This is a genomic window from Terriglobus roseus, assembly GCF_900102185.1.
Lineage (GTDB): Bacteria > Acidobacteriota > Terriglobia > Terriglobales > Acidobacteriaceae > Terriglobus > Terriglobus roseus_A.
In genome coordinates, this window is the sequence record NZ_LT629690.1 from 3,683,546 (window position 1) to 3,740,239 (window position 56,694).

The window sequence follows — 56,694 nt, forward strand, 5'->3', positions numbered from 1 at the left end:
AGCAGCCTGCGACGTCGACCGCGAAAGCCCCGTCTCCTCCGCCAGCGTGGAGTGACTGGCCGCAACGGGCTGGCCCGTCCTCTCTTGCTCTGCATAGAGCCACAAATACACAAGAAACGCGGCAGGCTTGTGATCGTGCCCAACAAGATCACGCATCAGGGTTCCGTGAATGTACGGGTCAAGCACAAGGTTCTTTTTCATAGCTTTACCGATAGATGGTATAGCTGCAATCGGTACATTGTCTCCATCTCTCTTCTGACCTTAGGCTCAATTCCAGGGAGAACGAAAATGATTCGTGGCATAAAGTTCGTCAGCATTCCAGTAAGAAACCAGGATGAAGCGTTGAAGTTTTACACCGAGGCGCTTGGATTCAAGGTGCAAACGGATCAGGAGTTCGTTCCAGGAGGACAGCGCTGGATTGAGCTGTCGATCCCAGGAGCCGAAACAGGTATCGCTCTCTTCACGCCTGAAGGCCACGAAGACCGCATCGGAACATTTCAATCCATGTCATTTCGATGCGACGACGTATTCCAAACCGCCGATGGACTGAAGCAGCGCGGTGTGAAGTTCTACCAGGAACCCAAGAAGGAATCCTGGGGCTCTTCAGCCATCTTCGAAGATCCCGAAGGCAACAAGTTTGTATTGAGCTCGCGATAAGAGCAGCAGCTCGAATTGCTCCTCAACATACTGAACGCTGGCATAAGCAAGACTTTGGTATTAGCCACAACATTCACTTAAAGGAATGACGTGTATTTCTAAAGTACTCTGCTCAATAGCGACGTCAGCAATACTTTGGTCCAATTTCGCTCGTGTTCTCTTACGCCCATACTGATCAATACACCGCAGTAGCCGTCTGAATAGGATCGTGAAACAGATAGGCGGAAATTTAAAGCAGCCGACACTTCCTGCGTGATCCGTGTCCAGAGACGGTGGCAATTTGCCAGATCGTAACCATCTCTCAGCGTGCAGCTTTGAATAACCAAGCAAAGGAGAACACGTCATGAAAGCACATCACTTCACATCGCTCATCATTGTTGCGGTAGCTATGTATACACCCGCTCAATCCACAAATCAGCCGAGCAGCAACTATCGTTACCAACTCCCACTGCAGCTGGCGCTTGACGCTTCTTTGGAGGCGATAAGAGTGTGCACGGCAAATGGTTATCAAGTTACCGCCACGGTCGTAGATATGGATGGCATCGCGCAGGTGGAGCTGCGAGGAGACAACGCTACGGTGCATACTCAGGAGTCGAGCTATGAAAAGGCATATGGCGTCGTAACGCTCGGCCCCATGTTTCACTTCGACACGAGTGGCAAATTCTTCGAGCTCACGAAGACGAACCCTTATGCGCCGAGACTCGCTACCGTGTCACACGTTATGGCTCTTCCTGGAGCCGTCGCGTTTATGAAAGACGGCAAGATTGTCGCAGCACTCGGTGTTGGAGGGGCTCCCGGAGGAGATAAGGATGAAGTCTGCGCACAAGCAGGCGTTAGAAAAGTGGCAGACCAACTTTCGCGTTGAGTTGCACAACTGGAATTACCTCAGCCCTGATCGATGAATCGCACCGCAAAGGTTACGTCCTAGAAGCAAAGACGGGGTTCCAGCGACTAAAGCCGCGTTTTCCTGGACGATCCGAGCCCCGCCCTCACACAGAAAAGCTCAAGAAACATTCGAAAGTACCTGTCAAGCCCCGAAGCCACCCAACCCCAACAAACTAAAAGAAATAGAGTTGGCATGGTATTTCCGCCAAACGGCTAAAATTGAGATAGATGGAAAAGGGCCACGCTGCAGCGCGGCCCTAAATCCTTTAGAAAGACGATTTTGCCCCTAACCCCAATGGATAGACTATTTTAGCCTCACCCGCACCGTAACCCCAATAGAAAGACGATTTTAGAAAAACAGGGGGGAGGGGGAGGGTATATCCACCATCAAGTGGAAGGCAGCTGTTCCACCGGCTTATCCGGCTGCGATTGGTAAATCTCTTCCACCCGTTCCACCGTGTCGATATCGTCCACCGACTTATCCCTGCGAATCTGCACAATGCGCGGGAACCGCAGCGCGAAACCCGATGCGTGACGATCGCTGCGCATGATGTTGTTGAAGGCAATCTCCAACACCATCAGAGGCTCAACGCTACGGAAGTGTCCGTAGTCTTCGAGCGTGTGCGCCTTACTCCAGTCTGTAAGCTCCACGATCTCTGCATCGGTCAGACCGCCGTACGCCTTGCCCACGTTCTGCAGAGAACCGTCGCTGGCGCGCACCGCAAACGTGTAGTCGGACAACACCTGCGAACGGCGTCCATGACCGTACTCCGCGCCGGTGATCACCACATCCAAGGTGTCCAGATGCCGCTTCAGCTTTATCCACGAGAGGCCGCGACGCCCCGGCTGATAGAGCGAACCGGATGACTTAATCATCACGCCCTCGTTGCCGCGATCACGCGCAGCAACATAGGCACGATCCAGATCGCCCGCCGAGTGCGCCTCCACCACCTGCGACACCCGCAACCGCTGCTCCCCCTGTGGCGGGGCCGGAACAGCTTCCGAAAAAAGCCCACCCGAAGGCAAAGGAGCTTCAGCCTCCAAAGGCGAAAGCGTTACGGTTTGAATCCGCGCCGTCAGCGCTTCCAATCTGCGACGACGTTCACTCAATGGCAGATCCAGCAACAACTCACCGTGTGCGAACAGGATGTCGAACGCCATGTACACAACCGGCGTTCCTCTGCGGACCTCATTCGTCACCTTCTTCCGTCCAATGCGCGGAGACAGCATCGCAAACGGCAGCGCGCGATCACTGCGCACATCCCACGCCAACAACTCGCCGTCCAGAATCACACCGCTGCCATCGCCGATCACTGCCTCATTCACTGCAGCGAAGGCTTCCACAATCTCCGGATAACTCGCCGTCACATCCTCACGGTTGCGCGAGTACAGCGCAACCCGCCCAGGACTGTCGTTGCTGCCAAAGTGCAACTGCACGCGCATGCCATCGAACTTATCCTCCACCTGCGCATCCAGGTGGATTGCCTGCAATGCCGCGTGTTCCTGTTCCGCATCGTCCAGTGCAGACTCATCCTCCGCACGCACATGCGGTTCAGGCTCGGCGTGGGATTCTGGCGGCACACTGATGCCCGCTTCCTCCGCGGCTTCCGGCTTGGAGGCGAAACGCTTCACTGCTTCTTCCGGCGTATCGACAGGAGAAGCCAGCATGAATCCCAGCGGATGGAAGAGCCGCATCCGCGCCTCTCGCAACGCACCTTCAAAGGCCATCACCGTAGCGCGCGCCAGGTCGGCCTCCAGCATCACGGCATTGCGTACTTCGGCCAACGGCTGCTCCGAGGCGACGGCAATCGCCTCCTCAATCAGCGCCTGCTTCACCCCAATACGCATGTCGCCACTGATGAGCTTCACCAGGTACTTCGCCTCCACGGGCGAACACCGCTCCAGCAAGCCGGTCAGCAACGCCTGCCGTTGTGCCGTCGTCTTGGCCACAGGGATGGCCGCAAACGCCTCCGCTACCTGAGCGAAGGTAAGGCTAGGCTCCGGTGTATGCCCCTGCTCCGCAAACAGGTCCCCCGCCGCAGCTCCAATATCCCCATGCCGCCGCCAAGCCGCCGTGAACTGCTCCTCTGTCGGTCGCACAATATCCCGCAACACGCGCGACAACATGGCGCCACCAATACTCAGCTTGCGAGTATCTGCCTCCGGAAACACCTCACCAGAAAGATACAGAGCCAACAGCCCTGCGTCCTCCACCGAGCCTTCCCTGCGCACCGCCACCAACCGCTCTGCAATAGCCGCACGCTTCCGCAGTTTGCTGCTGGTAGCAACAAGCTCATCACCCAGCGTAGCGAGATGGAGAAAGAGTGCCATACATGTGACAGATGCCTCAGGCTACGCCAGCGACTGCCTGCGAGTGCGCCTTACTTGCCCTGACCGTTGACAATGGGAAAGAAGTACACGCCATGCGTGCCCAGCACCGCAAGTTGCTGTGCCTTAGGTGCCAGGGCAAAGGATTGCTCCGCCAGCGGCACATCCTCCACGCGGCTCAGCAACAGGCGCTTGCCATCCTGCGCACGATAGACAGCAACCTGTTCCCCGCGCAGATCTAACGCCCGGATACGCGCCGCCCGGTCACGGGAGACGGCGTTCCACACCACACGCACCGCCAGTGCATCGCTGCCATCATCCCCCTCCGCTGCCAGTTCCAACTGCTGCGACGACGCATCGCCACGCACGACCGTATGGCCATCCAGTCGCAGTGCCCGGTACCACATCTGCCCTTTCTCACAGCCAGATACAAACACCGTCTCCGCAGTGGGCAACGACACCACAGGCTGGCAATCACTCACAGTGGTGGCAATGGTATGCCGGCTGTGGTCCCAACTGAACTCCTCGATCTGCCACCGATGCATGTTCAGCGACAGCGTGCGTAGTTCACCGTGCGGAGTAAGTACAGGGGGTGCCACCGTACTTGGCTGCGTGGTCTCTCCCATCGACCGCAAGTCAGCATCCAGAAACTGAACGCGAACAGTTTCTTCGGGCTCGTACCCAGTCATGTCTTCAAGGCGACGATGCAGTTCATCAGGATGCCGTTCCTGCACAGATCCCACAGCAAATACGGAACCAGCAGGTGCAACGGACACCCATAGCAGCGGCAGTGAAAAGTCGACAGAACGCAGCGTGGCCAGATTCGCATCCAGCAGCCGAAGCTGGTGTCCTAGATGCACGAGCACATGACCGGGCGATGCCGCCCATAGGTATTGCCCGTCGCCAATCACTTGCCAATCCAGAACACGCAAAATTTTGCGCGTGGTGGGATTGATGATGACAGCCCGAACGGTATGAACGTAGTCCGGGCGCAAGCCGCCACTACGACGCACGCGCATGTCATGCAGATCAAACGTCAGCAACAGATGCCCTATATCCAGATAGGTCAGCGTATATGCGTAGTGAAAGCTTTTCAGTTCACGACGATCGGAGCGGAAGTAGCCAAGCTTTGTCAGGTCAAGCGAAGCCCCGGTCGCCGATGCAACAGCAGCGCCGATATGCTCTGTGCTGCAATCCGCAGAGCAAACTTCCGTCTCGTCCTTCGGGCGCATGGGAAGCACTGCCGAGGGGAGCGTGGATGAAGCAATCGCTTCTGTTTCGGCGGGCTTAGTAACAGCAGCGCCGACGGGTGTAGCCGGAGATGTCGGCGTTGCTGCTGAAGCATCAAGCAGCTTCTGCACTTCTGGCGAAGGCATCAGAATGAGCTTCGTGCCGACCTCAATGCGGAAGGACTTCTCATCTTTTTGCAAGAGAGACGAGCTCTGTGGACCACCTTCTGGTTCCAGCGTGACCTTCTTCTCGCCAAAGACCATGCCTGCGCGAATGACCTTCGGCAGCTTGAGTTCTGGCTGGGCGCGTATGGTCATGTCGTTGCGTACGTCATAGGTATGAACCGCCATGTTCCCTGCAGAGGCCATTCCACCGCCACCCATCGACTGTGGAGGACGTGGTGAGAAGCTTCCGAAGAGTCCTCCCTGATCTGCAAAGGCACGTTCATAACTTGGTTCTGGAGCGAAGATCACCGCAAAGACACGCATCCGCAAGGGCGATTGCAATTTCCCATTGCAGTCTGCGGCGTCAAACTGAATGGCGATGCTGGAACGATGGGCAGCTTTGTCAGCATGCGCTTCCAGAATGTGTCCCGTAGCGGTGGAACCGGAGGCCAGAGAGCAGCCAGGGGCCTGCCAGTTGTAACTGACTTTCGCCGCAATCAACGCACCGGGCTTCAGATGGCCCACATCCAGTGGTGTCAGCAGTTCCGTTTGCAATGGCTGTTGCGCGTAGACGCGGTCGTCGGCACCCTGCGCATTGGCACGAATGGCCGCGCACAACAGGACGACAGTGAGAACGCAACACCTGAGAAACAAGCGATGCAATGGAAACGACTCCAACGGGGAAATACAGATGGAGGCATTCTAACCACAACGAATTGGGGGCAACATGAAAACAGGCCCCGCAATGCGGAGCCTGATGATTTCGGTGTATATCCGCGCAGTTAAAGTGATGGAGCGTGCAGATAAGGAGCAATGCTCATCACGGACGATGCGAGCATTGACGCCGTGCTGCGCGGCACTGAAGGCATTGCTGTACGCGTAGATCCTGTTGGGATATGCAGACGAGCCAACACCGTCTTGTCTGCATCAAAGGGCGACTGGCCATTCTTCGACATGATGGCGTGGCAGGTGTCGCACGTTGCGGGCGCACTCACCTGCTGATGGCACGCGATGCAGCCAGCCATGTGCAGGTTCTTCTCTTCTGCAATAGCAGTGCGCTCCGCAACGGGCCCGTGGCAACCTTCGCAGGTTGCACCTGCTGACGTATGCGTCTTGTGGCTGAACGTCACAAACGATGGCACACGATACACACGCACCCACTGGATGAGTTCGTTGTTCTTTGCCGCATCGGCCAGGTGCTTGATGTCTGGCTTATCCGTGGCAATGGCAGCATGGCACAGCATGCACTTCGACGGCTGCGGGATGGCGAGAGTTGCGCCGCCGCGGTTGGGTTCGTGGCAGTCGTTGCACTGCAGCTTCGCGGTGCCGACGTGCAACTGATGATTGAAGTTGATGGGCTGTCCCGGAGCAACACTGCCCGTGACAGCGGGCGCGGACGCCTTCGCCACGTCTGCTGGCGACGCAACGGGCGCAGCATCATTCGCCGGTGGCGCGCCCATGGAATCATCCTGCGCGTGCGCTCCCAGAGCGAATGCGAACATCAACGCGACTGCCAGCAACAACTTCTTCAACGAACCTTCTCCCCTGATGGAAACGTGCCGCTCCCGGATGGGAAGACGGCACGTCCCGTTACTGCAAGTGTACTTCTGTTTAGACGACTTTGACGCTTAGACGTTGCCCTTGCGCATCTCTTCGGCCAGATACTCCGAAGCGCGCATGGCCAGCGACAGGATCGTCATGGTCGGGTTCTGCCATCCGGCGCACACCATAACGCTGGCGTCCGAGATGAACATGTTCTTGTGGTCGTGCGTCTGGTTCCACTGGTTTACAACGCCCTTCTTCGGGTCGTCGCTCATACGGGCAGTGCCCTGCTCGTGGATGGAGTAGCCCGGAGGGTTGTACTTGTAGTTCCGCACCAGCACTTCAAAACCGGCAGCTTCAGCCATGGCAGCGGTGGTATCCACCATGTCCTTCGCCATGTTGTCTTCGTTCGTGCCGTACTTGGTGCTGATGGTCAGCGTGGGCATGCCCCATGTGTCCAGGACGGCCTTATTCAGGCTGACGTGGTTTTCATAGTGACCAAGCGTCTCACCCATGATGTTCGTGGTGAATCCGCTGCCGTTGTAGTCTTCCAGCTTCTTATCCAGAGCCGCGCCGTATTCCGGGAACCAGCGTGCGTCCATCGGGCCAGGGCTCGAGGAGACGTTCACGGCATAACCGCGCATGAAGCCAGGTGTCTTGGTTTCCAGGTTACGGAAACGCGGAATGAGAGCGCCGCCGCCGATCACGCCCGGCTTACCGCCACGCGCTTCAGGAACCGATGCCGAGATACCTGCGCCATAAATCTGATCCGACAGATGGTGTCCCAGCAAGCCGCTGGAATTCGCCAGTTCCGAGATCATCAGCAGACGTGTGGTTTCCAGCGTGCCGCAGGCCACGATGACAACGCGTGCCTTCAGCACCATCTCGCGGTGCGAGTGGCGGTCGATGAAGATAACGCCGTCCACCTTGCCCGTGCTCTTGTCCGTGGTGATCTTGCGAACAATCGCGTTGGTGATGGTGGTCAGCTTGCCGGTTGCAACTGCATCGGGAATCAACAGGTTCAGCGAAGCTGCCATGCCGTCGCGGCCGCGCGCAGAGCGAGCCTTGGTGACGGGAACGCCCATCTTCTTACCAGCGTCCACAAAACGCTGCATCGCAGGCGACCAGGGCGAATTGTCTTCGACAAAGTTGCCATCCGGATACTGCGGCAGGTTGTCGTGGTGACCGCTCACCTGGAAGATCTCTTCCACGCGGTCATAGTACGGTGCCAGATCCTTCAACGAGATCGGCCAGTTTTCGCCGAAACCGTCGTGATCCTTGCACTTGAACTCAAAGTCCGACAGACGGAAGCTCTGGCGGCCCCAGTACGGCGAACGTCCACCCAGGCTGCGTACGCGGACCCAGTTGTACTGCTGACCTGCGGGGTAGTTGTAGGGGATCACCTTTTCATCGACCCACTGGTTCGCGCTGAACTCGCTTGCCTGGAAGATGTGCGGGTGACGGCCCGGAGCGTCAAAGCCCTTATACGGAAGCTGGTTCGCCGCCTTCAGCGTGCGGTCCTTCTCCCAATCGATTGCCGGACCTGCATCCAGCATCGTTACTGCAATGCCCTTCTGCGTCAGGATCTTCGCGGCCATGCCGCCGGTGTGACCCGAACCGATAATGAGTACATCAACCTTCTTGTTTGCCATTTCGCTCTCTCGTCTCTCCGGGGAACCTGTTAGGAGTGTGCTTGCTTGGTCAGCGGCGCGGATGCCTTCGGTGCACCACTGCGCGTCACCCAGGTTTCAATGCCCGGATCCAGCGGGTGAACATACAGACCAACGCTCACGCGCTCGCCCGAAACTTCGGCAGCCTGTGCCCATGCAACGGAATTCATCGTTGCCTGGCGGATATCGCGATGCGCCAGCGCGATGAAGTTCTCGTGCTTCTCCATCGGCGGATGATCGTTGATCCAACCCTTCAGGTACGGACGGACAGCAGCGTCAGCCTGGGCCGCAGTGGCCTTTGCAAACGAGACGCCCGACTTCTTCATGCAGTCGGCGTTCAGGCGATCCAAACCGTCGTTGTACATGGCCTGGCGATCCGCCGGCGATGCGCCGATGAGGAAGTCCAGGAACTCAGGAGCGTTGGCCTGTACTGCGCCGGGGTAACCCTGCGAAGCGGGCACAAGCAGATCAGCAAAACGCGTCAGCGTGGCGTAGCGTGCTGGTGTGAAATAACGCACATCCGTAACGGCGACAATGTCCGGCTGCGAAACCGGGATATTTGGCGTCTTGAACGATGCCATCTGGCGCTGGCGCGCCTGCGCCGTACGTGCCGATGCGTTATTGGGAGCAACTGCCTGCTCGCCCTGGGTGATGGTACTGGTGTTGGGCACAGGCGTCGCCGCGTTGGGCGAAGCCTTCTGTTGGGCAAGGGCAGTAGTGGCCGCGGCCGTAACCGCTAACCCCTTAACAAATTCACGCCGTTTCATGGGCGCAATACTACGAGTTATTGATAATGCCAGTCAACGCGCCAGCAACAAAATTCAGAGAACACCGAACCCACCGGAAATATGGCGTCAAACGGCGGCCTCAGCCTCGATTTTCCGCTCCTCGCAGTCAGTCTCCGGGTGTAGCGCCGGACGCACTCGCGGCTTCTGAATGTCCACCACAATGGTCTCTGCGATACGGTCGTGGACGCACATGCGGTTGCCGTTCAGAAAGTACTGGAAGAAGCCAAAACCGCCCTCCAGCAGCGACGCACCATACCCCAGACCGCGCTCAATGGACTGCCACCAGCCGATGCTGTCATGCGTCAGCGACATGACCTTGATCTTCATCAGCCACTTGCCCGGCGTCTGGCCTTTGCCTAGCTTCAACGCGACACCGAAGTAAACAATGGACTTAATCAGCTCAGGGATCTTCTCGGTAATCTCGTTCACCAGTTCCACGCTGCTGTGTGCCTCGGGCAGGAAATGAAAGTGCCGGAAAGGCGCCTTCAATATCCCGATGATGAGGGCGTCGATCATAAACGCCCAGGCGCGGCGCTTGAAGCTGGCCAGCGGCAGGCCGTTCAGTTCGTCAAAGCGAGCCGTTTCGTGCGCGTGAAACCAGCGCTCTCCCCGCCAAAATTTCAGCATGGGTTGCATGTCTCCTGTATGTGCGTTTGCTCTATTCCACCACAGGAGAAGGCTTTAGCCCCGTTTTGACTGCCAGACGCCGCCGTTTTTATAAGCAAGATTCCCGATATGACCAGCATTCGCCGCAGCCACACCCGCCTCCACCGGCGCGTTGGGCTCCTTGCGCGACTCCAGGCACTGGAAGAAGTTCGTCATGTGGTCGATGGTGCCGTCGCGGAACGATTCTTCCTTCAGGATGGGGTTCTGCGCTCCCTTCAGACCTTCGCGCCACACCGTCATGCCGCCGCGCGTTAACTTGAGCGTGGCCTCGGTGCCGCGGAACTCGAGTCCGCCGTCGTCAATCGACGAGCTCATCATGCCCTCGTACACCACATCAAAGCCGGGATAACGGAACGCGGCCTGGATGGTGTCTGGGCAATCCCAGTTGGTAAACACGTGCTTGTCGCCAAGCATGGTGGCCATCGACGGCGCGTCGGTCTTCATGGCCCAATGCACCACGTCGATCCAGTGCGCAAACAGGTCCGTCATCGCGCCGCCGCCAAAGCTCCAGTACCAACGCCAGCGGAAGAACTTCTCCGCGTCATACGGCTGGTCCGGCGCGCCGCCGAGCCACTGCTTCCAATCAAGCTGCGCCAGGTCTACCGGCTTCGGCACCCAACTTACGGCGTAGTTTTGCCACCAGTAGGTGCGCACCTGCGGCACGCGACCCAGCGCTCCGCTCTGCACCAGTGCAACCGCATCGCGAAATTGCGACCAGCTACGCTGCTGCATGCCGCACTGCAGAATGCGCTTGCTGGAACGCACGGCCTTACGCAGTGTCTCGCCCTCTTCCATGGTGTGGTTGACGGGTTTCTCCAGATAGACGTCCTTACCCACGGCCAGGGCCGCCGTAGCCACGCGCACATGCCAGTGATCGGGCGTCGCAATGATCACCGCATCGATGTTCTTGTTGTCCGTAACTTCGCGATAGTCGTTGTGCAACGTGGCATTCACGGCGCTCGGACGCGTCTTCACCTGTTCGCGATTCGGCACATACACATCACTCACGGCAACAATCTCGAAATCAAAGCCGCTGGCTTCCGCAGCATTCAGCAAAGACTTCATGCGCCCGCCAGCGCCGATAACGCCAACTCGAAGTCGCTGGTTGGCTCCAAAAGCAGAACGCGACGCAAGGGCTGTCATGCCCGTGGCAAGCAGAAAGGTACGGCGGCTGGATTGCATGAAGCGTGTCTCCGAATGGCAGGTTATTCGCGGGGACAGGAGAACATGGGAGATTGAGTGCAGGCAAGCGTTGACCGGAGAAAAGAGAGCGGCGACCCAATATGGGCCGCCGCTCTGACTGTTGTTATCGTGCGCCGGGCAGTTGCAGCATCATGGCGCTGCTGCCCGCTGTTTCTACGCTGGGCAACTGACCGTTCCAGCGATCAATCAGTGCACGCTGGTTTTCCAACGTACGCAGTTGCAGCAATTGCGGCGTTAGGCTGCTCTGACGAATGCGATTCGCCTCGGCTTCACCCTGCGCACGAGTTACGCCGCTCTTGGCTTCACCCTCAGCCTCAGCCACCTGCTTGGCAGCTTCTGCCTGCGTCTTGGCCAGTTCGTTGCGAGCGCGTTCCGCATCCTGAATCGCCTGCGCCTTTGCCGTAATGGCTTGTGCAATCACCTGAGGAACACGCGGCGCGCCGATAAAGCCGAACTGCTGAATCTCCACGCCCACCGGGTCCATTTGCTCCTGGACACGGCGTTGTACCTGCGTCAGGAAGGCCGTCTTCTGCTCACCGTAAATCTGCTCCACGGTGTATGTGGAAGCAATTTCATTCAGCGAGTTACGCACCACGTCGCGAAGAATACCGCGCGTGAACTGATCCAGATCGGTAACGCGATACTTCACATAGAAGTCGGGCACACGCTTCGGCTCAATGGAGTAGCTGAGACTTACATCCGAATAAATCTCCATGCCTTCCTTCGAGTTGAAGCTCATCTGCTCATTCACTGCACGTCCTTCATTCGTGTCCTGCGTCCACTTCACGGTCTGCACAAACGTTGGGAACTCCACAATCTGCGACCGCAGCGGCGAGTAAAACACCCAGCCGGTACGAATCGGAATCTCGGAAGCGCCACGTTGCGAACCACTCAGCACCACCTCGACACCCACGTGGCCCGCGCCAATACGGTCGATGGACACGATGTAGTTGAAGAAGATGGAAACGCCGATCACGGCAACAAGCAGCAGGCCACCAATACGGAGTGCCAGTTTTATGCGGTCTTCTGAATTGCCGATGTTTTTCTTGTCGTTAAAAGCCTCACCAAAGAGAGTCATTGTGTACTCCTCCTCCAGAGGAGCCGAACCACGGTTATGAAACCGATCACCGAGATGGCAAGCAGGGCTTCGCCCCCATAGAGGGCTGTGTCACTTGGTTTGTTCATCAGGGAGAACGCGGTCACCATCAACTTGTAAAAAAGGACGGCGAACAAAAGCGTCAGAACGGGTTTTCGATACTGCATCGTACGTCGCCTGGCCGGGTGTTTCTCAAGGCCTAACAACGTAGTTAGAGTAACGCTGTAACACGGACTCAGTAAGTGGTCGAAAGTGCTATTTACTGCCCATAAAACAGGCGTATCATCAATACAGTAAGAGTTTCCTAAACAGAAACCACATGCGTCGCCAGGCGCAAAACCAGCGGGGAATGCCGCCTCTTTCCAACGGGTCTACAATAGACATTGTGACGCCTGTAGCCGCATCGGAACTGATCCAGATTGATCTCTCCCCGAAGAAGCCCACGCCCAAGCCGGAGTGGCTGAAAGCGCGTGCGCCCATGGGCGAGACCTTCCATGCGCTGAAGAAGCTCACACGCGAGCAGGGGCTGCACACTGTCTGCGAAAGCGCCCACTGCCCCAACATTGGCGAGTGCTGGAACCACAAGACCGCCACGTTCATGATGCTGGGCAATAGCTGCACGCGCCGCTGCGGTTTCTGCGCGGTGCCCAGCGGCAAGCCTGAGCCGATTGATCACGATGAGCCACGCCGCGTGGCCTACGCCGTTGCAACGCTTGGGCTGCAGCATGCCGTCATCACCAGCGTGAATCGCGACGATGACAATGTTGGCGCTGCGACAGCCTTCGTCAACGTGATCCACGAGATTCGCAAGCAGGCACCGGGATGCCAGGTGGAGATTCTGACGCCGGACTTCCAGGGCACGGAAGAGGCGATTCGCCTTGTTGTTGCTGCCGGTCCTGAGATCCTGAATCACAACATTGAGACTGTGCCGCGGCTATATCGCGTGGCCAAATCCGGTGGACGCTACGAGCGCAGCATCGGCTATCTGCGGCTTGCAAAAGAGCTGAATCCGAAGCAGGTCACCAAGACTGGCATCATCGTTGGCATGGGTGAAGAGACGCACGAGCTGCTCGACGTCTTCCGCGATCTGGCTGCTATCAAGGTCGACATCCTGACCATCGGCCAGTATCTGCGTCCGTCGAAAGACCACATTCCCATGAAGCGTTACTACACGCCGCAGGAATTCGAGTTCCTGAAGGAAGAAGCGCTACGCATGGGATTCAAGCATGTGGAGAGCGGACCGCTGGTGCGTTCCAGCTATCACGCTCACGAGCAGGCTCAGTCCACCGGACTGAAGTAAACCTCAGAGACAATCCACCGGCATCTTTTGCAGGCTCACGTCACGCTTGCCCTCGTGAACACGCACGCTGACCGCCACGTTCACATCGACGGCGCTGCAGTACCACGGGCCATTTTCGCGACGGATGCGGAACAGGTACTGCGTCTCGTTGCTTGCCAGCATCATCACAGCGCCTCGCTGTTCGGCACGTTGACGCAACGTGTCATCGGAAGCAGATTCAAACTCCGCACGAAAGTTCGTCAGAATCTCTTTGTCCTGCTGCAGAGCGCGGTGCGTACGATGCATCGCCATCGCCGCTGACACCAGCACAGCCAGCCCACACAGCATCACGAAACAGCCAATTACACGGCTAAACACTCTCCGGGCATCGCGAGGACGGGTTACTCTGCTCATACCTTCTGCACCTTCTTATGAGGAAGCCTATATGAAGCCCTTCGCCGTCGCTGTGATGACCGTCACCTTCTCCGCATCCCTGCTTGCACAGCGCCAGGTCGCTCCCCACGACTTCGACCAGCCCGGCGAGCACGACACCGTAATTGCGGGCAATCAGCAGAAGCAAAGCTTGACGTGTGCGAGCGGCGCTGCCGTGTATGTGGAAGGCCAGGAGAACGAAGTGCAGGTGCACGGCCGCTGCCGCTTCGTGCGCGTGCAGGGAAACAAGAACCATGTGTGGGTGGATCAGTTCACCACGGTGCCCGTGGAAGGCAACGACAACGTTGTCTTCGTCAGCGATCCGGAAACGCGCTACAGCAGCCGCGGAAACAACAACCGCTTCGAGAAGGCAAAGCACTGAAGCACCGCGCAGCTTATGCGCGGTACTTTACTTCGCCCTTCACGAGGGTGAACTTCACTTTGCCCAGCATCGGTGCGCCGTCGAACGGTGTGTTGCGCGACTTCGATCGCGTCATGCGTACGTCGTAAGTCCACTCCGCCGCTGCATCGAACACCATCACATCAGCAAATGCGCCGGTTTGTATGCGGCCTACATCGTGGCCCAGCCTGCGCAGATGCAGCTTCTCTGCGGGCGCAGAGGTCATCAGAGCAAGAACATCAATCAGCGGCATGCCGTGTTCACGATTCAGAATACGCAGCGATGCGCCCAGCGATGTTTCGAGACCAGTGATGCCATTGGGCGCGCGCTCAAACTCCACGTTCTTCTCGTGGTGCGCATGGGGCGCGTGATCCGTGGCGATGATGTCCACTGTTCCATCAAGCACTGCAGCGATACACGCATCCACCTCTGCACGCGAACGCAGCGGCGGGTTCATCTTGAAGTGCGTGTCATAACGACGCGACCCCTGCGCAGGATCGCCCGCAATCGCTTCATCCGTAAACGCAATGTGATGCGGCGCTACTTCACACGTCACATGCAAGCCGCGTGACTTCGCATCGCGAATGGCTGCAAGCGCCTTCGCCGTGGAAACATGCTGTACATGCAGATGCGGACGCAGCCGCGCCTCGCGTTCAATCTCTTCCAACAGGCGAATGTCACGCTCCACAATGGAGGACTCAGCCTCAATGGGCATGCCACGCAGTCCCAGACGAAACGCCACAGGGCCAAAATTCATGCTGGCGCCCACGGTCATGCGCGTGTCTTCCGCATGCTGCGAGATAGGCAAGCCAAGCCTTGCTGCTTCCAGCAACGCCTTCTTCATCACCTCATCGGCAAGCACTGGTTTGCCATCGTCGGTGAAGCCAACCGCACCCGCTTCCGCCAGAGCAGCATAGTCCGTAAGCTCGCCGCCCATGCTTCCAACTGTTGCGGCGGGCATGGCCAGCACGCGTGCGGAAGGATCGCGCTGCACGCTCTGCACAAACTCCAGCAGCGCAACGGAATCCGTTACAGGCGTGGTGTTTGGCATGGCTACAACCGTAGTCACACCGCCCGCCACGGCAGCCTGCGTTCCGGTTGCAATGGTTTCCTTATGCGTCTGCCCGGGCTCACGCAGATGTACATGCGCATCAATGATGCCCGGCGCCACGATGCATCCAGTGCAATCGAGAACCTCAGCGCGCATGTTCTTCGCAAGAGCATCCAGTTCACCGGACTGCGTTGTGAAGTCCACTTCACGGATGATGCCGTTCTCCACCAAAACATCAGCAAAGTCGTTACAACCACTCGCAGGATCAATTACGCGTCCACCGCGCAGAAGAATGGCGCTCATGCGTTTGTCTCCCCCAGCAGCGCGCGATGCAACAGTGCCATGCGCACGGCAAGACCATGCGCCACCTGCTCTTCAATCGCCGACTGCGGTCCATCTGCCGCAGCAGAATCAATCTCCAATCCACGCACCATGGGGCCGGGATGCATCACCAACGCCTTTGGCGCATGCGCGCGCAGACGCTGTTCGTTCAACTGATATCCAGCGATGTACTCAGCGGAATCAATGTCCAATCCTGCAAGACGTTCGCGCTGAATGCGCAGCATCATTGCCACATCCGCCTGCTGCAATGCCTTTTCAAAATCGCGCTCAATCTCAACGCCATGCGATAGATCCAGCGCTTCCTTCGGACACAACTCTGGCGGTCCGCAGAAGATCACACGCGCGCCCAGCTTGGGCAGCAGAATCGCATTCGAACGCGCTACACGCGAGTGACGGATATCGCCGGTAATCACAACCGTCTTTCCCGCCATCGTCGTCGGCGTAAGCTGCTGCGACAAGCCAAGCCGCACCAACATCGTGCGAAGATCCAGCAACGCCTGCGAAGGATGCTCGTGCATGCCATCACCCGCATTCAACACTGGCAAGCCTGTCGAACGTGCCAGCACCTCAGGCGCGCCGGAATAATTCGAACGCAGGATGATGCACTCCGCGCCCAACGCACGCAGCGTCACACCGGTATCGTGCAGGCTTTCGCCCTTTTCAATGGACGAGGACTTATCGCTCACCAGCGTCGTCATAGCGCCCAGCGACTTCGCAGCCAGCTCAAAGCTGGTGCGCGTTCGCGTGGACGACTCGTAAAACAACAGGGCTACCTTGCGTCCATCCAGATGTTTCACACGCTCGCGATGCGGTTCGGCAACCAGCCGGTTCGTCAGCGCCAGCAGGCGGGTAATGCCGTCGAGTGAAATGTCATGAATAGAGGTAAGTGAGCCAGGATGGGACGCTGTCGGGTTGGCAGCTGTAGTGCTCATGGGTTCCTTGCGATGTTAGCAGCCCAAAGCCCGCAGTGTCCTCTTCTGGCGCAGCTTTGCCAGCAGATACCAGACAACCTATACCGCGGCTGCGATTCTTTTCGAAATCCTCATCGGCCCACAACATCCCGCAGCTGCAACACAGTGTCTAAACGGTCTGTGTCGGCGGTGCACAATGTTCGCCCGCAGGACGAGAACGAAGGAGTACAGAAAAAATGAAGACCAACATGACCAGGTTTGCAGGTGTAGTTCTGACATGCGCTATGGCGTTGCCCGCAGCATCGGCTTTTGCTCAGCACTACGACGATCACCGCGATGATCATGGGCATCCTCCTCCGCCGCCCCACGGATATGTCCGCCACGATAACTGGCACAAGGGATATCGCATGCCTCCCAATGACTGGAATCGCGGCCGCCGCGTCGACTACCGCAGCTATCACTTGTCTGCGCCACCGCGTGGTTATGAGTGGCGCGAAGTGGATGGCAATTACGTGATGGCTGCCGTAGCAACCGGCATCATCGCTTCGGCGATTGTGGCTTCCACCGCTCGCTAATCCTCACAGCAAAGCAAGCAAAGGGTGAGTGGCATCCGTGCCACTCACCCTTTGTCTTGCTAAATACTTGAGCTGCAATGAGGATGCTGTCGGCTAGCAACACGATACCGCGTGTGGCTCTTTGCGAGTACGGCAGTTGTGTTCTCCTGAATGTATGCGTCTCCGCCAGTTTTTCAGCCTGCTGCCGCTCTTGTGCAGCGTCGCAGCGTCCTCACAACAGCCCGTCCTGCGGCCAAAGGTCGTCATCGTTAGTTACTTCGAAGTGGGTAACGACACCGGCGATCGTCCCGGTGAATTACAGCTTTGGGTGGAACGCGATCATCTCGATCGGGTGATTGAAGTCCCCGGTATGACACGCGCAGTCCGCGCAAACGCTGACGGAACAGAGATTGCCGTCGCGGTCGGCCCTGGCAACATTAGGCCCGGCGTGAATCTGATGGCCTTGGGCAGCGATCCCCGCTTCGATCTACGTCAGGCGCACTGGCTCTTGAATGGCATCGCAGGCATCTCGCCCGCTGACGGCACCATTGGCGATGCAGTGTGGACAGACTTCATCATCAACGGCGATTTGGCCAAAGAAATTGACCCGCGTGAATCACCCAAGAACTGGCCGGATGGCTTCCTTTCTCTCGACGGTGTCACGCAGTCCGATCCCAAAGGCGGCGCGAATTGGGAAGATGACGTCCGCACATGGAAGGGTGCGGACGCGCACACGAACCGGCGCGGCAATGTGATCCGCATGAACACGACGCTCATGCAGTGGGCCTACACGCTGACACGCGATGCAAAGCTTCCCGAAGACGACGCCATGCGCAAACTACGTCTTCAATACAAGGGATTTGCAGGCACAGCACGCGAACCCAAAGTGATTACCGGCGCGAACATGGCCACGGAGATTTTCTGGCATGGCGCAAAGATGGACGCGTGGGCACATCGCTGGGTGCAGTTTGAGACAGACGGCGTGGCGCACCTGGGCACAACCGCGATGAACGACACGGGTTCCATGCTGGCGTTATGGTCGCTGACGCAGCAGGGTAAAGCGGATTGGAACCGCGCTCTGCTTCTGCGCACAGCCAGCAACTTCGACATGCCCGCTCCGGGCGTAACGGCAGCCGATAATCTTGCGAGCGAAAAACACGGCGCGTACACCGGCTATCTACCGGCACTCGAAGCGGCCTACACAGTAGGTCATCGAGTCGTTACCGAATGGATGAAGATGTAAGTGTCTGCAGCCAGATACACGACGACTTAGTAACTGAGAGTGCTAAGTTGTTACCGCAGCGCCCGGATATCTACTAGGCTGCGCGCTGCTGCTGTGCGATTTCCTGCACTTTCACGTTAGCCTTTACCAGCGCAGCATAGGCTTCGCGCATAAGGGGGTTATTACCTGGAACGTGCACTAAGCCGTGCGGCGTCAGTACCGAATAACCGCCATCGCTTCCCTTACTCCCAATTACCATGATGACTTCTTCAAGTGCCTTAATGCCCGACATAAATTACCTCCTATTTCGCGGAGGATAGTAGCACATCATGAAATTCCGGAAATACTGGTAATTCGAGATAGTTTCGATCGTCCGCGCTCTATATCTTCTTGCAACTCCCGGACCGCGTAGGTACCCACACTACTCACTTTCGCAGTGTCAATAATCTATAAAGAGCCTGAACATTTTTCGGGATACGCTCAGCTGACCTCGTTCAACACCTGTTCGTAATAGCGCTCGTACATGGGAATGATCCGGCTGGTGCAGAACTTGTCCTGCGCTGTCTTACGTGCGGCTGCCGCCATTGCTTGCTGACGAGGCTCGTTCGACAATATCTCAATCGCTCCGGCAGCCATCGCCTTTACATCACCCACGGCAAACAGCAATCCGTTCACACCGTCTTCCACCAGTTCCGGCACGCCGCCCACACGCGTAGCGATGCACGGCACGCGACACGCCATACCCTCCAGCGCAGCCAGGCCAAAGCTTTCCATCTCTGACGGCATCAGCATCAGGTCACCAAGCAACAACAAGTCCTGCACACTGTCCTGCTTGCCTAAAAAGTGAATGCGATCCTGGATGCCGTAACGTAATGCCAACGATTCCGCGATGCTGCGATCGGGCCCGTCGCCAATCAACATCAGCCGCGACGGCACTTCGCGCACCACACGCGCAAACACTTCCACCACATCGCCCACACGCTTCACGCGACGAAAGTTTGAAAGATGAATCAGAATCTTCTCGTCCGGTTTCGCATAACGAGGACGCAGTGCACGACGCTTTTCATCGTCCGGCTTGTAAACATCGCAATTTACAAAATTGCGAATCACTTCGATCTCCTTCTGCACTCCGAAAGAACGCACAGTAGTCTCTTTCAGGTCCGCGGAGATCGAAGTCACACCGTCGCTTTCCTCAATACCGAATTTCGTAATGGGAAGATAACCAGGGTCCTGCCCCACAAGCGTGATGTCTGTACCGTGCAATGTGGTGATGAACGGCAAACGGATGCCGCGTACAGCCAGCATCTGCCGCGCCAGCAGCGCGCTTACGCTGTGCGGAATGGCGTAGTGAACATGCAGCAGATCCAGCCCGTAAAACTCCGCCACCTCTGCCATGCGACTCGCCAGCGCAAGATCATACGGCGGGTATTGAAACAACGGATAGCTCGTAACCGCCACCTCGTGGAAGAAGATGCCTTCCTCGCGTCCCGTCAGGCGAAAGGGCTGCTGATAGGTGATGAAGTGCACCTGGTGGCCACGCGCCGCCAGTTCAATACCAAGCTCCGTGGCAACGACGCCACTGCCGCCATACGTGGGATAGCAGGTGATACCAATCTTCATCGTTCACCGCCGTTGCCACATGCCGTTGCCACAAATACCGCTGTCATCTCTGTCATAAGAACAAACCCGCTTGTCGCGGAGCAAATGTCCTCATCTGATTCGCACAATCGCATTCCAGATGCAAAAGAGGGCACGACGTTATGTCATGCCCTCTTTCCATGATTCGTTCTCAACGCAATTGTTTAGCGGACGTTAGCAACATCCTGTTCCGTGGCTGAGAACACAGGCGTTTCCTTGTACTCGCTGAACAGCAATTCGTAGATAAAACCGCCGACCAAACCACCAATCAGCGGCGCCACCCAGAAAAGCCACACCTGTTGCAACGCCCATCCGCCAACAAACACGGCAGGTCCAAGGCTGCGAGCGGGGTTTACTGAAGTGTTGGTCACCGGAATGGAGATCAGGTGAATCAACGTCAGTCCAAGTCCAATGGCAATCGGCGCAAAGCCGTTGGGAACCCGCTTGTCTGTAGAACCCATGATGATGAGTAGGAAAAACGCCGTCAGCACAATCTCAATCACCATGCAGGCCATCATCGAATATCCGCCCGGAGAGTGGAGACCATAACCGTTGGAAGCAAATCCGCCTTCCAGGCTGAAACCAGCCTTGCCGCTGGCAATGACATACAGCACGCCTGCGGCAGCGACTGCACCAATTACCTGAGCCACCCAATACGGGATGACATCCTTTGCCGGAAAGCGCTTACCGGCGCATAGGCCCAGCGTTACGGCCGGATTGAAATGGCCACCAGAAATGTGGCCCAACGTATAAGCCATGGTGAGAACGGTGAGGCCGAAAGCCAGCGCCACACCTGCAAAGCCGATGCCCAGCGATGGAAACGCAGCCGCCAGCACTGCGCTGCCACATCCACCAAACACCAACCAGAACGTTCCGAAAAACTCTGCAATACAGCGTTTGCCAAGGGGCATGAAAAGTCTCCTCCTGAGAGAATCCCGGCCCGACAGAACGGCTAGAGCCGAGACGAAGACTTTCTACGCCTGCACGGTGAATTTTGCATCTGTATTTTTTGACAGAAACGAAAAACCGGCCAAATGGCCGGTCTCCATCGTTCGTATCGCTGCAAGTTAATCCAGGCGCTCCACCAGCAGCACCTGATCATTGCCGTCCACCTCGCGCAACTTCACTTCAATGATCTCTTTGGACGAAGTGGGCACAACGCGACCAATAAACTGCGCTTCAATCGGCAGCTCGCGATGACCGCGATCAATCAGCACCAGCAAACGCACTGATCGGGGACGTCCATGATCAAACAACGCATCCAGCGCAGCGCGAATGGTGCGTCCGGTATACAGAACGTCGTCCAGCAGGACAATGTCGCGGCCTTCAATGTCGAAGCCGATCTCGCCCTTTTCCACGATTGGCTTATTGCCTGCGGTGGACAAGTCATCGCGATAGAAGGAGATGTCCAACACGCCAGTCTGCACCGGCTGCTTCTCAATCCCCTCAATGATCTTGGCAATGCGCTCAGCCAGCGGAATGCCGCGGCGCTTGATGCCAACCAGCCCAAGGTTGCTGCTTCCCTCCTGCTTTTCCACGATCTGGTGCGCCAGGCGTACCAGCGTACGGTCGATCTCCGAGGCCGACATGAGGCGGCCTTTCTCACGGATGTTGGCTTTGGAGGCAGTGGTTTCGGGCGTGGTGGTTGCGTCGCTCATCGTGCCGTGATGATAGAAGGCGACGAAGCGCGGAGCAAGCGCCCCACGCAACCGGGGGTTATCGCTTGTTACTGTGTCAGGCGTTGGCGACGCGAACGCAGAAGCGCCCCGGCCAACCAGCCGCAAACTGTTCCGGTCATCACCAGAAGCAGGATGCTGAATACATGTCCCATCAGAAACGATCCCGCCAGAAACTCCGGCGAACGGATAAACCCGATCAGTTCCGGCGGTTGCGGACCGGCTTCCTGCATGCGGACCATCATGGAATCGAAACCCTGCTGCAGGGCGTTATCCATTGCGGTGGAATGGTAGTGGTAGCGCAACGTAAACCCGACCGCGCCCGTAAGAAACGCGATCCACGCGCCCACCATTAGGCCCAGCGTGGCGCCAAGTCGACCACCAATCACCGGTGAGATTTCGCGTCGCGGACGGCTGCGGTGGTACAGAGTGACGGCAGCCACCGTAAGCAGTGGCATGGCCAGCAGTGACAAGCCGCCTGCTGATCCAGTGGAGACCGCCCCCGGCAGAAGACTCGGTGCAATGGCGCCTACGGCAGCCACCACGGCCACCATGCGCAGGCCGGTTCCCCAATCCAAACGAGGATGATCGATCCGCTTCTCAGGTTCAACGTCGCCAGACGCCGGTGCCACTGGGATCACAGCCTCAGAAGCCACACGCAATTGCGGCAGACCACAGACAGCGCAAAACGCCGCCGTATCACCATCGACTATCGGTAATGCGGCTCCGCAGCGCGCACAGTGTTCCGTCATATACCAAGGCTATCGCGTTTCAGAGGCTGTGTCCGGCAATCACGAAGTTAGTTCGCCTGCTTCGAATCCTCGTTGTCGGAAGGCAGTTCCAGCGCGACCAAAGCAAACCTTGTACGGCCATCCTTCATTTCATATCCCACAATGTGCTGACGCGACTTCGATCCAGCCTTCAGTTCAACCTCGTTGCTGTCGAACTTGATCGCCTTCTTCTTATCGTCGCTCACGGAGATGTGATTGTCGTTATCGCAGGTAAGTCCCTGGGCTGTGTGCGAAGCCGAACCGTTCACCGGCTGTTTGCCCTGGCACTCAATCACGTCACCGTACTGCGCCAGCGCCTTCTGATAAAAGGCGCGTACCTTATCCGGGCTGTCGGTAGACGTGTATCCCTGTGCCAGCACACGCAGATGGAACGGGCCAAAATTCATATTCACATCTGCGGAGCTTTCGTCGTTGTCCTTCTTCTGCTCCGGCATAGCGCCTGGATAGATCGGAAGTCCCAACTTTGCGGCGACCGCAGCATTGTCCGTCTTTACGGACATACCGCCCAGCGGCGTCTGGATATCGACATTGCTTTCCTTGCCGTTCGCATCCTTTTTTGTCTGGATGAAGCAGCCAGCCAACGGGAGAAGAAGTGAAGTTGCGGCAATCAGGCGTAAACGTGCATGCATGACAGATCCTCCTCGCCACCGGAAAACACACATGTAGCGATGTGGAGAGGATACGGCGGTTTTCCGCTACCGGTTCCCTGTGAATTATGTCCACAGAAAAATTGCACCATTTTCTTGACAATCTTGATACCCTGCCCCAATATTTAGTGTGGCTGGTTAAGTCCATCCCATCCGTAGCGTTGGCATAGTAGGTTCGGGGTCTTTTCGTCAGGGAGACGACCCCAGGAGGCAAACCAACGCGGCGACCGGGAGTTTCGACTGCCCGCTGTTCCTGTCCATGAGCGAGGCCCCGCCAGTGCGGGGCCTTTTTTTTCGTTGCTTCTCCACCGCGAAAAAGGAACCACAGCCGTTCCCTGCCTTCAAAAAAGCCGCGCAAACTGCACTGCGAGAGCTACACTGTCCCCAAAACCCGGCACTCGGAGCAGGCATTTTTGGCATCTCCCCCAACAACGCGAACGGACACAAAACGGAAGCCGAAATCCGTCGCGCCCCTGCAGATTCCGGACAAACTCTACTTCCGCATTGGCGAAGTCTCCAAGCTGCTGGATCTGCCACCCTACGTTCTGCGCTTCTGGGAGACGGAGTTTCCTCAACTGAAGCCGGGCAAGGGTGGCACCGGGCAGCGACTCTATCGCCGCCGCGACGTGGAAACGCTCGCTGAAATCCGCCGGCTGCTCTACGACGAGGGCTACACCATCCCCGGCGCGCGGCAGGCCTTGAAGTCCGATGCCAAGCGTTCTGCGCCAGAGCCAGTTGCCGAAACCCCAGCCCCCAAGAAGGCGGCCGCTGAGGACACCACAGCCCTTCGGCTTCGCAAACTGCGTTCTGACCTGAATGAGATCGCCTCCCTGCTCGATCGGCCCGCTCCAGGCCAGCGCAGAACGCATGCGGCGCCTCATCGTGGACTCTCCGTTGCACCGCGTCGTCGTTCCGTATTGGAGATGCCACCACCGCTCTTTGCGCAGCCGAGCGATTCCGGCGGCGAATAGCGGCTGTCTCCGGCAAATACCGGTGCGAAAGCAACCTCGTGTGCGCTACCCTCAATAGCGACAGCCGGGCACAGAAGCGCCACGGACTTACACGAAAGAAGATCTCGCCCGATGGCCTTTAGCGCCGCCGCATCATCCGGCTCAAATCATTTCCGCCGCACACAGACCGATTACCGCGCGATGACCATCGCCACCACGCTGTTCTTCATGTGGGGATTCCTCACCTGCATGAACGACATCCTGATTCCGCACCTGAAGAGCATCTTCTCGCTCTCCATTGCTCAATCAGCGCTGATCCAGACGGCGTTCTTCGGGTCCTATTTCGTGTTCGCGCTTCCCGCGGGCAAGCTGGTGGAATATCGCGGCTACAAATACACCATGGTCACCGGCCTTGGCGTCGCGGCTGTGGGTGCGATCCTCTTCATCCCGGCAGCTCGGCTCGCGTCGTACCCGTTGTTCCTGGGCGCGCTGGTGATTCTCGCAGCGGGCATTACGGCCCTGCAGGTTTCGGCGAACCCGTTCGTCGCCAGCGTTGGCCCGGAAGAAACAGCTTCCAGCCGCTTGAACCTGTCGCAGGCGCTTAACTCCTTTGGCACCTTCATCGCACCCATCATCGGCCGCTACACCATCCTTGCGGGTGTAGGCGCGGCAACCGCCGTCGCGATTGCGAAGTTCACGCCCGACGAACTGGCCGCCTACCGCGCACAGCAGGCATCCACCATCACCACGCCGTATCTGGTGATCACCGGCATCCTGGTTCTGCTGGCAATCCTGCTGTACACCGTGCGACTCGACAACAAGGAACACCTCACCGTTGATCTGCGTCCCATCGCAGGCTTTGGCCCCGGCATCTGGAACCAGACATGGTTGTGGCTGGGCGCGTTGGGCATCTTCCTGTACGTGGGTGCCGAAGTCTCCATCGGCAGCTTCCTCATCAACTACTTCGGCGAGCCCAACATCGGTGGCCTCTCCGAAGCAGCCGCCGCCAAGTACGTCTCGTACTACTGGCTGGGCGCCATGATTGGCCGCTTTATCGGTTCAGCCATCCTGCAGAAGGTACGCACCGGCACGCTGCTGGGCATCTTCGCGATGGTGGCGTTTGTACTGGTGCTGGCCAGCGTCTTCTCCGGCGGCCACGTTGCCATGTACACCATTCTGTCGGTGGGCCTGTTCAACTCCATCATGTTCCCCAGCATCTTCACGCTGGGTCTGGCTGGACTGGGAGAACTCACCAGCAAGGGCAGCAGCCTGATGGTGCAGGCCATCGTCGGCGGCGCAATCATCCCCTACGTCTACGGCCACTTCGCCGATCACGTGGGCTACCAGAAGGCGTTTCTGATTCCCGCTGCCTGCTACGTGTACATCGCGATCTACGGCTTTGCCACCACGCGCCGCCAGATCCACACCGATCCGCTCGCAGACCTGCGGATCGACCCCGTATAAAGAACCGCAATCAACAAAAGAAGGGAGCAGCGGAATCGCTGCTCCCTTTCTCTTTGCACAAGCAGTTGAGAGTTACTACTGCGGAGGCGGAGGAAGCGCATCGCCATTGCCGCCATTTCTGCGGCCGCCCGAAGGTCCACCAGCACGTTGTTCCTGCACACGCAGATCGGTCGGCACAAACACACCGCCCTTGACCGAACCAAGGCCAACCACACTATCACCAACCTTCACATCCGCCAGTGTGATGGACTCTCCTTCAGCATTCGGCGCAGGACGATTGCCACCATTGCCGCCGCCATTTCTGCCACCCTGCCCCATACCGCCACCACCGGGGCCCATTCCCATGCCACCGCCCATGCCCATCATGCCGGTATTCAATCCAGCAGCCTGCAATGCGGCAGGGTCCATGCGGCCACCCTTGCGAAGGCTGGTCGTCTCGTCCAACGAAATCGTCTGCGACACCTTATCCGAGCGCATGATGGTCAGCTTCGTTTCGTCAATCGCGGTGATCCGCCCCACAATGTATGTCTTACCCAGGTTCGCCTTCGCCTTTGCGACATCTGCGGCGGGCACATCCATCACCATCATGGCGTGGAGTTCATGCTTGTCGGCGTCGGGCATACCCATGCTCATCACTTCGTCGCCCGGTTGAATGCCGGAGATCGCCAGCGTCTCCCGACCACGCATCACGCGGGTATTTTCCGTGGTGATGATCGTCCAGGTCGTTCCTGCTTCATCCTTTACGACAACATTGGATCCGCTGACCGATGTCACTGTGCCGCGCGTAGCGCCGCCGCGACGTCCACCCTGCCCACCGGGGCCACCCATTCCTCGGCGCATTCCCTGTCCCTGCGCATCCTGCTGCGGCTGTTGATCGCCACCGCTGGTGGCGTTCTGCCCAAAGGCAAGCGTGGACAACGTGAGGGCAGAACACAGTACCGCAGACTTCCAGAGCGTTTTCATGACGAACATCCTCTCGCATGTACAGACGCGAAGGCCATAGGAAAGACGCGGTCAGGCGCGAAAATGCCTCACACCCACGGCGGCATAGAATGTGTGCCTGGAGTACCCTCATGAAACTGTTCCGTTCGGCTGCCCTGGCAGCCCTACTCACGACCGCACTTCCCTTCGCCATCCCCGCCCAGCAACATGGCGTGAACGCCTCCGCCATCGACAAGGCCGTGAAACCCGGCGATGACTTTTACAAGTACGCCAACGGCACGTATCTCACGAAGCTGAGCATCCCCGCCGACCGCAGTTCCGTCAGCACATTCTCTGTTCTGGACGACCGCGCACAGAAACTCGTCGCCGCCATCGTTACGAATCCAGAACTACAGCACGCTCCGGCAGGCTCTGACGGCCGCAAGATCGCCGACCTCTATCGCTCCTACATGGACGAAGCAGCCATCGAAGCGCACGGCCGCACCGCACTCGACGCGCAGCTGAAACCCCTCCTTGCCATCAAGGATCGTCACGAACTCGCCGTTCAGCTTGGCCGTTCGCTGCGCAATGACGTGGACGCGTTGAACAACACGAACTATCACACGGCAAACCTCTTCGGTCTGTGGGTCGCGCCCAGCTTCAACGACCCTGACCACTACGCGCCATACCTTCTTCAAGGTGGCCTGGGGCTAAGCAGCCGCGACTACTATCTGAGCGATGCTCCGCGCATGAAGCAGGTACGCGACGCATACGGAAAGCATCTCGCTGCAGTCTTCCATCTGCTGGGCTATGAAAATGCCGACGAGCGCGCCACCGCTGTACTCGCGTTGGAAACTGCAATTGCGCAGAAGCAGGTATCGCTTGCCGACAGCGAAAACATTGAGCACGCGAACAATCCGTGGACACCGGAAGACTTTGAAAAGAAAGCACCGGGACTGGATTGGAAGACTTACTTCGCTGCTGCAGGCCTGGAACACCAGAAGACCTTCATCGTGTGGCAGCCCAGCGCATTCACAGCAGAAAGTGATCTTGTGAAATCGCAGCCCATCGCCGTGTGGAAGGACTTCCTCATTGCGCACATGGTCACGGCATACGGCTCTTATGTCTCAAAGGCATTCGCCGATGAGCGTTTCGAATTTGTGAAAGCGGTAACCGGAACAATGGCACAACGTCCGCGCCAGCAGCGCGCGGTGATGCTGGTAGATGACCGACTTGGCGACGCCGTTGGCAAGATCTACGCCGCGAAGTACTTCACGGCGGAAGACAAAGCGCGCGTGCAAACAATGGTCACCAACCTGATGACAGCGTTCCGCACACGGCTGGAAACGCTGACATGGATGGCGCCCGCCACACGTAAGGAGGCCATCGTCAAACTCGATGCACTACAGGTGAGCATTGGCTATACAGAAAAATGGCGCAGCTACGCCGCATTAGAGATCAAGCCTGACGACCTCTTCGGCAACGTGTGGCGCGCAAGCCGTTTCGAGTATGAGTACGCGCTCTCGCAAATCGGCAAGCCTACCGATCGCAAAGAATGGACGATGACACCGCAAACGGTGAACGCTGTAAATCTTCCCCTAGACAATGCGCTGAATTTCCCCGCAGCCATTCTGCAGCCACCATTCTTCGATCCTGCACGCACTGACGCTGCAAACTACGGTGCGATCGGCGCTGTAATTGGCCACGAAATTTCACACACCTTTGACAGTGAGGGCGCTGCCTTTGACAGCCAGGGACGTGTGCGCAACTGGTGGACCGAAGCCGACCTGAAACACTTCAACGATTCCACCGCAGCACTCGCAAAACAGTATGACTCCTATGCTCCCTTCCCCGATCTGCACGTCAATGGCAAGCAGACACTAGGCGAAAACATTGCAGACGTGGCCGGATTGCAAGCCGCATACGACGCCTATCGAGAATCATTGAAGGGCAAATCCGCACCAGTGGTCGATGGACTTACGGGGGATCAGCAGTTCTTCATTGCCTTTGCACAGAACTACGCAGGGCTGGAACGCGAGAACGTGTTGCGCGCACAAGTGCTTGGCGATCCGCATTCACCGGGGATGTATCGCGCAGCCACAGTGCGCAATCTGGACGCTTGGTACGACGCATTTGGTGTGAAAACCGGCGATGCGCTGTATCTGAAGCCAGAAGATCGTATCCACATCTGGTAACTTTTTTGACCGCACTGCAACAGAGGACGCTGCATGGCAGCGTCCTCTTTCTTCTGGTGCAGATAAACTAACTAGAACAATGAGATTAAAGCGCATCCTGCAATTGCTGGTGACGGCCTTCCTGGGTCAGGGATTAACCGTGCTGATGCAGCTGTTAGTTCCCCCCTTCTTCCTGAAGTTCTATGGACAGGGCGTGGAAGTCTACGGCGAATGGATCGCGCTGAGTGCCAGCGTGAACTATCTGGGCACACTCAACTATGGCGTGCAGACCTACGCCAACAACCAGATGACCATCCTGTTCACGCGCGGCGACATTCCCGGTGCGCGTGCGATTCAAGCAAGCGCCTTCCGACTGTTGCTGCTAGTGCTTGCGGTATTCATGGTGGGCGGGTTAGTCGTGTTCGTATTGCCAATCACCACGATGTTGAAGCTGAAGCATGTGGGACCATATGCCGCTTCCATGACGCTGTATCTGCTCATTTTGCAGATTGGCCTGAACATGTTCTTCAGCTTGCTGACGAATAGCTACATGGCAGTAGGTCGTCTGCATCGCGGCAATTACATCTCCAGCGCACAGCGTTTTCTTTGGATCATCAGCATGGCGGTGGGCGTAGCCATGCGTAGCTCATTCCCGATGCTCGCAGCACTGCAACTTGCCACGCTGGTGATCTTCACCGTGTACGCCTTGTTTGATCTCCGACACACAGAGCGCGTGCTCGTCCCCTCGTTGCGCGATGGCTCCTGGGCAGAAGTGGGTCGCATGCTGAAACCCAGCGGCCACTTTGGATTGATCGCCTTGGCAGGATTTCTCACCTGGCAGGGTCCAGTCCTTGTGATTCAGCGTGTCCTCGGTCCTGCCATGGTCACCCTGTTTTCACTGGTGCGCGTGGTGTTTCAGATGTCGCGACAGATTCTCTCCATGGCATCGAACGTCATCGGTCAGGACATTACGATGCTCGTCGGCAAGTCCGATTGGAGCGAACTGCGACGTCTCTACGATCTCTCGGAACGCATAGTGTTGTTCCTGATTCCAGTAGTCAGCATCGGCAGTCTCCTGATGTGTCCGCTGCTGTTTCATCTATGGCTGCACGATCGTATCGACTACCACCCATACCTCTGCATTGAGATGGCTATTATTTCCGCCGTGTTGGGCTTGAAGGAACACAAGACACAGTTCCAGTCCTCCAGCAACGAGCATGAAGAGCTGTCGACGCGGATCTTCATTGGCTACGCGATCATGCTAGCCATATCGATATTCACCATGCGTGTGTGGGGTGTAGCCGGATTTATTGTGACATGGCTGGCGTGGGAGATTCTGCAGACCGCCTATGTGGTTCATCTGAATCACAAACTCTTCCCCGATGACGCAATGATCGACAACAGTCTGCTGCGTCGCTTCATCATCTTTATCGTGGCAGCATTTGCGCTCACATCGTTCCCCGCAATCGCAGCCGCACACTGGACACTGCCTGTGTCCACCGGCGTCGCGATTGCATCCACACTGCTGCTGGCCGTGGCCGGATATGTAACCTTCCGTATGGATGAACTGCGTGTGATTCTGATGAGTCGTTTCCAGCGCAATCGCCCCACAGAGGCCGCATAACCATGCGCCTGGGCGTGGCACTCAGCAAGGCGTTGGCACGCATGCACCTGTGGTATCCCGCCGCTGTTGTGCTGGCGCAAACACAGCTGCGCGATCTCGACTCCCACTCAATCAGACGCCTTTCGTATGTACTGATGCTGTCGCACCGCATGAAGCCCGGCAGCGTGCATGCACTTTTTCGCCGCATCGTAGAGGACAACCGAGAGCGTTCGCCCGAACTCACGCTGGGGCTCGCAGAGATGGCGACACGCATCGAAGAACCAACGCTCGCTGACGATTTCCTCGACGACGCAGAAAAGAATGCAACGGCATCAGGGGATGCCTTTGTAGCCGACGCAGCACACAGGCTACGCAAGCTGTCCGTTGCGCTACAAGACGGCTCACTACAAACTCACATTCGCGACGAAGCAAACACGATTACTGCCAGCAGCGATGGCTCGCCCACTGTCCTTGTACCGCTCAGCGGCGGTTATCTTTCTCTGTTTGATCTCTGGATACAGCAGGTGCGAAAGCACATTGGTTCGCGCATTGTGGTGCTGGCCATGGATGATGTCGCGCTGCAAGTAACGAAGACGTACGACAACATTCACATCGTAGATTGCCGCAGCTTCTTCGCATGGAATGAAGGCAAGCTGCATCCGAAGACGCGCGGCGTCTTGTGGCTGGTGCGGACGCTATACCTGCGCGCACTCGTTGCAGCCGGCCACTCTGTCATGGTGCTGGATCTGGACGCCATCCCCGTGGGCGATGTGCTTCCACTGCTTGCATCGCTTCCGGATGCAGACGTCATCGCGCAACTGGATCACAGCATCCCCATGGACGTGGACCGTGCACTGGGCTTCGTCCTGTGCTGCGGCTTCATGCTGTGGCGTCCCACAGTTGCCGCGCAAGCGCTGTTGGATCGCTTTGCAGCAGCAGCGCAAGTAGAACGCGACGATCAGCTTGCGCTGAACCATCTACTGGTTGCGGACGGCATCGTGGAAAAAACAAACGGAGCTAACGCCATGCGTTTCGGCTCCGCCGGCGTTCAGTTTGCCTGCCCTGATCCATCGCTGGTGTCACGCACGCTCCATACCGGCAGCGTGGTGCGGCACTTCCATCAGCAAGGCCAGACCATAGACGAGCTGCGTAAGGCCTTGGGCGTTTAAGCGTTTCGCCCCACGATCAACCGGTAAATACCAAGCAAAATCATAGCGCCGATGATGGACATGATCCACCCTGCGGACTGCCCCGGTTGATAGAGGTGCAACAACTGGCCCAAATACGTTCCTACGAACGCGCCTGCAATACCTAGAAGAATCGTAATGATGAATCCGCCCGGATCTTTACCCGGCATTAAAAACTTCGCTAACGCGCCCACAATTAGGCCGATGATCAGCGTTCCAATCAGGTGCATACGTATCTCTCCTTGCAAAGCCATCTACAGCAGGTAGAAATCGTTTTACGCCAGAACAATGGACAAGGTACAGCGATTACTTCTTCGCACCGACCTTGATTTCGAAGATCGTAGGCCACTGCTTGCCCGTAATGAAGATGCGGCCCTTCGCCTCGTCATACGCAATGCCGTTCAACACACTCTCATCGTCCCGCTTTTCCGCTGCAGGCAGAATGCCGGTCACGTCCACCCACGAAATCACCTTGCCGTCCTTCGGCGAAATACGCGCGATGCGCTCCAGGTGCCACACATTGGCCCAGATTTCGCCGTTGATGAACTCCAACTCATTCAACTGATCGACAGGCTTATCGCCGTCCTTCACGTCGATATGGCCAATCTCCTCGAAGGTCTCTGGATTGCGAAAACGCAGCGTTGCCGAACCGTCGCTGGTAATCAGGCGTTTGTTATCACGCGTCATGCCCCAACCTTCGCCGGTATAGGTGAACGTGTGCAGCGGCTTCAGCGTGGCGCGATCCATCACCACACCAATGTGTGTCTGCCAAGTCCACTGCAGAATATTCGGGCCCCAATCCACAATGCCTTCGCCGAAGAAGTTGTTGGTCATCTTGCGTTCCTGCAACACCTTCGCTGTGGCCGGATCAAGCACCTGGATGCCGCTGCGGCCTTCCATGCCGGTCCCTTCGTAAAATTTGCCGTCCTTGTACAGGAAGCCTTCCGTATAGCTATCTGTGGAATGCGGATACTTTGCCACCACGCTGTAGCCATACACCGGCGCGACCGTGGCCGGAGCAGCAGGCGCCGCAGCAGCGGCCTTCGCAACAGTCTTCGGAGCATCAGTCGGGGCGACAGACGGCGCAGAGGCTTTACACCCGGACGCGGACACAAGCAGGAAGGCGGCGGCGGGCAGAAGGGCGGAAAACGGACGCATGATCACGACAACAGTTTAGAGCCACCCGGGGTGGATGCAATCCCATAGATGCCGCACAATAGAAAGCAGAGAGGTCTTACCACAGTGATCCTGATCCTGATGGGTGTAAGTGGCACCGGCAAAACCACACTGGGCACCATGCTTTCGAAGGAGACGGGATGGCCGTTCCTGGACGGCGACGATTTTCACCCCGCCGCAAATAAGGCCAAAATGGCCGCCGGACATCCGCTGGACGACAACGACCGAGCCCCTTGGCTGGCCATTCTGCACGGCAAGATTGAAGAATACGCCCAGCGCGGCGAAGGCATGATCATGGCTTGCTCTGCCCTGAAGGCCTCATACCGCGATGTGCTGCGTGGCGATCTTTCGCAGGACACGGTGCGTTTTGCCGTTCTCACAGCGCCAAAGGAAACCATCGCAGACCACCTGCACCATCGCGCGCACGAGTTCATGAACCCGAACCTGCTCACCAGCCAGCTCGCCACACTGGAGGATCCTTCCGAAGACGAGGCATGGCACATCTCCGTGGCAGGAACCACGCAACAGTCGCTGGATCAACTAAACGCGAAGCTGCGCGAAGTCGGAGCGCTCGCATAAATCCGCAAGCTGCTCTTATCCAAACAGCGTAGGCTCTTCCGCCGGAACCGGCAGGCCGGGCTTGCCGCCATCGCACACCGGGCATTTGCGCTGATGCACGCGGATGCCCGCCTCGCCATACTCATGCCCGCAGCCTTTGCAGCGCAGAACATAAACACTTTGGCCGGGAAGGTCATTCACCGCGCGAGCTGCCTTACGCACAACGGTCTGCCCGTGGTGGTTGGTGGTGCCAGGCTCAACGGTGGCTGCACGCGGAGCAGAACGCGCTGCACGTGCCGGGGGAATATAACGGCGTAACTGCATTCCCAATAGGATAAAGATCAGATGTCCACAACGCCTATTTACGACTGTATTGTGCTCGGCGCAGGAGCCGCAGGAATGTTCTGCGCCGCACAAGCAGGTGCCCGCGGCTTACGTGTGTTGCTGCTGGAAGCGGGCGAACGCGCAGGACGAAAGATCCTGATCAGCGGTGGCGGCCGCTGCAATTTCACCAACATCCATGCAGGCCCGGCGAACTACCTCAGCGAAAATCCTCACTTCGCCAAGAGCGCCCTCGCGCGTTACACACCACGAGATTTCATCACGCTGGTAGAGAAATATCGCATTCCCTATCACGAGAAAACGCTGGGCCAACTCTTCTGCGATGGCAGCGCCCAGCAGATCGTTTCGCTACTGGAAACAGAGTGCCGCAATAGCAATGTCGAGACGAAATTGCGAACAGCAGTAGAGCGCATGGAACAAACAGACACTGGGTTTCGCGTACATACCTCCGCGGGCGAATTCACAGCACGCAATGTAGTCGTGGCAACTGGTGGACTGTCGATCCCTAAGCTCGGAGCAACTGGCGTCGGCTACGACATTGCACGCAGCTTCGGCCTGCGCATTGTGGAACCGCGTGCTGCGCTTGTCCCTTTCACGTTGAGCGACACAGAACGCGAACTCTGGTGCGATCTCTCTGGATTGTCGGCGGAAGCAATTGCAACCACCGCGCCACAAAAGAAGGGTCCGACACCAAAATTCCGCGAAAAGATACTCATTACGCATCGCGGATGGAGCGGTCCTGCCGTATTGCAGATTTCGTCCTACTGGCGTCAAGGCGAAGTTGTGCTTTTCGATCTGGCGCCAACTGCGAATGTCTTCACGCCTATGCTCGCAGCCAATCATCGCCGAGACGATGCCACAGCGTTTGCACTGTTGCGCGCGCATCTTCCGCAACGCATGGCCGAACGATGGCTTTATGAAAACGCTCCACCGGATTGGAAGAATACTTCCATCACAAAACTGGAAGAGCGGCTACACGCATGGCCCGTAACGCCAGCAGGAACGGAAGGCTTTGCCAAAGCGGAAGTCACTGCAGGCGGCGTCAGCACTACCGAGTTGGACAGCACCACGATGCAGGCAAAGAAAGTACCCGGACTCGCCTTCATCGGTGAAGTCGTCGATGTCACAGGCTGGCTGGGTGGTTACAACTTCCAATGGGCATGGGCCAGCGCTCATGCTGCTGCAATGGCTCTGTAGCTACTGCACCTTCAATGTAAGTGGCACAGCATGCGTTACACCTGCGGCCGTTGCGGAAACCGTGATGGTATAGCTTCCCGAGGGCGTGGCGCCGCTGCCGCCAGAGCCGCCTGAGGAACCATCAGCAGCCGTCTTCTTGCCAGAACCGCAACCTTGCGCGCTCGCAAGAACAGCAATCGCAACCAATGCAAGCGCAACACCACGCATCGCTCGTCGACGCATCATCCACAACGGAAGAGGGAGTAGCAAAAACAGTAGCGGCTTGCCTGTGATGTCGTTTGCAGTTGTGCCAGTCAGTAGCGTCACTGTCACTGTGCCAGTAGCGGAAAGATCGCGGTACTGCGGCGTAATCGTGCAGAGCGTGTTGTTGCTTGCATCATTCGGATCAAGCGCCAGCGACGTAACGCGTCCCGTAACCAATCCATAACTCAGCGACTGCACCTGAACCGGACCAACCGCAGTCCAAGGAGTCGCCAACGACGTTGCCTGCGCCTGAACCAGGCCAGCCTGTTGCACCTTCGCCGACACCAACGCGGCTGCAGGCGAATCTCCCTTCGCCGTCTGATGCGACCGCGCGAAAGCCTTCGCTCTGCGAGCAGCCGCGACTGGCTCCTCCACCGCCGTTCGTGCACGCATGGCCTGCGGCGATTCCACTTGCTGCGCCCGTAGCGCGTTTCCAGATGAGACAACGAGCAGCACCGCCACAGGAAGGCTCCCCGCGACAGACCATCGCTGCGAACATCTGAAATGGGCTGTTACATCTCCCCAAAACGACAACGTACTGAATCCCCTTCAAACAGGAACCTGGTGACACGCAAACGCGCACAAGTGCGCGTTGCACGGCGTATGCCGCAACCCAGGAATACCTGTGAGAGAACTCTCAGTTTTGAGAACCACTGAAAGCAGAAACGAGGCAGAATTCCGCCTCGTCTACAGCTCTAATGGCCGATGGTCTACCTCGCTTGGGCGCTGATTATTAGCAGCGAACAATCTTTGGTGACTGAATATGACGTGTGGCGTTTCTCGAATCTACCACCAGCTTCGCTTCCGCAACAATCGTTTCCATCTCGTATGCGGAGTGGTCCGTAGCAATCAAAACGCAGTCAAATTCGCTAACCCGCTCTAATGGTGTGGATTCCATGTTCAGAGCGTATTTACGACCGTGTCCCACTTTGGGAAAGAAGGGATCGTTGTAGCTGACATCGCATCCCAGCCCTTGCAATTGTTCGATGATGGCCAGCGACGGAGACTCACGCAGATCGTCTACATCTGCCTTGTACGCCACACCCAGCACCAGCACCTTCGCACCCTTGGTGGCCACACCCTGTGCATTCAAAGCTCGAGCAACCTGCCGCATCACGAAGACCGGCATGTCCTCATTCACCTCACCTGCAAGCTGGATGAAGCGCGTCGTGAAGCCATACTCTTTGGCCTTCCACGTCAGATAAAACGGATCGACCGGAATGCAGTGGCCGCCGATGCCTGGTCCGGGATAAAACGCCTGGAAACCGAATGGCTTGGTCGCAGCCGCATCAACCACTTCCCAAATATCCACGCCCATCTTCATGCAGAGCTGCTTCAGCTCGTTCACCAAAGCAATGTTCACGCTGCGGTAGATGTTCTCCAGCAGCTTCGTCATCTCAGCAGTCGCGGGCGATGACACTGGTACCGTCTTTGTAAAGATCGAACCATATAAAGCACACGCAGCTTCCGTGGCTGGCTTATCCATACCGCCGACGACTTTAGGAATCTCGCGGCGCGGCGTGATCATGTTGCCCGGGTCTTCACGCTCCGGCGAAAACGCCACCAGGATGCCATCAATCTGTTCCGTTTCTTCCGGGGGAGCAATCTGTACGTTCACGCCTCGCTTCGCACCGGCTTCAGTAAGAATGCGCACCACAATCTCTTCCGTCGTGCCGGGATACGTCGTGCTCTCCAGAACAATCAACTGTCCAGCACGCACATAAGGCGCAATCGCATGCACCGTCGTTTCCACATAGCTCAGGTCCGGTGCATGATGCTCTGTCAGCGGCGTGGGCACGCAGATCAGCACGGCATCCATCTCTGCAATGTCTTTGAAGTCCGTCGTCGCGCGAAAGCCCTTGGCCTGCGCCGCAGCAATATGTTCCGGCTCAATCCGCCATATATAGCTGGCGCCGTTGTTCAGCGTGTCGACCTTCTTCTCATCGACATCGAAGCCGGTGACGCGAAAACCTTCGCTTGAGAACAGCAGCGTGAGCGGCAATCCCACATAACCCAACCCGATAATGCCAACGCGAGCCTCGCGGCTTTGAACCCGTGCTTTCCACTCAGTGAGCGTGGTCACTGAGGGAACAGTCCCGCTGTTTGCAAGTGCCTGTTCGCTGTCTTCGATATTGCCTGTCGCCATACTGCCCCCGGAACGCACGGTTTCCGCGGGCGAACCTCGCGTTGGGTGAAACCGTCATCAATGCTTTCCCCAATTTGACGCCCGGGCAGGCCTCAGGTTCCGCGTCAGCAGCGCCAAATACCGCCAACGCATTCAACAAATTGAAACAAAGGGCTAAGGCCTCTTGGGAAGCTGCTCGCAGTACCACTCAACCGTTTTCTGCAGGCCCTCTTCGAAGCTGACGTGAGGCTTGTAACCAAACGCTTCCCGAGCCGCTTCAATGCTCGCCAGTGAATCCTTTACATCGCCGCGACGCTCGGGCCCATGAACAGGTTCCACCTTCGATTGCAGAAGCTCAGCGATCACGCGGTACGTCTCGTTCAACGTATGCCGCTCACCGCAGGCAACATTGAAAATCTTTCCAGCAACGTTCTCCGCGGGTGCCTCGCTTGCCAACAGGTTCGCCTGAACTGCATTCGCGACATAAGTAAAGTCGCGGCCCTGCTCGCCGTCACCAAAAATCGTTGGCTGTTCCCCCTGCAACAGTTGCAGGATGAACTTCGCCATCACACCGGAATACTCTGAGTTCGGAACCTGCCGCGGTCCAAAGATGTTGAAGTAGCGCAGGCAGACCGTCTCCAGTCCATATACCTGCCAGTAGCTCTTCATGTAGAACTCGCCCGCCACCTTCTGCACCGGGTAGGGCGCAATGGGCATGGGAATCATCGTCTCCACACGCGGAAACCCTGGCTGGTTGCCATATGCAGAACTGGACGCCGCATACACAACGCGCTTCACGCCTGCCGCACGCGCAGCCTCAAGCACCTCAAACGTTCCTTCAATATTCGCGACATGCGAACTGCGAGGATCCTTTACGCTGCGCGGCACGCTGGGAAGCGCGGCGAGATGAAAGATCACATCGACACCGTCGGCAGCCTTTGCCAACGCATCACGATCTGTCAGCGATGCTTCCGTGAACTCAATACGGTCGCGTACACCCGCAAGGTTTTCCGCAAGCCCAGTCGCAAAGTTATCCAACCCGCGCACGCGTTCACCGCGCGCCAATAGCGCATCCACCAGGTGCGAACCAATAAATCCGGCGGCGCCTGTCACCAGAACCGTTCTCATAGCAATCCAGTATGCCAGCAGGACATGACAAAATGAGACATGCAACTTTCTGGTTGCGTAATCTCATCGACGGTGCGATAGTTATATGCAACCGGGAGGTTGCGTATATGCAGGACTGTATCGACAAGGAAATCTTCATTGAAGCGCCCGTTTCACGCGTATGGAACGCTGTCACCAGCGCGGACGAATTCAGCGCATGGTTTGGTGTGAAGCTGGAATCAGAGTTCGCCGAGGGCGCCGCGATGGAGGGCATGATCACCAACCCGAAGTACAGCCACATCCGCCTGAAGCTGACCGTCGAAACCATCGAGCCGGAAACGCGCTTCGCCTATCGCTGGCTCCCCTACGCTCTCGATCCGGACGTGGACTATTCCGCAGAAACACCCACAACCGTTACCTTTCACTTCACTCCCGCCAATGGCGGCACACATCTGCGCGTAACGGAATGCGGCTTCGACAAGGTGCCGGAGTGGCGCCGCGAGCTAGCCTTCAAGATGAACAGCAACGGATGGGAGCAGCAGGTGGCACGTATCCAGCGCTACGTTCTCACCGGATCGCCCGATGCGTAAACCAGCAGCAGCTGAACATCTGCGTCAGCAATGTGTCCCCATCTTCGCCGCATTGGGCGACGCCACACGGCTGTCATTAATGTCAAAGCTGGGCGAAGAGGGCGAGCAGTCCATCCAATCGCTGACCCAATCCACCAGCGTGACGCGACAGGCAGTAACCAAACACCTGCATGTACTGCAACGCGCGGGTCTGGTCCGCTGCCGGGAACAAGGCCGTGAAAGACACTACGGCCTCGCCCCCAACTCGCTGGACAGCGTCCGCGATTACCTGGAAGTCATCGCCCAACACTGGGACGAAACCCTGCTGCGCCTCAAAGCGCACGCAGAACGCAAATAAGTGATACAAAAACGTGCAAAAAGTGCCTTTTTCGTGACCGAAAAATGCGCTCATTTGTCACAAAACACAGCAAAACAGCAAAAATTCAGATTCTGACAAAGGCACGCTATAATCAAACCTGTCTCGCCGTTCCGCGCTGTTTACGCGCGTTTTGAGCGCGCAAGGCTCCGCGGAGAGTTGGCCGAGTGGCTGAAGGCGGCGGTTTGCTAAACCGTTATAGGGTCAAAAGCTCTATCGGGGGTTCGAATCCCCCACTCTCCGCCAGTCAGTCTCAGTTTGTTTTCGCTTTCGCGACAAGATCGCGATTTCCGCCCAAAGGTTTTTCTACGCTATTTTCAAGCGGTGGAGACTAAGTGAACGGTATCGCCTTGTTTTGATGTCTCCGACGAAGGAAGCGATATGGTCAGACGTGTTCCACCTGCGCGGCGGTTTTCAGCGTGAAGGGTTCCTCCGTGGGCGCGGGTTACAGCTGCTACAAACGCGAGTCCAAGCCCGTGTCCATGTGACTCACGCCCCTTGATTCTTCTTTCGCAGAGATGATTGGTGATCTCAGGATCAAATCCGGGGCCGTCATCTTCTATGACAAGTATTGCCATACCGTCTTCCCGGCTGAGTGAAAGTTCCACTGTGCTTGAGGAGGGGAGATGTTTCAGTTCGTTATCGAGTAGGTTGGCGATGACTCGATGAAATAGAGCCTGATCGACCATTACCTTGATTGGACCTGCACTTCTGACGTGTATAGCGAGCCCTCTGTCGGCCATCGAGGGTTCATACAGATCGATCATGGTTCGTACTAATTGGTCGAGGTCCAACTCCGTTCGAGAGAGACGGAGCGCGTCAGCCTGAGCCTCGGCTACATCGAGTGACGTATTCAAAAATTCAGTTAAACGATCGAGATCTTCGATTGCAGTGACAATGGATTCGGTATGTTCGTTTTTCGAGTCGCTCGATAACGAAGTTTCTAACTTACTTCGAATCGCAGTCAGAGGACTTCGAATATCGTGCGACAAAGAATCTGTAATGGCGTGTAGTTGCTGGACGGTATTCTGGATCCTATCCAGCATGTAATTCAATGTCCGAGCAAGCTGGGCAATCTCGTCGTTCCCCTTAGTGTCAGGGACCCTGCTACTTAAATCGGACTGTCCAATGAGAGATGCTGCTTCGGTGATTTGGCTGACGCGGCCCAGCATCTTCCTCGTGGCGTAAAACACTATGAGGAAGCCTAAAAGAATGGTGACCGCACACAGAACCAGGAAGCGAATGCGAAGCTTTCTTAAAACGTGAAGTTCGTCACGTTCTGACAATCCAAGGTAGATGCTGGTTCCGTCGTCGATTCGTACCGAAGCTACTCGAAACGGAACATTCACGCCCTGAATGTTCACATCAAAGGGAACATCCTGCAGCACACGAACTGAACGGATCGCTGCGAGGGTTGCAATTCCATCTCCCGTACCAACCCAAAGCTTCGGAGGTCCAGCCTCACTGGCTTGAAGAAAGAACACGGCATCGTTTTCGCTGCCCTTGGTTTGCTGCTTATCGGGCACTTCGCGGCTCGCGAGTTCTGCTACTTCTCCGACGACTTTCTGGTAAAGGCGATCTTTAGGAGTTCGCTCAGCAACATCACTCAGTACCTCAACCTCGCCTGAAAGCCACGCGTCAGTTCGTCGCTGGATGTCTTCCGCTACAAAGCGATGCAGCATGGCGAACACCAGTGCAGTCCCTAAGGCAAATGCCAGACTTGACCAAAGAGAAACGCGCCATGCGGCGCTCTGCATGATTGGGTTAGCCGCCCTTGAGGACATAGCCAACCCCACGCAGTGTCTTGATCAGTGGCTCTCGCCCTTCGGTGTCAATTTTTCCGCGAAGGCGATAGATATGGACGTCTACTACGTTGGTGTCCGGTTGAATGCGCATTCCCCAGACTTCAGTCAGCAACATGGAGCGTGTGACAACTCTCCCAGCATGGCGGCAGAGGTACTCCAGCAAGACAAACTCTTGCGGACTTAGGTTGAGAACCTCATCGCCTCGGATCGCTCGCCGCCGAAGGATATCGAGTTCAAGATCGCGGATACGAATACGTGTGGGGTCGTCGGCCGGAGGTGCATTCCGTTTGAGCAGGTTCCGTAATCTGGCGAGTAATTCTGCAACAGCGAATGGTTTCGTTAGGTAGTCATCGCCGCCGAGTTCCAGCCCTTTCACTCGGTCGTCCACGGACCTCCGTGCCGAGAGAATCAATACCGGGCTACTGACTCCTAATTTTCGCAACTGGAGAATAAGGTCAATCCCATCCTGATCAGGTAAACCAAGATCGATGATGAGTCCGTGATACACGTGTTTCGACGCAAGATGAGTTGCGGCTGCCGCAGTTCCTGCCGTGTGCACCTCATACCCAGCGCTTCGCAATGAGTGCTCGACAACATTCTGAATATCGAGTTCGTCCTCAACAAGCAGGATCCGCATGAAGCCTCGTCCTATCGCGTATGACGATCAAAGCAGGAGAAGCGCCAGTGGACACACAATCCCTGCAAGCAACACTCCTGCAACTACCAGCTTACGACGCGCATACTTCCAAGCCAACACGATGCCTGTACACGTCGAAAGTGTCAATGACAAGGCTGTTGCGGCGAAGAAGATCTTCGTCGGGAGAGGGTTAGGCGGTGGTGGAGATGAAGGCGATGGAGATGGCTTCGGCGCCTCTGGTTTTGGAGAATCGGCCTTTGGAGCTGCAGGGGGTACAGCCTCTCGTTTCGGCATATACAGCGTGCCTTTTTTATGTAGTTGCGAGAGGTGTACCAGAATCGCAGGAGGCACATACGAGCTTCCACGGGTGGTTTCGTGAAAGCTGAACATCTGCAATCCGCCCGTGATGGCAAAGAAGAGGATGGTTGGAGCGAAGAACACGCCAAGGTAGTTATGCGTCAACCGTATTGCTTTGAGAGTGTTCGCAGATATCATTCCCCAGCCGCTTTCATCCAAGACTTAAAGTTCAGACCGAGGCAGTGTCAGATCCATAACCGGTCCATACATCTGCATCTTCCTGATTTCTCTGTACCGTAGCACGTCATCGTTGCGATCCAGTCGAGAGCATTTGCGATATGGCCTCGCATGAACGAATCGTCATCGTTTGCGTTCTGTGCGAGTGCTATCAAAGGAACGGAAGCCGCGTCTCAACGAACAGCTATTGGTTTCGGTATGAGAAATCGAAAGGCGGCTCATCCGATGGCCGCAGTAAGAGGCACAGCCCTCTTCTAAGAGAAACGAACCTTTAACCATTCTCAGACTGAGGTCGATTGTTTCATGACTACGGCTTATCTCAATCGCATCGCAACAGCGGTCCCGGAACATGATGTGCACGCGGACTTCGCTGTCTTTGCAGAACAGATGCTTAGCGATCCACGAGTTCGATCCGTCTTTCGGCGTATGACGAGTCGCGCGGACATTGCACATCGTTACTCCTTTCTTGATCCGCGGATAGATCCGGGTAAGTTTTCATCGCATGATGCGCGGAAGTTTTACCGGCTAGGTAACTTTCCCAATACTTCGCAGCGGATGGAGCTCTTTGAGCAGACAGCGCCAGTCTTGATGCGCCAAACGATCGACCGGCTCGCACTCACAGAGGAGGAGCGCCTGGGCATCAGCCACGTCGTGGTGACTTGCTGCACAGGGCTCTATGCACCGGGCCTCGACTTCGAAATTCTCCAGCATCTCAACCTTTCAACTCACGTCGAACGTACGATGGTTGGCTTTATGGGTTGCTATGCCGCCATCAATGGGCTGAAGCTGGCGCGACACATAGTCCGCTCAGACCCGAACGCGAATGTGTTGATGCTGAACCTTGAGCTGTGTACGCTGCATTTCCAGGAGACGCAAGACCTGGAACAGGTTCTGTCATTTCTGGTATTTGCAGATGGGGCCGCAGCCAGCCTTATTTCTGCGCGACAGTCAGGCATTGCGATCGACAGCTTCAAAGCCGTGATGGTTCCCGATACGCAAGACCTGATTACCTGGAAGATTCGTGGTCAGGGCTTTGACATGCTTCTTTCTGGAAAGGTTCCAGCGGCATTGGGGCACGCGCTCGGTGGAACTGAACTCATGGAGGAACGTGATGCCATCGATTTATGGGCAGTGCATCCCGGCGGACGAACGGTTCTTGACGCAGTTGAAAAAGGGCTGGAACTTCCTCCAGAAGTACTGACTGCCTCGCGTGAAATTCTTTCCGAGTTCGGTAATATGTCGTCGGCAACGGTAATGTTTGTGTTGCAGCGACTGATGGAACAGGCGCAACCGGGGCAGCGTGGCTGCGCCATGGCGTTTGGTCCAGGACTCACTGCGGAGACGATGCGTTTTCATGCGGTCTAGCCCATCCCTCGATCTGAGTAAACGAGTCTCTCCGCGTGAACTGCCGGAGTTAATGGATGGCGACTGCACGTATGAAGAGTTTCGCGACTGTCTGCGTAGTCTGCAGAAGATCAATCGCTGGCTGCTTGGCTATAGGCCCACATTGCGTTGGTTGGAGCACATGCCTCGCCAGAGTAATGCGGTCCATATTCTCGATGTGGGAAGCGGCGGTGGCGATCTTCTAAGAACAATCGTTCATTGGGCTGATAGGCGACAGATCAAAGTCGATTTGACCGGAATTGATCTGAATCCATATGCTGCCCGCGCAGCATCCGAGTTCACCGCCGCGCGGTACAACATCAGATGGGTTACGGGAGATGCGATGGCCTACCAGCCTGCGAATCCCGTGGACATTGCGGTCAGTTCACTGATGGCACATCATCTGGAAGATGACGAGATCGTTGCGCTTTTGCAATGGCTCGATAGGAATGTCCGTGCCGGTTGGTTCATCAATGATCTAGAACGAAGTGAACGGAGTCTTCGCATGTTTGGGCTGGTGCCCTGGCATCCAATTGTCCGGCACGACGGTCCTGTTTCATTTCGACGAGCATTCTTGCGTGATGACTGGTTGCGTCTGCTCGATGCGGCAGAGATTCCTCTCGACTCGGTCACGATTGAAAACTGGCGGCCAGGGCGGCTATGCGTTGGACGGTGGAAGTGATGGAGATCGCCAATGCGCGCGCTCATGCTTCGGAACGAGGTAGGGGAGCATCTGGACCTATTCATCCTCGCTTCAAGATCACCCTATGGACGACTCTAGGCCTCGTCGTTCTATTTGTCTTCATTACCTCCGAACTCCTCCTGATCACTGACTACCCGATGTATCACGCCTATCGTTTGCAGGTGATTGCGGATCGTCACTTGCTTATTCCGCACACGATTGCTGGCACTCTTGCATTGCTCGTTGGTCCAGTTAACTTCTCGTCGCGGATACGCAGGTGGCAGCCCAAGGTTCATCGCGCCTTGGGTTACATCTATGTGGTCTCAGTCTTTGTTGGTTCTTTTACGGGCATTACTCTCGCTGTGGGGCGTCCGGGCTTACCGGGAACGTCGATGCAATCTGCCGCTTGGATGGTCTGCACCCTTGTCGCACTCATCACGGCACGAAACCATCAATTCACAAAGCACCGCCAATGGATGGCGCGCTCATATGCGGTGACCTTTACCTTCGTCTCAAGCCGTGTGTTGAATCTGTGGCCACGCTATTGGAGCCATCTTGGCGATGTGCTCTCCGCTGTGGGAGTCATTGCGTTTACGCTAGCGTCTCTATTGATCGTAGATCTGGCACTGGATTGGCACGAACTCACCAGTCAGCGCAATCCATCGCGCTAAGCGTCATCGAATGTAGTTAGCAGGACTACTCATGACTGAAGTTACTTCCCACCAGGTCTGAGCTGATGACAGGCCCATAACCGCCCAGTTGCCCAATCACAACAGCAACCGCAGGATCATCACCTTCCAGTACCCAGACTCTTACATCTTTTGGCTGAAGACCGATTAACCGCGCAAAGATGCTGACAAAACCGTTCAGCACTGGGTGAACACGAAACACTGTCGCCTGGAACGTCTGGCCCTCCAGTTGAACTATCTGGTCACTCTCGGGCGAGATTAGAAGCTGAACCAGCCGCCCCCCGCCAAACGGTGCAAGCATGCTCACGCGGAAGGGCGCAGTGTTGTGCGGTACGTTCAAGAGAAGCGTTCCAACGATGCCATTCGCCAGATCGTCCGGGAGATTCATGTGTTTGCTTTCGGCATGTGTGGTGCCGTTCGTGTCTGTCGTGCGGTTGGTTACAGTACCTGTCGCAGCTTCCACTGCAAAGTCGAAAGGCTTCGTAAAGTAAGGCCCCTTCTCTACATGGTGGTATCGGACCAGTCGAAATCTATTCCGTTGCGTATAGGTGGTCATCTCATCATCGACTGATCCATCAACAAAGCGATAGATCAGGTGAATTGTGACTTCATCGCCAGCCGTCGTCTGCGTGAACTCCCCACCGGCGACGGTCTTGCCATCTTGGGTCCGAGCCACCATCAGGCGATGCAGTGGACGCTGAATATGTCTCACTGGAATTGTTTCAGCGGATGCGGCGAGAAGCATGGCAACGGTAGAAAGAATCGCGACTGCAACGATACTCCGGCTCATGCAAGACCTCGCCTTGCCACATTAGACGTTGTGATTGTGGCCCTTCAGCGTGCAGAAAATGACGATTTGTACAGAATCGTTTGCCAGTAGGCCGTTTGCTCGTCTACTAAGAGCATGCTCCAAAACTCGCGGAATGACGTTCTGATCATTGGTGGAGGTGTTGCAGGTAGCGCTGCTGCGATTGCGCTTGCACGCCAAGGACGAGGAGTCACGTTAATGGAACGTGACTCCGAGCCCCGCCATAAGGTCTGTGGCGAGTTCCTGAGCGGGGAAGCACTTGAAGATTTGGATGCACTCGACATTGACGTTGCATCGCTCGGAGCTGTTCCAATCAACTATGTTCGTCTTGCTGCAGCCAGGAACGCAGCTCAAGCGCCATTACCATTTCCCGCAGCTTCGCTCACACGCAAAGCGCTCGACACGGCACTACTTGCGGCGGCGGTGAAGGCGGGCGTACGAGTTGAAACCGGCCGCGCAGTGCAGTCGCTTTTACGTACAGACGCGAACTGTTGGAGGGCAACGCTTGAAGGAGGAGCGACGCATGAAGCATCGACTGCATTTCTAGCAACGGGGAAGCACGATCTCCGCGGTCATGGCCGCCCGAAAAATCCTCAACAGTGGGTTGCCTTCAAGATGTATTACAAGCTTTCGCGGGATCAGACAGCAGACCTTGGAGATGCCTCTGAGCTGACTCTCTACGCCGGAGGGTACGGTGGTATTCAACCTGTCGAAAATGGCGTTACGAACTTTTGTTGCGTAGTGCAGCAACGCTATCTTGTCGAGGCAGGTCTGCGATGGGAGCTCCTCATCCAACGAATGCAGCAGGACTGTCCTCACCTGGCGAAGCGGTTGACTGGTGCTGTCCCACTGCTTGACAAACCAATCGCGATCACACACATCCCCTATGGATACATGCGGCACACGACAGAAGATGGCCTGTACTGCATCGGCGATCAGGCAGCTGTGATCCCTTCGTTTACTGGTGACGGAATCTCGATCGCGCTGCATACGGCGCGTAGCGCCACTTCTGCTTACCTCGCGGGAGAACCTGCAGCCGCATTTCAAAAGAATCTTCGCGCTGCGATGAAGTCACAAATGCGACTTGCCGAGCTGGCTGCAGATGGCTTGAATAACGCGTTGGCTCGTGCCGTGCTGCCGTTTGTCCTTAGAGTGTGGCCTGGAGCCATGCGCGTGACAGCGAGCCTTACACGAGTTACTCAGCCTGCGCACGTTGTGCCTCAGGTGTTGGCGGGCTAGATAGGCCCAGAGAAGTCTGTTCGATGAGGGATCGCATGAAATTGCTCACGGCTCTCGCGCTCACGCTATTACTCGTCCCTTGGGCCGTGGCGCAGCACAATACCTTTACTCTAGATTCCGATTCCAGCTCCGTCAGGATGACTCTCAATACGACACGTGAGGTCGTCAATGGGACCTTTCGCGTTCAAGCTTGTTCCATCGAGTTTGAACCGAACAGTTCTGCAATGTCCGGAGCTGTGACCGTACTTGCGGGCAGCGGAAAGACCGGGAACGACACTCGGGACAAGAAGATGACGAAGAGCATTTTGCAGGCCGGCCAATATACGACCGTTTCTTTTGCTCCTAAGGCCTACTCAGGAACGATTCCGCAATACGCATCCTCGACGATTGAGGTGACTGGCACCTTCACCTTGCTCGATAAACCGCATGACATGACGATTCCGATGCAGATCGTTGTGGACCGATCCAAGGCAACAGCGAAAGCTCATTTCGTTGTGCCATATGTTCAGTGGGGTCTCAAAAATCCCAGCTTCTTGTTTTGGAAAGCTGAGAACGATGTCGTCATTGATCTCAGTCTGGTCGGTCAAATCTCCTATGCCACAACTCATTGAGACTGCTGAGAAATAAGGCCTTCTGGTCGGACTGAGTCAGCGTTTTTCTCTCTAGAACGTCACTGTCGTCGGAACCAAGCTTGTCCTGAAACGGAATATATGGCCAGCATTACTGCCTTGAGACTCTTCTCGCCCGGACGACGCATCACGACTATCCTTTCGGTGCTGGCTATCTCCACCTGATAACACTGCGTAAACGGGATTTTATGCCGCTGTCCTCGGCCGGGTTCGTTCAAATCGATCCGAGAACTTCACGTCTAATTAGCTGAGACTTCACTGACAGGCGTGTCGAGATTGGACAAGATTGCGGTTGTACCGCTGTGCAGCAATGCAAGGGGCATTTGTACAGATCGCATAAAGAGTCATGAGCAATGCGGCCCATGTTGGATTCCAAAACCAACACGGTATCGCAAAGGCCACTTGCATCCAATGTGCCACTTCAGCGCGGCGCAGTTCCGATAGAAATCGTGATACATCCGATCGGCTGTATGGATTGACCGTCTTCCTGGTACCACCAACCAGAAACGCAGCGTCGGGCAGCCTCTTCTTCCAGCTAGGAACACCAAATAATCGATATAGAGAAAGCGATCGCTCCCATTTACGAGCGCGTGTAATCCAACCGTCCGACGAGAATTTGCTCGTAGGGATACGGACCAATACTGCACTGACCGAAAGCTGGACAATCGGCCAGTAGACAACATCTACCAGCGCAACATAGAAGCTTCTCATACGCTGCGTCCGCGCCAGCTCGTGTGCTTTCCGAAAGCGCGTCGCATCGCGGATCGTGTAAAGACAACGAAGAAGAAGATCAACGGCAACGGGAACAACAGACAGGTTGCGATACGGAAGCTGCCAATCTTTCGAGCGAAGAAGAAAACCTGTATAGCCGCCAATAGGTAGAGCGTGGCCACCATCCATCGTTCTTGCATTGGCCCAACGAACAAAAGAACCGCGATAGAGGCCAATGCAGAGAGCCAAAGGATCGTGACCGCTAGGACGCGGATATCTGTGGAACGGGCTCCATCCGCAAAGGCCTTCGTCCATCCATCACACAATTGTTCAAAGCCGTCAGGAAACATGCGCATGTGCAGATCATTCTTTCCGCCGAGGCAGTAGGGCTTCCCTTGGGCCGCTTCCAGATTCCGCGCCAAATGGACATTCTCCAGAACAGAATTGCCAACAGCAGCGTAACCGCCAATCCCTGAGTAGAGCTCACGGGATAAGAGCAGCGATTGACCGAACAGTCTCGACGACTGAAAAACGCCAAAGCCTCCCGCGCCGAATGCCATCAGGAGATTGAAAAAGAGTGAAAACTCTTCATACGGTCGCACTGTTACAGCAAACGGCAAAACAGATAACGCCGTGTTGTGCGGTTGCTTCTTGTAGGTTTGCAGCATGGCGGAAAGGCCATCGGACTGAAAGAACGTGTCCGCATCGAGAAATAGAAGCAGTGGCGCACTTGCGGCTACCGCTCCACGCGCACAGGCCCATACCTTCCCGGTTACATCGTTCGGTGGATTCCCGGGTTGCAGAACACGCGCCCCATGCTGACCGGCAATCTCCGCCGTGCGGTCGATTGAGCCATCGTCGACGACGATGATCTCGGCAATCTCTGGAAGACGTGGAATGGAGCTAAGTAGCCGTGGGAGGTTCTGATCTTCATTCCTCGCAGGGATGATGATTGAAACGAGGTTCGGACTTAGCGCAGCTGATGCACTATCCATTTCCGAACATCGCGGAACGCGTGTCATCAACAGAAATCCAGTTGACAGTTGCGACACGCAGACCGCAAGCAGCAGTGTCATTTTTGAAGCTGCTCCAAAATCATCCGTGCTACATGTTGTCCGCTGAGAGAAACCATCGGCATTCCCCCGCCAGGATTCGTGCTGCCTCCGACAAAGAACAGGTTGTGATACTCCTTGCTACGCTTCGGAGCCTTGAAGGCAAAGTTCTTTCGACGATCGCACACAACGCCATAGATAGAGCCGCGATTGGAATAGTATTGGCGCTCGATATCGAAGGGTGTCCAAAAGTCCTCCACCACAATGTGCTTCCTCAGATCCGTGAGGCCCATGCGTTCCAGCTTTGTCAGACACAGTTCCTTCAAAGCAACGCAATCCTCATACGTATATGGAGCCTTGTTATTGATGTACGGGATGTGCGGCAGAATCTTGACGTTGTCGCAACCCGCAGGAGCCTGCGACGGATCGCTCCGTGTGGGGGCGACGAGATAAATCGTGGGATCATCCGGCAATTTCTTATCGTGAAAGACGCGATCAAAGTGTGATGACTGATCTCGCGAATAGAAGAAATTATGGTGCGTGAGCTGCGGATACACTCGGTCCAATCCAAGATGAAGCACGATTCCCGAACACGCTGGTTCGAACCTCTGCAAACGCTTCAATCGTGAGGACGTTTGTTTAAGAAGCCGTTCCGAAGCGGGGATCACTTCCATGTTGGAGATAACGAAATCCGCCGCTATGGTTTCTACTTCACCAGCGTAGTTCTTGATCTGAATGCCGGTGACCCGGTCATTGCTGTGGTCGATGCTTACAACTTCGGTATTGAGACGAACATCAACACCAAGCTCTTCTAGACGGCGACCGAAGGCGCGAGCCAATTCATACAAGCCGCCCTTTACATACCAGAGGCCGAATCCGAGTTGAATGTACGGCATGAGGTTCATGAAGCCAGGAGAATCATTGGCTGATGAACCAACGTATTTGATGAAGTAACCAAAGATATCGCGGAGATAACCGTTACGGACTCGTTTCGAAATTGCGCCGGACATGGAGTGTGTCCAGTCCATCTCACGCCCCCCATTCAATCCGTAAAAACGGATGAGTTGCCAGAAACCATCAAGTCCTTCGCGCAGGTAGCCGCGCTCTACAACCTCATACTGCTGGCGAGCGTACTCCACAAATCGCTCATAATCCTGAAAGGCAGAGTCACTATCCGAAAGCTTTTTCAACTCCTCGCGCATGTCTTCCGTCTTTTCCCATAGGTCAAGCACGGTGCCATCTTCAAAGAAGTTGCGCCATTGAGGATCCACGCGGCGCATGGGGACATAGTCTTCGAGCATGCGGCCATCGTCTTCAAAGAGAGGACGGAATACCTGAGGAAGCGTCAGTATCGATGGACCAAGATCAAATTTGAAGCCTTGGGTCTCCAGCAAATTCAGCTTGCCACCTAGCCGCTCGTTCTTCTCAAAGATAGTGACCTTAAGGCCCGCCTTCGCCAACTGAATCGCAGCAGACATACCGCCGATGCCGGCGCCGATGATCGCGACCTTCCCGGATGATGTCATCGCGACCTCACGATGTTGAGAACCGATCCCAGAAACCCGGAGAGTTTCGCAAACGTTTGAAAGCGAAATCGAATCAGCTTTCGCAAGAGATCGTATTCTTTCGCCGTGAACGGGAACCAGTTGCGCTCACGCGTAGCTTTCGAGCGGCCATACATTACAGTCTTTGTTCGGCTGAACGTCCTCAACCCGGCAGGACCGTGATATCGCCCATAGCCACTCGATTGGTTACCGCCGAACGATACTGCTGGATTCGCGATATTGCGAATCACATCATTAATCGCAATGTTGGCCGCATGCATCTGCGACGCCACACGGGTCGCTCGCGCGGGATCACTCGTCCAAACACTTGCACCGAGAGCAAAGATACTGTCATCCGCAAGGTGTATCGCGTCCTCCTCACTGTGGAACCGAGAGACACAAAGCACTGGGCCGAACGATTCTTCACTCAAGAGAGCCGCGTCGCGAGGCACTTCGATCAGTACGAGAGGTGTTTCCCCCGAAAGATCTGCGGGATCTGTTGCCACTTGCGCTCCCCGCTGCAACGCATCCGCTATCTGCACCTGCAATCGTTGTAAGAGTGATTTGGACGAAACAGGCGAAAGGTCATGAGGATCTTCATTTCCTGCGCTGATTGAAAGGCCCCATATCCGTTGTTTGAAACGGACCATAAAGTCTGTATAGATTGCTTCTTCAATAAACAGCCGTTTGATTCCTACGCACACCTGTCCAGAATTTAGAAAGGCTCCATAGACAACTCCCTCGATCGTGCGTTCCAGATTGCAGTCACTGAAGACGATTGCGGCATCCTTGCCTCCCAGTTCCATGAGAGTAGGAATCAAAAAACGCGCGGCGCGTTCCGCAACCCGCGCGCCATTCACACTGCTCCCGGTGAAGCAGATGAAGTCGGGCCGCGCATCGATATAGCTTTCTGCGGTTGCTGGAGAATCGCACACAATCTGAACGAGATTCGCAGGCAGCGCAGCCTCGATGACAATCTTTTTGAGAATCTCTGCAAGCTTGGGAGTCTGTTCCGACATCTTCAGTACAACCGCGTTCCCCGCATACATCGCTGTGATGGCAGGGATCATCGACAGTTGAAGCGGATAGTTTGCTGGACCGTAAATCAACACGACGCCATGTGGCTCGAACGTCTCGATAAAGTGAGACCCATGGAACAGCAGCCAATCACCGGCAACGCGCCGAGGCATGAGCACCTTGTGCGCGTGCCGATGGTAGTAGCGCATCTGCTCAAGCGTTACGAGGACGTCACCGCTAAGTGCGTCAAGAGAGGGCTTGCCGACGTCTTGCACGATGGCTGAGACAAGATCATCCTGCCTTGCGGCCAGCACAGAAGCCAAACGCGAGAGCACACGACGGCGGGCCATGGATGTTTGTTGCGACCACTGTCTACCAGCAGCGCGGCCTATCTCGATTATCTGATTAGTATCCATGGATCAGACAGATGCCAATGCCAAATCACGATAGGGCGTAGCTTCGCGGTACGCAACCCCGTAATGGTCACAGATCAGATTGGCGGCAATACGCGCTGATTCGAAGATGGTAGGTAGACCCGAACCAGGATGCGTTCCTCCACCCACTAGATAACAATGGTCAACCTCTTCGAACTTATTGTGCGGACGCAGATACAACATCTGAGCCCAGTTGTGTCCCATGTTGAACGTGGCACCCTGATACACCGACTGTTTGTGTTCCCAGTCAGATGGAGTGACCATCACTTCTTTTACGATGTGCTGCTGCAAGTCACCAAACGGCGTTCGTTCCGCAAGAAGCCGGAAGACACGTTCGCGGTACTTCCATTTCTCTTGCCCCCAGTCGATGCCGCTCATATTGTTTGGAACGGGCACAAGGATGTACAGCGAGGAGTGCCCCGCAGGGGCAGTCGATGGATCAGTGATTACCGAATTGCGGACATAGACCGAGATATCCTCCGACGCAACGTGGCGCTGGGAAATATCTTTGAGATTTTGCTTGTAATCCCGCGCGAAAACGATCGTGTGATGATCCGTATCGGGATAAGTCTTATCAACGCCGAGATACATCATGAACGTCGAACAGGACCACCTTTTCCGACTTAAAACATCGGGGGTATATTTCCGTATCGTTCCAGGCTCAAACAAATTACCCATGGCATACCCGAAATCAGCGTTGAGCACCACGTCATCATAAAGCCGCTTTTCACCGTCCACCAATTCAACGCCAACTGCGGTTCCCGCCTTCGTAAGTACACGGCGCACAGGAGTCGACGTATGGATTCGCGCACCATTCTCGTTCGCGACACGAGCAAGTGCATCACTGATGCGGCATAGGCCTCCCTGTACGTGATAAATGCCATGCGCATGCTCGGTGTACGGGATCATTGCAAACAGGCCAGGACAATCCCATGGCGACATACCGAGATATTTGGACTGGAAAGTGAAGGCGAGACGTAATTCTTCCGACTTGAAGTAGCTCCCAAGGACATCGAATAGAGAACGCCCCATAGCGATATGCGGCAACGCCGCAGTGAGCGTTCTGCTCACCATAGAAGAGAGAGTTCCGTAAGGCTTCTGCAGGCAGGGATACAGTTTTTCAAACCGCTCCCCTTCCCGTTTTAGAAATCGTTCTAGAGCAATACCCTCGCCCGGGAAAACACGGTCGATCTCCGCCTGCATCGCGGATGGCTCCGAGCGCGCTAATAAAGACTTGTCCTTGAAGGTCAGCCGATACATCGGATCAAGAAGCCTGCAATCCAAGTAGTCAGAGATCGAACGCCCCGTCTCCTCAAAGAGTTCATCGAGAAGGAACTTCATCATCAGGAACGTCGGCCCTAGATCAAAACGATATGACCCGAGCTTCAACTCGGCATTGCGACCACCGATGACATCCTGCTTCTCAAAGAGGTCAACCTGGAACCCTCGGCTGGAGAGCAGCATTGCCGCTGCGAGTCCACCGGGGCCTCCTCCTACTACTGCAATCTTTTTCGACATCGGCTGTGATCGCCTCGGATCTGGTTGAAGAAATTCCCTTCCGGCACAGACATTAGCACCTTGAAGGATCAGCAGACTGAGTAGGATGCATGACGGAGTGGATCGGTTCCGTCAGGGAGACTAAAAAATCAGAACGCTAATTGAGAGTTCCATGAGGCTTGCGATCTAACGGATCTCGGGATATTTCGATTGGTAATCGCAGGCCGTCTAGTAAGTTCCGAATGCGCGGGTCGGCCAAAAGAAAGCTGCCCACCGACTCGGGTCTACGTCACACATCCTCGAAAGCCCCCTTTGCCACCCGAGCAATAGTGTTCCTCTCCGCCCGACAACTTCGATTCCCCTTCAAGAAGGACTTATCGATTAGAAAGAAGTTAGGGGCGCCAACGAAGGTTTGGGCTTGAGTTCATCTAGACAGGTTTGTGAGCATGAATGCTAGCAAGACGACAACCTGAGGAATATTGTTTTCAGGGTGAGCCGGTCGTTCCTTTGCTGTCGCTTTGGCTAGAATTGTTAACGATGTCGCTCAAATCGTCCGAGGACTTTGGTCGATGTGCGGACTGCTTTTGCAAGAAGGATTGCAATGAATCGACAGCGGATTCTTATTGCAGAAGACTATGTTCGACTTGCGGAGGCTTTTCGAAAGCTGCTTGAACCGGAGTTCGAGGTGCTTGGTATCGTGTCTGACGGTCGCACCCTTTTGCGCGAGGCTATGCGATTACGGCCTAACCTCATCACGCTTGATCTTTCGATGCCGTCGTTCGACGTAAACGAAGCCAGGCGACAATTGACTGAGTTCGCACCGCATACGAAACTGCTTATCGTTACGATGAACGAGGACCCAGAGATCGCAGCGAGTGCCTTGAGCGGTTGGGCACATGGTTATGTGCTCAAGAAGTCGGCAAGTTCTGAGCTGGTACATGCTGTTCGGGAAGTGCTAGCGGGAAGACAGTATATGACTCCCAGACTTGTCCGCTGAGTTGAAAGACAGCCGATGAACGAAACCCCAAGGTGAGAAGCGTGATCATGCAGCGGAGTCGCGTTGTGTCTCTTCTGGATCGTGCCCCGCAACCGCGTCGCGCAAGGGTAGCGAAGCACTGATCGTGGTGCCGACCCCCAATTTAGAAGACACTGAAAAAGTGCCGGAGATCGCCTTCAGGCGCTCCTCCATCGTTACAAGCCCAAGACCTGCGGGAGATTTGGCTGCTTCGAACCCATGGCCAAAGTCTTTCACGATCATCGTGACTCGATCTCCTGCTCCGCTAACGCTTATTTCAACCCGGTCACTACCACTGTGGCGCACGATGTTGTTTAAAGCTTCCTGCGCTATGCGGTAGAGGCAGACCGAGACGTCCGATCGTAATTCCGGGGGGAGATCGGCACACTCCACCGCGATGTTCAGATTGTTTCGCTGAGCGATGCTTCTGCATAGATTCCGCAGGGCAACATCTAAGCCAAGATGCTGCACCTGCGAGGAATGCAGTTGGTGTGAGAGGTCGTGCACGTCCGTAACAAGTGCATCTACCTCGTGAAGGCATTCCTTCAGTTCTTGCGATTCGATTTCATTTCCAGATCGGATGACCATGGAATCAAGCTGTGCTGACAATAGCGAAAGCCGCTGGCCAATATCGTCATGCAGTTCGCTGGCAACGCGCTTACGCTCATCCTCGGTTGCATGAATCAACCGCATCGTCAGACCACGAATCGCCACATTGGCGCGTTGACGGGCTCGCACTTGGACAAGCAACACCATCAGCAACAGAGTCTGACCAATCACCACAGCAGCGGCGATCCAGAGGTAGCGCCGGTAGCGCTCCCATATGGTGAGCTCGCGAAACATGATCGTGGCGTTCGGTGGTACGTTACTCTCTGGAATCGACCATCGCTTCAGCTGCCGCCAGTCAACTATGACCTTATTGGTAGGTCCCTCCTCAACGGCCAAGGAAGTGGCAGCGGTGCCGCGAAGGATTTTCAGCCCGAGCTTAGCCGCTGCATGAGTCTGCGGCCCAAAATCGAATAGGCTGCCCCCTACAATTCCGCTACCGAGAGCGCCCTGCAGGGTCGCATACACCGGGGCATTCGACGCGGCGACAATCACGGGCGCAAGGTTTGCGGTGACGAATGTATTCCCCTCGTTGTCTTTGAAGAACGTCGTGTAGATCACAACGCTGTGTGGAGGCAGACCGGAGAGTTGATTCAAAAGTTGCGGTAGAGGAAGACCGTTTGTGTAAGTGAAGTCCAGTCGTCCCCCGTAAGGGCGGAACTCGTTCTGCGCAATACCCCGGCGCTCAATCTCCCAGGGAGCGCCACCTCCTATGTAGAAGACGTGCTGCACATCGGGTTGCAGTCGGAGTGCCAAGTCAATGGTGGGCGCGAAGCGAAAGAAGCCGTATACGCCAGTAGTGTCCGGTGGAAGCTGCGCCGGCCTACCATCGACGTCAGCAAACACTCTCGGAACAGACGGCCAGAGCTGTTCCCCGAATTGTGCAAGGAATTCGAGTGCAGGTGGCCCGACGGTCATGATGAGAGCGAAGTGTTGTCCGGCATATTTGCGGGCAAAGACATCGGCTATCGTCGCACCATCCTCGCCCAGGCGATTCTCATCAAGATACTCTTCAAATATTTGAACGGTAGGTTCTCGCCCCAGGACCTCTTGGATCGCTCGGGATGCCGCGGCGTTCGCAGGCGTATGTGAATTTTCCATGTGCAGGACAAGGACATTCTTCGAATGCTCACCGTGAGCCGCGGTGGCAACGAAGAACAAAATGGCGAACACGTAGGCGAAATATCGGCTAGTTGCCATGGATGACATGATTACACTCTCACGCCGAACGGCGTAGGTAACTGCGTC

General features: G+C 56.2%; 56 protein-coding genes and 1 tRNA gene (1 of these 57 running past the window's edge). 22 read left to right on the forward strand and 35 right to left on the reverse strand.

The features are described from left to right. On the reverse strand, positions 1–201 hold the 5' portion of the coding sequence (locus BLT38_RS15465; RefSeq protein WP_083345986.1) for a helix-turn-helix domain-containing protein. The gene continues 96 nt to the left of window position 1, outside the view; only the first 201 of its 297 coding nucleotides appear in the window; its start codon is at positions 199–201; its stop codon lies beyond the left edge, outside the window. A gap of 87 nt (positions 202–288) precedes the next feature. Between BLT38_RS15465 and BLT38_RS15470 the strand changes: the two genes are divergently transcribed. Both BLT38_RS15470 and BLT38_RS15475 read left to right on the forward strand, forming a co-directional pair. After that, positions 289–657, forward strand: coding sequence for a VOC family protein (locus BLT38_RS15470; RefSeq protein WP_083345987.1), 369 nt, complete (start codon positions 289–291; stop codon positions 655–657). Between the two features lie 343 nt (positions 658–1,000). Continuing rightward, the gene (locus tag BLT38_RS15475; protein WP_083345988.1) at positions 1,001–1,522 is read left to right on the forward strand and encodes a GlcG/HbpS family heme-binding protein; all 522 of its coding nucleotides are present in this window, start codon (positions 1,001–1,003) and stop codon (positions 1,520–1,522) included. 407 nt (positions 1,523–1,929) lie between these two features. On the opposite strand, the gene BLT38_RS15480 is transcribed toward BLT38_RS15475, so the two are convergent. The 8 genes from BLT38_RS15480 to BLT38_RS15515 all read right to left on the reverse strand — a co-directional run bounded on the left by BLT38_RS15480 (position 1,930) and on the right by BLT38_RS15515 (position 12,211). After that, entirely contained in the window at positions 1,930–3,873 is a 1,944-nt protein-coding gene (locus BLT38_RS15480) for an ATP-dependent DNA ligase (protein WP_083345989.1), read from the reverse strand. A gap of 50 nt (positions 3,874–3,923) precedes the next feature. Further along, on the reverse strand, positions 3,924–5,927 hold the full coding sequence (locus tag BLT38_RS15485; protein WP_156785159.1) for a hypothetical protein: 2,004 nt from the start codon (positions 5,925–5,927) through the stop codon (positions 3,924–3,926). Between the two features lie 119 nt (positions 5,928–6,046). After that, complete coding sequence (locus BLT38_RS15490) at positions 6,047–6,796, reverse strand: cytochrome c3 family protein (RefSeq protein ID WP_083345991.1); 750 nt, start codon at positions 6,794–6,796, stop codon at positions 6,047–6,049. 96 nt (positions 6,797–6,892) lie between these two features. After that, complete coding sequence (locus BLT38_RS15495; RefSeq protein WP_083345992.1) at positions 6,893–8,458, reverse strand: GMC oxidoreductase; 1,566 nt, start codon at positions 8,456–8,458, stop codon at positions 6,893–6,895. 29 nt (positions 8,459–8,487) lie between these two features. After that, positions 8,488–9,243, reverse strand: a complete 756-nt coding sequence (locus tag BLT38_RS15500; protein ID WP_083345993.1) for a gluconate 2-dehydrogenase subunit 3 family protein — start codon at positions 9,241–9,243, stop codon at positions 8,488–8,490. A gap of 87 nt (positions 9,244–9,330) precedes the next feature. Further along, positions 9,331–9,891: an RDD family protein gene (locus BLT38_RS15505; protein WP_172838301.1), complete on the reverse strand. Its 561-nt coding sequence runs from the start codon at positions 9,889–9,891 to the stop codon at positions 9,331–9,333. A 54-nt stretch (positions 9,892–9,945) separates the two neighbouring features. Continuing rightward, the gene (locus BLT38_RS15510; RefSeq protein WP_083345995.1) at positions 9,946–11,112 is read right to left on the reverse strand and encodes a Gfo/Idh/MocA family protein; all 1,167 of its coding nucleotides are present in this window, start codon (positions 11,110–11,112) and stop codon (positions 9,946–9,948) included. Positions 11,113–11,236: 124 nt separating this feature from the next. Continuing rightward, entirely contained in the window at positions 11,237–12,211 is a 975-nt protein-coding gene (locus BLT38_RS15515; protein ID WP_083345996.1) for an SPFH domain-containing protein, read from the reverse strand. 367 nt (positions 12,212–12,578) lie between these two features. Between BLT38_RS15515 and lipA the strand changes: the two genes are divergently transcribed. Continuing rightward, complete coding sequence (gene lipA, locus BLT38_RS15525) at positions 12,579–13,529, forward strand: lipoyl synthase (RefSeq protein ID WP_083345998.1); 951 nt, start codon at positions 12,579–12,581, stop codon at positions 13,527–13,529. Between the two features lie 3 nt (positions 13,530–13,532). Here the strand turns inward: lipA and BLT38_RS15530 are convergent, their stop codons facing one another. Continuing rightward, positions 13,533–13,922, reverse strand: coding sequence for a hypothetical protein (locus BLT38_RS15530; protein ID WP_156785160.1), 390 nt, complete (start codon positions 13,920–13,922; stop codon positions 13,533–13,535). A gap of 31 nt (positions 13,923–13,953) precedes the next feature. Here BLT38_RS15530 and BLT38_RS15535 point away from each other — a divergent pair, with 31 nt between their 5' ends. Next, positions 13,954–14,322: a DUF3060 domain-containing protein gene (locus BLT38_RS15535; RefSeq protein ID WP_083346000.1), complete on the forward strand. Its 369-nt coding sequence runs from the start codon at positions 13,954–13,956 to the stop codon at positions 14,320–14,322. Positions 14,323–14,335: 13 nt separating this feature from the next. Here the strand turns inward: BLT38_RS15535 and BLT38_RS15540 are convergent, their stop codons facing one another. Both BLT38_RS15540 and BLT38_RS15545 read right to left on the reverse strand, forming a co-directional pair. Further along, positions 14,336–15,694, reverse strand: a complete 1,359-nt coding sequence (locus tag BLT38_RS15540; RefSeq protein ID WP_083346001.1) for a dihydroorotase — start codon at positions 15,692–15,694, stop codon at positions 14,336–14,338. Further along, positions 15,691–16,665, reverse strand: a complete 975-nt coding sequence (locus BLT38_RS15545) for an aspartate carbamoyltransferase catalytic subunit (protein ID WP_083346002.1) — start codon at positions 16,663–16,665, stop codon at positions 15,691–15,693. Before BLT38_RS15545 ends, BLT38_RS15540 begins: the two co-directional genes overlap by 4 nt. A 227-nt stretch (positions 16,666–16,892) precedes the next feature. Between BLT38_RS15545 and BLT38_RS15550 the strand changes: the two genes are divergently transcribed. Then, on the forward strand, positions 16,893–17,219 hold the full coding sequence (locus BLT38_RS15550) for an RcnB family protein (protein WP_197674892.1): 327 nt from the start codon (positions 16,893–16,895) through the stop codon (positions 17,217–17,219). A 154-nt stretch (positions 17,220–17,373) separates the two neighbouring features. Beyond that, positions 17,374–18,441 (forward strand): purine-nucleoside phosphorylase, encoded by a 1,068-nt coding sequence (locus BLT38_RS15555; protein WP_083346004.1) that lies wholly within the window; start codon positions 17,374–17,376, stop codon positions 18,439–18,441. A 73-nt stretch (positions 18,442–18,514) separates the two neighbouring features. On the opposite strand, the gene BLT38_RS15560 is transcribed toward BLT38_RS15555, so the two are convergent. The 6 genes from BLT38_RS15560 to BLT38_RS15585 all read right to left on the reverse strand — a co-directional run bounded on the left by BLT38_RS15560 (position 18,515) and on the right by BLT38_RS15585 (position 23,154). Continuing rightward, a complete protein-coding gene (locus BLT38_RS15560; RefSeq protein WP_083346005.1) occupies positions 18,515–18,712 on the reverse strand; it encodes a hypothetical protein in 198 nt (65 codons plus the stop codon). Positions 18,713–18,900: 188 nt separating this feature from the next. After that, positions 18,901–20,040: an N-acetyl-alpha-D-glucosaminyl L-malate synthase BshA gene (gene bshA, locus BLT38_RS15565; RefSeq protein WP_083346006.1), complete on the reverse strand. Its 1,140-nt coding sequence runs from the start codon at positions 20,038–20,040 to the stop codon at positions 18,901–18,903. 182 nt (positions 20,041–20,222) lie between these two features. Then, positions 20,223–20,969, reverse strand: a complete 747-nt coding sequence (aqpZ, locus tag BLT38_RS15570) for an aquaporin Z (protein WP_083346007.1) — start codon at positions 20,967–20,969, stop codon at positions 20,223–20,225. Between the two features lie 156 nt (positions 20,970–21,125). Next, on the reverse strand, positions 21,126–21,716 hold the full coding sequence (gene pyrR / locus BLT38_RS15575) for a bifunctional pyr operon transcriptional regulator/uracil phosphoribosyltransferase PyrR (RefSeq protein WP_083347130.1): 591 nt from the start codon (positions 21,714–21,716) through the stop codon (positions 21,126–21,128). Positions 21,717–21,784: 68 nt separating this feature from the next. Then, entirely contained in the window at positions 21,785–22,486 is a 702-nt protein-coding gene (locus BLT38_RS15580; protein ID WP_083346008.1) for a hypothetical protein, read from the reverse strand. Between the two features lie 47 nt (positions 22,487–22,533). Then, positions 22,534–23,154, reverse strand: a complete 621-nt coding sequence (locus tag BLT38_RS15585; RefSeq protein WP_083346009.1) for a hypothetical protein — start codon at positions 23,152–23,154, stop codon at positions 22,534–22,536. Positions 23,155–23,585: 431 nt separating this feature from the next. Here BLT38_RS15585 and BLT38_RS15590 point away from each other — a divergent pair, with 431 nt between their 5' ends. Both BLT38_RS15590 and BLT38_RS15595 read left to right on the forward strand, forming a co-directional pair. Beyond that, a complete protein-coding gene (locus BLT38_RS15590) occupies positions 23,586–24,143 on the forward strand; it encodes a MerR family transcriptional regulator (RefSeq protein WP_231966549.1) in 558 nt (185 codons plus the stop codon). 111 nt (positions 24,144–24,254) lie between these two features. Continuing rightward, complete coding sequence (locus BLT38_RS15595) at positions 24,255–25,586, forward strand: sugar MFS transporter (RefSeq protein ID WP_083346010.1); 1,332 nt, start codon at positions 24,255–24,257, stop codon at positions 25,584–25,586. Positions 25,587–25,661: 75 nt separating this feature from the next. Here BLT38_RS15595 and BLT38_RS20805 read toward each other — a convergent pair whose 3' ends face one another. Further along, entirely contained in the window at positions 25,662–26,549 is an 888-nt protein-coding gene (locus BLT38_RS20805) for a DUF5666 domain-containing protein (RefSeq protein ID WP_197674893.1), read from the reverse strand. 110 nt (positions 26,550–26,659) lie between these two features. Here BLT38_RS20805 and BLT38_RS15605 point away from each other — a divergent pair, with 110 nt between their 5' ends. From BLT38_RS15605 to BLT38_RS15615, 3 genes are all read left to right on the forward strand, one after another. Beyond that, entirely contained in the window at positions 26,660–28,702 is a 2,043-nt protein-coding gene (locus BLT38_RS15605) for a M13 family metallopeptidase (protein WP_083346012.1), read from the forward strand. A gap of 79 nt (positions 28,703–28,781) precedes the next feature. Further along, the gene (locus BLT38_RS15610; protein ID WP_083346013.1) at positions 28,782–30,305 is read left to right on the forward strand and encodes a lipopolysaccharide biosynthesis protein; all 1,524 of its coding nucleotides are present in this window, start codon (positions 28,782–28,784) and stop codon (positions 30,303–30,305) included. Between the two features lie 2 nt (positions 30,306–30,307). Further along, on the forward strand, positions 30,308–31,453 hold the full coding sequence (locus tag BLT38_RS15615) for a putative nucleotide-diphospho-sugar transferase (protein ID WP_083346014.1): 1,146 nt from the start codon (positions 30,308–30,310) through the stop codon (positions 31,451–31,453). Here the strand turns inward: BLT38_RS15615 and BLT38_RS15620 are convergent. Further along, positions 31,450–31,701: a GlsB/YeaQ/YmgE family stress response membrane protein gene (locus tag BLT38_RS15620; RefSeq protein ID WP_083346015.1), complete on the reverse strand. Its 252-nt coding sequence runs from the start codon at positions 31,699–31,701 to the stop codon at positions 31,450–31,452. The genes BLT38_RS15615 and BLT38_RS15620 overlap by 4 nt on opposite strands. A 76-nt stretch (positions 31,702–31,777) precedes the next feature. Continuing rightward, positions 31,778–32,629, reverse strand: a complete 852-nt coding sequence (locus tag BLT38_RS15625; RefSeq protein ID WP_083346016.1) for a glutaminyl-peptide cyclotransferase — start codon at positions 32,627–32,629, stop codon at positions 31,778–31,780. A 48-nt stretch (positions 32,630–32,677) separates the two neighbouring features. Here BLT38_RS15625 and BLT38_RS15630 point away from each other — a divergent pair, with 48 nt between their 5' ends. After that, positions 32,678–33,226 (forward strand): gluconokinase, encoded by a 549-nt coding sequence (locus tag BLT38_RS15630; RefSeq protein ID WP_231966550.1) that lies wholly within the window; start codon positions 32,678–32,680, stop codon positions 33,224–33,226. 15 nt (positions 33,227–33,241) lie between these two features. Here the strand turns inward: BLT38_RS15630 and BLT38_RS15635 are convergent, their stop codons facing one another. Continuing rightward, positions 33,242–33,529: a zinc-ribbon domain-containing protein gene (locus BLT38_RS15635; protein WP_083346018.1), complete on the reverse strand. Its 288-nt coding sequence runs from the start codon at positions 33,527–33,529 to the stop codon at positions 33,242–33,244. A 21-nt stretch (positions 33,530–33,550) separates the two neighbouring features. Between BLT38_RS15635 and BLT38_RS15640 the strand changes: the two genes are divergently transcribed. Next, positions 33,551–34,744 carry an NAD(P)/FAD-dependent oxidoreductase gene (locus BLT38_RS15640; protein WP_083346019.1) on the forward strand — a complete coding sequence of 398 codons (1,194 nt, stop codon included), beginning with the start codon at positions 33,551–33,553 and terminating at the stop codon, positions 34,742–34,744. Here BLT38_RS15640 and BLT38_RS15645 read toward each other — a convergent pair whose 3' ends face one another. The 3 genes from BLT38_RS15645 to BLT38_RS15655 form a co-directional block, all read right to left on the reverse strand. Then, complete coding sequence (locus tag BLT38_RS15645; RefSeq protein WP_083346020.1) at positions 34,745–35,449, reverse strand: hypothetical protein; 705 nt, start codon at positions 35,447–35,449, stop codon at positions 34,745–34,747. It abuts the gene before it with no gap. A gap of 271 nt (positions 35,450–35,720) precedes the next feature. Further along, the gene (locus BLT38_RS15650; RefSeq protein WP_083346021.1) at positions 35,721–37,133 is read right to left on the reverse strand and encodes a nucleotide sugar dehydrogenase; all 1,413 of its coding nucleotides are present in this window, start codon (positions 37,131–37,133) and stop codon (positions 35,721–35,723) included. Positions 37,134–37,286: 153 nt separating this feature from the next. Next, a complete protein-coding gene (locus BLT38_RS15655) occupies positions 37,287–38,240 on the reverse strand; it encodes an SDR family oxidoreductase (RefSeq protein WP_083346022.1) in 954 nt (317 codons plus the stop codon). A 107-nt stretch (positions 38,241–38,347) separates the two neighbouring features. On the opposite strand from BLT38_RS15655, the gene BLT38_RS15660 reads away from it, so the two are divergent. The 3 genes from BLT38_RS15660 (at position 38,348) to BLT38_RS15670 (ending at position 39,410) form a co-directional block, all read left to right on the forward strand. Beyond that, positions 38,348–38,809 (forward strand): SRPBCC family protein, encoded by a 462-nt coding sequence (locus BLT38_RS15660; protein ID WP_083346023.1) that lies wholly within the window; start codon positions 38,348–38,350, stop codon positions 38,807–38,809. Next, on the forward strand, positions 38,802–39,146 hold the full coding sequence (locus BLT38_RS15665) for an ArsR/SmtB family transcription factor (protein ID WP_172838302.1): 345 nt from the start codon (positions 38,802–38,804) through the stop codon (positions 39,144–39,146). The genes BLT38_RS15660 and BLT38_RS15665 overlap by 8 nt, the downstream gene beginning before the upstream one ends. Before the next feature lie 171 nt (positions 39,147–39,317). Next, positions 39,318–39,410: transfer RNA gene (locus BLT38_RS15670), tRNA-Ser, on the forward strand. A 71-nt stretch (positions 39,411–39,481) separates the two neighbouring features. On the opposite strand, the gene BLT38_RS15675 is transcribed toward BLT38_RS15670, so the two are convergent. The 3 genes from BLT38_RS15675 to BLT38_RS15685 are packed head-to-tail and all read right to left on the reverse strand — an operon-like array spanning position 39,482 to position 42,101. After that, positions 39,482–40,921, reverse strand: coding sequence for an ATP-binding protein (locus BLT38_RS15675; protein ID WP_231966551.1), 1,440 nt, complete (start codon positions 40,919–40,921; stop codon positions 39,482–39,484). Positions 40,922–40,928: 7 nt separating this feature from the next. Further along, positions 40,929–41,606 (reverse strand): response regulator transcription factor, encoded by a 678-nt coding sequence (locus tag BLT38_RS15680; RefSeq protein WP_083346025.1) that lies wholly within the window; start codon positions 41,604–41,606, stop codon positions 40,929–40,931. 27 nt (positions 41,607–41,633) lie between these two features. Next, the gene (locus tag BLT38_RS15685; protein WP_083346026.1) at positions 41,634–42,101 is read right to left on the reverse strand and encodes a hypothetical protein; all 468 of its coding nucleotides are present in this window, start codon (positions 42,099–42,101) and stop codon (positions 41,634–41,636) included. A gap of 342 nt (positions 42,102–42,443) precedes the next feature. On the opposite strand from BLT38_RS15685, the gene BLT38_RS15690 reads away from it, so the two are divergent. From BLT38_RS15690 to BLT38_RS15700, 3 genes are read left to right on the forward strand one after another with little or no spacing between them, the layout of a single operon-like run. Then, the gene (locus tag BLT38_RS15690) at positions 42,444–43,505 is read left to right on the forward strand and encodes a type III polyketide synthase (RefSeq protein WP_083346027.1); all 1,062 of its coding nucleotides are present in this window, start codon (positions 42,444–42,446) and stop codon (positions 43,503–43,505) included. Further along, a complete protein-coding gene (locus BLT38_RS15695) occupies positions 43,495–44,205 on the forward strand; it encodes a methyltransferase domain-containing protein (protein WP_083346028.1) in 711 nt (236 codons plus the stop codon). The genes BLT38_RS15690 and BLT38_RS15695 overlap by 11 nt, the downstream gene beginning before the upstream one ends. Continuing rightward, positions 44,184–44,876, forward strand: a complete 693-nt coding sequence (locus BLT38_RS15700) for a DUF2306 domain-containing protein (RefSeq protein ID WP_231966553.1) — start codon at positions 44,184–44,186, stop codon at positions 44,874–44,876. Before BLT38_RS15695 ends, BLT38_RS15700 begins: the two co-directional genes overlap by 22 nt. A gap of 25 nt (positions 44,877–44,901) precedes the next feature. Here BLT38_RS15700 and BLT38_RS15705 read toward each other — a convergent pair whose 3' ends face one another. Then, positions 44,902–45,684 carry a hypothetical protein gene (locus BLT38_RS15705; protein WP_083346029.1) on the reverse strand — a complete coding sequence of 261 codons (783 nt, stop codon included), beginning with the start codon at positions 45,682–45,684 and terminating at the stop codon, positions 44,902–44,904. A 114-nt stretch (positions 45,685–45,798) separates the two neighbouring features. Between BLT38_RS15705 and BLT38_RS15710 the strand changes: the two genes are divergently transcribed. After that, positions 45,799–46,941 (forward strand): NAD(P)/FAD-dependent oxidoreductase, encoded by a 1,143-nt coding sequence (locus BLT38_RS15710; RefSeq protein ID WP_083346030.1) that lies wholly within the window; start codon positions 45,799–45,801, stop codon positions 46,939–46,941. Between the two features lie 35 nt (positions 46,942–46,976). Continuing rightward, positions 46,977–47,552 (forward strand): YceI family protein, encoded by a 576-nt coding sequence (locus BLT38_RS15715; RefSeq protein ID WP_083346031.1) that lies wholly within the window; start codon positions 46,977–46,979, stop codon positions 47,550–47,552. A gap of 273 nt (positions 47,553–47,825) precedes the next feature. Here BLT38_RS15715 and BLT38_RS21200 read toward each other — a convergent pair whose 3' ends face one another. Genes BLT38_RS21200 through BLT38_RS15735 form a run of 5 tightly spaced genes read right to left on the reverse strand, consistent with a single transcriptional unit; the run spans position 47,826 to position 53,846 of the window. After that, positions 47,826–48,281: a hypothetical protein gene (locus tag BLT38_RS21200; protein WP_419865718.1), complete on the reverse strand. Its 456-nt coding sequence runs from the start codon at positions 48,279–48,281 to the stop codon at positions 47,826–47,828. Then, a complete protein-coding gene (locus BLT38_RS15720) occupies positions 48,278–49,357 on the reverse strand; it encodes a glycosyltransferase (protein WP_083346032.1) in 1,080 nt (359 codons plus the stop codon). Before BLT38_RS15720 ends, BLT38_RS21200 begins: the two co-directional genes overlap by 4 nt. Then, on the reverse strand, positions 49,354–50,859 hold the full coding sequence (locus BLT38_RS15725) for a phytoene desaturase family protein (protein ID WP_083346033.1): 1,506 nt from the start codon (positions 50,857–50,859) through the stop codon (positions 49,354–49,356). The genes BLT38_RS15720 and BLT38_RS15725 overlap by 4 nt, the downstream gene beginning before the upstream one ends. After that, positions 50,856–52,310, reverse strand: coding sequence for an aldehyde dehydrogenase family protein (locus tag BLT38_RS15730; protein ID WP_083346034.1), 1,455 nt, complete (start codon positions 52,308–52,310; stop codon positions 50,856–50,858). Before BLT38_RS15730 ends, BLT38_RS15725 begins: the two co-directional genes overlap by 4 nt. A gap of 3 nt (positions 52,311–52,313) precedes the next feature. Further along, positions 52,314–53,846 carry a phytoene desaturase family protein gene (locus tag BLT38_RS15735; RefSeq protein ID WP_083346035.1) on the reverse strand — a complete coding sequence of 511 codons (1,533 nt, stop codon included), beginning with the start codon at positions 53,844–53,846 and terminating at the stop codon, positions 52,314–52,316. 580 nt (positions 53,847–54,426) lie between these two features. Between BLT38_RS15735 and BLT38_RS15740 the strand changes: the two genes are divergently transcribed. Beyond that, a complete protein-coding gene (locus BLT38_RS15740; RefSeq protein WP_083346036.1) occupies positions 54,427–54,822 on the forward strand; it encodes a response regulator in 396 nt (131 codons plus the stop codon). Positions 54,823–54,867: 45 nt separating this feature from the next. On the opposite strand, the gene BLT38_RS15745 is transcribed toward BLT38_RS15740, so the two are convergent. Beyond that, on the reverse strand, positions 54,868–56,655 hold the full coding sequence (locus tag BLT38_RS15745; RefSeq protein ID WP_083346037.1) for a sensor histidine kinase: 1,788 nt from the start codon (positions 56,653–56,655) through the stop codon (positions 54,868–54,870). Positions 56,656–56,694 lie beyond the last annotated feature (39 nt).

Excerpts from the sequence above, each read along its gene's own strand:
- BLT38_RS15470 (WP_083345987.1), top strand. The coding sequence starts at position 289 with ATGATTCGTGGCATAAAGTTCGTCAGCATTCCAGTAAGAAACCAGGAT.
- BLT38_RS15475 (WP_083345988.1), top strand. The coding sequence starts at position 1,001 with ATGAAAGCACATCACTTCACATCGCTCATCATTGTTGCGGTAGCTATG.
- BLT38_RS15480 (WP_083345989.1), bottom strand. The coding sequence starts at position 3,873 with ATGGCACTCTTTCTCCATCTCGCTACGCTGGGTGATGAGCTTGTTGCT.
- BLT38_RS15495 (WP_083345992.1), bottom strand. The coding sequence starts at position 8,458 with ATGGCAAACAAGAAGGTTGATGTACTCATTATCGGTTCGGGTCACACC.
- BLT38_RS15500 (WP_083345993.1), bottom strand. The coding sequence starts at position 9,243 with ATGAAACGGCGTGAATTTGTTAAGGGGTTAGCGGTTACGGCCGCGGCC.
- BLT38_RS15505 (WP_172838301.1), bottom strand. The coding sequence starts at position 9,891 with ATGCTGAAATTTTGGCGGGGAGAGCGCTGGTTTCACGCGCACGAAACG.
- BLT38_RS15510 (WP_083345995.1), bottom strand. The coding sequence starts at position 11,112 with ATGCAATCCAGCCGCCGTACCTTTCTGCTTGCCACGGGCATGACAGCC.
- BLT38_RS15515 (WP_083345996.1), bottom strand. The coding sequence starts at position 12,211 with ATGACTCTCTTTGGTGAGGCTTTTAACGACAAGAAAAACATCGGCAAT.
- lipA (WP_083345998.1), top strand. The coding sequence starts at position 12,579 with ATGCCGCCTCTTTCCAACGGGTCTACAATAGACATTGTGACGCCTGTA.
- BLT38_RS15530 (WP_156785160.1), bottom strand. The coding sequence starts at position 13,922 with ATGAGCAGAGTAACCCGTCCTCGCGATGCCCGGAGAGTGTTTAGCCGT.
- BLT38_RS15535 (WP_083346000.1), top strand. The coding sequence starts at position 13,954 with ATGAAGCCCTTCGCCGTCGCTGTGATGACCGTCACCTTCTCCGCATCC.
- BLT38_RS15540 (WP_083346001.1), bottom strand. The coding sequence starts at position 15,694 with ATGAGCGCCATTCTTCTGCGCGGTGGACGCGTAATTGATCCTGCGAGT.
- BLT38_RS15545 (WP_083346002.1), bottom strand. The coding sequence starts at position 16,665 with ATGAGCACTACAGCTGCCAACCCGACAGCGTCCCATCCTGGCTCACTT.
- BLT38_RS15550 (WP_197674892.1), top strand. The coding sequence starts at position 16,893 with ATGACCAGGTTTGCAGGTGTAGTTCTGACATGCGCTATGGCGTTGCCC.
- BLT38_RS15555 (WP_083346004.1), top strand. The coding sequence starts at position 17,374 with ATGCGTCTCCGCCAGTTTTTCAGCCTGCTGCCGCTCTTGTGCAGCGTC.
- BLT38_RS15560 (WP_083346005.1), bottom strand. The coding sequence starts at position 18,712 with ATGTCGGGCATTAAGGCACTTGAAGAAGTCATCATGGTAATTGGGAGT.
- bshA (WP_083346006.1), bottom strand. The coding sequence starts at position 20,040 with ATGAAGATTGGTATCACCTGCTATCCCACGTATGGCGGCAGTGGCGTC.
- aqpZ (WP_083346007.1), bottom strand. The coding sequence starts at position 20,969 with ATGCCCCTTGGCAAACGCTGTATTGCAGAGTTTTTCGGAACGTTCTGG.
- pyrR (WP_083347130.1), bottom strand. The coding sequence starts at position 21,716 with ATGAGCGACGCAACCACCACGCCCGAAACCACTGCCTCCAAAGCCAAC.
- BLT38_RS15580 (WP_083346008.1), bottom strand. The coding sequence starts at position 22,486 with ATGACGGAACACTGTGCGCGCTGCGGAGCCGCATTACCGATAGTCGAT.
- BLT38_RS15585 (WP_083346009.1), bottom strand. The coding sequence starts at position 23,154 with ATGCATGCACGTTTACGCCTGATTGCCGCAACTTCACTTCTTCTCCCG.
- BLT38_RS15595 (WP_083346010.1), top strand. The coding sequence starts at position 24,255 with ATGGCCTTTAGCGCCGCCGCATCATCCGGCTCAAATCATTTCCGCCGC.
- BLT38_RS20805 (WP_197674893.1), bottom strand. The coding sequence starts at position 26,549 with ATGAAAACGCTCTGGAAGTCTGCGGTACTGTGTTCTGCCCTCACGTTG.
- BLT38_RS15605 (WP_083346012.1), top strand. The coding sequence starts at position 26,660 with ATGAAACTGTTCCGTTCGGCTGCCCTGGCAGCCCTACTCACGACCGCA.
- BLT38_RS15610 (WP_083346013.1), top strand. The coding sequence starts at position 28,782 with ATGAGATTAAAGCGCATCCTGCAATTGCTGGTGACGGCCTTCCTGGGT.
- BLT38_RS15615 (WP_083346014.1), top strand. The coding sequence starts at position 30,308 with ATGCGCCTGGGCGTGGCACTCAGCAAGGCGTTGGCACGCATGCACCTG.
- BLT38_RS15620 (WP_083346015.1), bottom strand. The coding sequence starts at position 31,701 with ATGCACCTGATTGGAACGCTGATCATCGGCCTAATTGTGGGCGCGTTA.
- BLT38_RS15625 (WP_083346016.1), bottom strand. The coding sequence starts at position 32,629 with ATGCGTCCGTTTTCCGCCCTTCTGCCCGCCGCCGCCTTCCTGCTTGTG.
- BLT38_RS15630 (WP_231966550.1), top strand. The coding sequence starts at position 32,678 with ATGCCGCACAATAGAAAGCAGAGAGGTCTTACCACAGTGATCCTGATC.
- BLT38_RS15635 (WP_083346018.1), bottom strand. The coding sequence starts at position 33,529 with ATGCAGTTACGCCGTTATATTCCCCCGGCACGTGCAGCGCGTTCTGCT.
- BLT38_RS15640 (WP_083346019.1), top strand. The coding sequence starts at position 33,551 with ATGTCCACAACGCCTATTTACGACTGTATTGTGCTCGGCGCAGGAGCC.
- BLT38_RS15650 (WP_083346021.1), bottom strand. The coding sequence starts at position 37,133 with ATGGCGACAGGCAATATCGAAGACAGCGAACAGGCACTTGCAAACAGC.
- BLT38_RS15655 (WP_083346022.1), bottom strand. The coding sequence starts at position 38,240 with ATGAGAACGGTTCTGGTGACAGGCGCCGCCGGATTTATTGGTTCGCAC.
- BLT38_RS15660 (WP_083346023.1), top strand. The coding sequence starts at position 38,348 with ATGCAGGACTGTATCGACAAGGAAATCTTCATTGAAGCGCCCGTTTCA.
- BLT38_RS15665 (WP_172838302.1), top strand. The coding sequence starts at position 38,802 with ATGCGTAAACCAGCAGCAGCTGAACATCTGCGTCAGCAATGTGTCCCC.
- BLT38_RS15675 (WP_231966551.1), bottom strand. The coding sequence starts at position 40,921 with ATGCAGAGCGCCGCATGGCGCGTTTCTCTTTGGTCAAGTCTGGCATTT.
- BLT38_RS15680 (WP_083346025.1), bottom strand. The coding sequence starts at position 41,606 with ATGCGGATCCTGCTTGTTGAGGACGAACTCGATATTCAGAATGTTGTC.
- BLT38_RS15685 (WP_083346026.1), bottom strand. The coding sequence starts at position 42,101 with ATGATATCTGCGAACACTCTCAAAGCAATACGGTTGACGCATAACTAC.
- BLT38_RS15690 (WP_083346027.1), top strand. The coding sequence starts at position 42,444 with ATGACTACGGCTTATCTCAATCGCATCGCAACAGCGGTCCCGGAACAT.
- BLT38_RS15695 (WP_083346028.1), top strand. The coding sequence starts at position 43,495 with ATGCGGTCTAGCCCATCCCTCGATCTGAGTAAACGAGTCTCTCCGCGT.
- BLT38_RS15700 (WP_231966553.1), top strand. The coding sequence starts at position 44,184 with ATGCGTTGGACGGTGGAAGTGATGGAGATCGCCAATGCGCGCGCTCAT.
- BLT38_RS15705 (WP_083346029.1), bottom strand. The coding sequence starts at position 45,684 with ATGAGCCGGAGTATCGTTGCAGTCGCGATTCTTTCTACCGTTGCCATG.
- BLT38_RS15710 (WP_083346030.1), top strand. The coding sequence starts at position 45,799 with ATGCTCCAAAACTCGCGGAATGACGTTCTGATCATTGGTGGAGGTGTT.
- BLT38_RS15715 (WP_083346031.1), top strand. The coding sequence starts at position 46,977 with ATGAAATTGCTCACGGCTCTCGCGCTCACGCTATTACTCGTCCCTTGG.
- BLT38_RS21200 (WP_419865718.1), bottom strand. The coding sequence starts at position 48,281 with ATGAGAAGCTTCTATGTTGCGCTGGTAGATGTTGTCTACTGGCCGATT.
- BLT38_RS15720 (WP_083346032.1), bottom strand. The coding sequence starts at position 49,357 with ATGACACTGCTGCTTGCGGTCTGCGTGTCGCAACTGTCAACTGGATTT.
- BLT38_RS15725 (WP_083346033.1), bottom strand. The coding sequence starts at position 50,859 with ATGACATCATCCGGGAAGGTCGCGATCATCGGCGCCGGCATCGGCGGT.
- BLT38_RS15730 (WP_083346034.1), bottom strand. The coding sequence starts at position 52,310 with ATGGATACTAATCAGATAATCGAGATAGGCCGCGCTGCTGGTAGACAG.
- BLT38_RS15735 (WP_083346035.1), bottom strand. The coding sequence starts at position 53,846 with ATGTCGAAAAAGATTGCAGTAGTAGGAGGAGGCCCCGGTGGACTCGCA.
- BLT38_RS15740 (WP_083346036.1), top strand. The coding sequence starts at position 54,427 with ATGAATCGACAGCGGATTCTTATTGCAGAAGACTATGTTCGACTTGCG.
- BLT38_RS15745 (WP_083346037.1), bottom strand. The coding sequence starts at position 56,655 with ATGTCATCCATGGCAACTAGCCGATATTTCGCCTACGTGTTCGCCATT.